The 45,619-nt window shown below is 68.4% G+C and carries 43 protein-coding genes and 1 pseudogene; 26 read left to right on the top strand and 18 right to left on the bottom strand.

Annotated elements, in window-relative coordinates:
- The 4 genes from DFR50_RS09585 to DFR50_RS09570 form a co-directional block, all read left to right on the top strand.
- Positions 1-659 (top strand): DUF2019 domain-containing protein (locus DFR50_RS09585; protein ID WP_210208845.1); only part of this gene is annotated, 659 nt, incomplete at its 5' end.
- A gap of 16 nt (positions 660-675) precedes the next feature.
- Entirely contained in the window at positions 676-1,437 is a 762-nt protein-coding gene (locus DFR50_RS09580; protein WP_170153132.1) for a DUF2019 domain-containing protein, read from the top strand.
- Between the two features lie 16 nt (positions 1,438-1,453).
- Positions 1,454-2,218 carry a DUF2019 domain-containing protein gene (locus DFR50_RS09575; protein ID WP_113888984.1) on the top strand — a complete coding sequence of 255 codons (765 nt, stop codon included), beginning with the start codon at positions 1,454-1,456 and terminating at the stop codon, positions 2,216-2,218.
- Positions 2,219-2,234: 16 nt separating this feature from the next.
- A complete protein-coding gene (locus tag DFR50_RS09570) occupies positions 2,235-2,999 on the top strand; it encodes a DUF2019 domain-containing protein (protein ID WP_113888983.1) in 765 nt (254 codons plus the stop codon).
- 370 nt (positions 3,000-3,369) lie between these two features.
- Here the strand turns inward: DFR50_RS09570 and DFR50_RS31320 are convergent, their stop codons facing one another.
- A complete protein-coding gene (locus DFR50_RS31320) occupies positions 3,370-3,726 on the bottom strand; it encodes a hypothetical protein (RefSeq protein WP_147262711.1) in 357 nt (118 codons plus the stop codon).
- Here DFR50_RS31320 and carB point away from each other — a divergent pair.
- From carB to DFR50_RS09545, 5 genes are all read left to right on the top strand, one after another.
- The gene (gene carB, locus DFR50_RS09565; protein WP_113889117.1) at positions 3,707-7,030 is read left to right on the top strand and encodes a carbamoyl-phosphate synthase large subunit; all 3,324 of its coding nucleotides are present in this window, start codon (positions 3,707-3,709) and stop codon (positions 7,028-7,030) included. The two genes, DFR50_RS31320 and carB, sit on opposite strands and share 20 nt — an antisense overlap.
- A gap of 48 nt (positions 7,031-7,078) precedes the next feature.
- The gene (gene greA / locus DFR50_RS09560) at positions 7,079-7,552 is read left to right on the top strand and encodes a transcription elongation factor GreA (protein WP_113888982.1); all 474 of its coding nucleotides are present in this window, start codon (positions 7,079-7,081) and stop codon (positions 7,550-7,552) included.
- A gap of 62 nt (positions 7,553-7,614) precedes the next feature.
- Positions 7,615-8,136 carry a hypothetical protein gene (locus tag DFR50_RS09555; RefSeq protein ID WP_113888981.1) on the top strand — a complete coding sequence of 174 codons (522 nt, stop codon included), beginning with the start codon at positions 7,615-7,617 and terminating at the stop codon, positions 8,134-8,136.
- A 52-nt stretch (positions 8,137-8,188) separates the two neighbouring features.
- The gene (locus tag DFR50_RS09550) at positions 8,189-8,680 is read left to right on the top strand and encodes a hypothetical protein (protein ID WP_113888980.1); all 492 of its coding nucleotides are present in this window, start codon (positions 8,189-8,191) and stop codon (positions 8,678-8,680) included.
- Between the two features lie 28 nt (positions 8,681-8,708).
- Positions 8,709-9,536 carry an RNA methyltransferase gene (locus tag DFR50_RS09545; protein WP_113889116.1) on the top strand — a complete coding sequence of 276 codons (828 nt, stop codon included), beginning with the start codon at positions 8,709-8,711 and terminating at the stop codon, positions 9,534-9,536.
- A 199-nt stretch (positions 9,537-9,735) separates the two neighbouring features.
- Here DFR50_RS09545 and DFR50_RS09540 read toward each other — a convergent pair whose 3' ends face one another.
- Positions 9,736-9,957, bottom strand: a complete 222-nt coding sequence (locus DFR50_RS09540; RefSeq protein WP_113888979.1) for a hypothetical protein — start codon at positions 9,955-9,957, stop codon at positions 9,736-9,738.
- A 154-nt stretch (positions 9,958-10,111) separates the two neighbouring features.
- Between DFR50_RS09540 and DFR50_RS09535 the strand changes: the two genes are divergently transcribed.
- The 3 genes from DFR50_RS09535 to DFR50_RS09525 all read left to right on the top strand — a co-directional run bounded on the left by DFR50_RS09535 (position 10,112) and on the right by DFR50_RS09525 (position 12,047).
- Positions 10,112-10,999 (top strand): YicC/YloC family endoribonuclease, encoded by an 888-nt coding sequence (locus DFR50_RS09535; protein WP_113888978.1) that lies wholly within the window; start codon positions 10,112-10,114, stop codon positions 10,997-10,999.
- Positions 10,996-11,643: a guanylate kinase gene (gene gmk / locus DFR50_RS09530; protein ID WP_113888977.1), complete on the top strand. Its 648-nt coding sequence runs from the start codon at positions 10,996-10,998 to the stop codon at positions 11,641-11,643. Before DFR50_RS09535 ends, gmk begins: the two co-directional genes overlap by 4 nt.
- Before the next feature lie 215 nt (positions 11,644-11,858).
- Positions 11,859-12,047, top strand: coding sequence for a hypothetical protein (locus DFR50_RS09525; RefSeq protein WP_113888976.1), 189 nt, complete (start codon positions 11,859-11,861; stop codon positions 12,045-12,047).
- 1,422 nt (positions 12,048-13,469) lie between these two features.
- Here the strand turns inward: DFR50_RS09525 and DFR50_RS09515 are convergent.
- Complete coding sequence (locus tag DFR50_RS09515; protein WP_113888974.1) at positions 13,470-14,708, bottom strand: aspartate kinase; 1,239 nt, start codon at positions 14,706-14,708, stop codon at positions 13,470-13,472.
- Between the two features lie 121 nt (positions 14,709-14,829).
- Between DFR50_RS09515 and ubiG the strand changes: the two genes are divergently transcribed.
- Positions 14,830-15,576, top strand: coding sequence for a bifunctional 2-polyprenyl-6-hydroxyphenol methylase/3-demethylubiquinol 3-O-methyltransferase UbiG (gene ubiG, locus DFR50_RS09510; RefSeq protein WP_113888973.1), 747 nt, complete (start codon positions 14,830-14,832; stop codon positions 15,574-15,576).
- A gap of 16 nt (positions 15,577-15,592) precedes the next feature.
- Here the strand turns inward: ubiG and DFR50_RS09505 are convergent, their stop codons facing one another.
- A complete protein-coding gene (locus DFR50_RS09505) occupies positions 15,593-15,967 on the bottom strand; it encodes a DUF2147 domain-containing protein (RefSeq protein WP_113888972.1) in 375 nt (124 codons plus the stop codon).
- A 411-nt stretch (positions 15,968-16,378) separates the two neighbouring features.
- On the opposite strand from DFR50_RS09505, the gene DFR50_RS09500 reads away from it, so the two are divergent.
- On the top strand, positions 16,379-18,484 hold the full coding sequence (locus DFR50_RS09500; protein ID WP_170153131.1) for a fibronectin type III domain-containing protein: 2,106 nt from the start codon (positions 16,379-16,381) through the stop codon (positions 18,482-18,484).
- 187 nt (positions 18,485-18,671) lie between these two features.
- Here the strand turns inward: DFR50_RS09500 and DFR50_RS09495 are convergent, their stop codons facing one another.
- Entirely contained in the window at positions 18,672-19,322 is a 651-nt protein-coding gene (locus tag DFR50_RS09495) for an invasion associated locus B family protein (protein WP_113888970.1), read from the bottom strand.
- 151 nt (positions 19,323-19,473) lie between these two features.
- Here DFR50_RS09495 and DFR50_RS09490 point away from each other — a divergent pair, with 151 nt between their 5' ends.
- Together DFR50_RS09490 and DFR50_RS09485 are read left to right on the top strand one after the other, a co-directional pair.
- Positions 19,474-20,460, top strand: coding sequence for an NADPH:quinone oxidoreductase family protein (locus DFR50_RS09490; protein WP_113888969.1), 987 nt, complete (start codon positions 19,474-19,476; stop codon positions 20,458-20,460).
- 93 nt (positions 20,461-20,553) lie between these two features.
- Positions 20,554-21,204: a GNAT family N-acetyltransferase gene (locus DFR50_RS09485; protein WP_113888968.1), complete on the top strand. Its 651-nt coding sequence runs from the start codon at positions 20,554-20,556 to the stop codon at positions 21,202-21,204.
- 222 nt (positions 21,205-21,426) lie between these two features.
- Here DFR50_RS09485 and DFR50_RS32010 read toward each other — a convergent pair whose 3' ends face one another.
- The 11 genes from DFR50_RS32010 to DFR50_RS09435 form a co-directional block, all read right to left on the bottom strand.
- Positions 21,427-21,594, bottom strand: a complete 168-nt coding sequence (locus DFR50_RS32010; RefSeq protein WP_170153130.1) for a hypothetical protein — start codon at positions 21,592-21,594, stop codon at positions 21,427-21,429.
- Positions 21,595-21,644: 50 nt separating this feature from the next.
- Complete coding sequence (locus DFR50_RS09480) at positions 21,645-21,896, bottom strand: hypothetical protein (RefSeq protein WP_147262710.1); 252 nt, start codon at positions 21,894-21,896, stop codon at positions 21,645-21,647.
- Positions 21,897-22,238: 342 nt separating this feature from the next.
- Entirely contained in the window at positions 22,239-22,814 is a 576-nt protein-coding gene (locus tag DFR50_RS09475) for a phosphatase PAP2 family protein (protein WP_147262709.1), read from the bottom strand.
- A 313-nt stretch (positions 22,815-23,127) separates the two neighbouring features.
- Positions 23,128-23,910, bottom strand: coding sequence for a succinate dehydrogenase iron-sulfur subunit (locus DFR50_RS09470; protein ID WP_113888965.1), 783 nt, complete (start codon positions 23,908-23,910; stop codon positions 23,128-23,130).
- A 98-nt stretch (positions 23,911-24,008) separates the two neighbouring features.
- The gene (locus DFR50_RS09465; protein ID WP_113888964.1) at positions 24,009-24,422 is read right to left on the bottom strand and encodes a type II toxin-antitoxin system VapC family toxin; all 414 of its coding nucleotides are present in this window, start codon (positions 24,420-24,422) and stop codon (positions 24,009-24,011) included.
- Positions 24,422-24,670, bottom strand: a complete 249-nt coding sequence (locus DFR50_RS09460; RefSeq protein ID WP_113889115.1) for a type II toxin-antitoxin system Phd/YefM family antitoxin — start codon at positions 24,668-24,670, stop codon at positions 24,422-24,424. Before DFR50_RS09460 ends, DFR50_RS09465 begins: the two co-directional genes overlap by 1 nt.
- A 312-nt stretch (positions 24,671-24,982) precedes the next feature.
- Positions 24,983-26,818 carry a succinate dehydrogenase flavoprotein subunit gene (gene sdhA / locus DFR50_RS09455; RefSeq protein ID WP_113888963.1) on the bottom strand — a complete coding sequence of 612 codons (1,836 nt, stop codon included), beginning with the start codon at positions 26,816-26,818 and terminating at the stop codon, positions 24,983-24,985.
- A 27-nt stretch (positions 26,819-26,845) separates the two neighbouring features.
- On the bottom strand, positions 26,846-27,235 hold the full coding sequence (gene sdhD, locus DFR50_RS09450) for a succinate dehydrogenase, hydrophobic membrane anchor protein (RefSeq protein WP_113888962.1): 390 nt from the start codon (positions 27,233-27,235) through the stop codon (positions 26,846-26,848).
- An 11-nt stretch (positions 27,236-27,246) separates the two neighbouring features.
- Positions 27,247-27,657: a succinate dehydrogenase, cytochrome b556 subunit gene (sdhC, locus tag DFR50_RS09445; protein WP_113888961.1), complete on the bottom strand. Its 411-nt coding sequence runs from the start codon at positions 27,655-27,657 to the stop codon at positions 27,247-27,249.
- A gap of 98 nt (positions 27,658-27,755) precedes the next feature.
- Positions 27,756-28,685, bottom strand: a complete 930-nt coding sequence (locus DFR50_RS09440) for a carbohydrate kinase family protein (RefSeq protein ID WP_170153129.1) — start codon at positions 28,683-28,685, stop codon at positions 27,756-27,758.
- A 604-nt stretch (positions 28,686-29,289) separates the two neighbouring features.
- Entirely contained in the window at positions 29,290-30,522 is a 1,233-nt protein-coding gene (locus DFR50_RS09435) for a polysaccharide pyruvyl transferase family protein (protein WP_113888959.1), read from the bottom strand.
- 632 nt (positions 30,523-31,154) lie between these two features.
- Here DFR50_RS09435 and DFR50_RS09430 point away from each other — a divergent pair.
- The 5 genes from DFR50_RS09430 (at position 31,155) to DFR50_RS09410 (ending at position 39,668) form a co-directional block, all read left to right on the top strand.
- Positions 31,155-31,823, top strand: a complete 669-nt coding sequence (locus DFR50_RS09430) for a GntR family transcriptional regulator (RefSeq protein ID WP_170153128.1) — start codon at positions 31,155-31,157, stop codon at positions 31,821-31,823.
- Positions 31,824-31,856: 33 nt separating this feature from the next.
- A complete protein-coding gene (locus tag DFR50_RS09425) occupies positions 31,857-33,380 on the top strand; it encodes a UxaA family hydrolase (RefSeq protein WP_113888957.1) in 1,524 nt (507 codons plus the stop codon).
- Positions 33,356-34,057 (top strand): HAD family hydrolase, encoded by a 702-nt coding sequence (locus DFR50_RS09420; RefSeq protein ID WP_113888956.1) that lies wholly within the window; start codon positions 33,356-33,358, stop codon positions 34,055-34,057. The genes DFR50_RS09425 and DFR50_RS09420 overlap by 25 nt, the downstream gene beginning before the upstream one ends.
- Positions 34,058-34,144: 87 nt before the next feature.
- Entirely contained in the window at positions 34,145-39,025 is a 4,881-nt protein-coding gene (locus DFR50_RS09415) for a PAS-domain containing protein (RefSeq protein WP_170153127.1), read from the top strand.
- Complete coding sequence (locus DFR50_RS09410; RefSeq protein WP_113888954.1) at positions 39,000-39,668, top strand: response regulator transcription factor; 669 nt, start codon at positions 39,000-39,002, stop codon at positions 39,666-39,668. The genes DFR50_RS09415 and DFR50_RS09410 overlap by 26 nt, the downstream gene beginning before the upstream one ends.
- Before the next feature lie 420 nt (positions 39,669-40,088).
- Here the strand turns inward: DFR50_RS09410 and gcvA are convergent, their stop codons facing one another.
- Positions 40,089-41,006 carry a transcriptional regulator GcvA gene (gene gcvA, locus DFR50_RS09405; protein ID WP_113888953.1) on the bottom strand — a complete coding sequence of 306 codons (918 nt, stop codon included), beginning with the start codon at positions 41,004-41,006 and terminating at the stop codon, positions 40,089-40,091.
- A gap of 209 nt (positions 41,007-41,215) precedes the next feature.
- On the opposite strand from gcvA, the gene DFR50_RS32005 reads away from it, so the two are divergent.
- The 4 genes from DFR50_RS32005 (at position 41,216) to trpC (ending at position 43,977) form a co-directional block, all read left to right on the top strand.
- Complete coding sequence (locus tag DFR50_RS32005; RefSeq protein WP_170153126.1) at positions 41,216-41,377, top strand: hypothetical protein; 162 nt, start codon at positions 41,216-41,218, stop codon at positions 41,375-41,377.
- 160 nt (positions 41,378-41,537) lie between these two features.
- Positions 41,538-42,140 carry an anthranilate synthase component II gene (locus DFR50_RS09400; protein WP_113888952.1) on the top strand — a complete coding sequence of 201 codons (603 nt, stop codon included), beginning with the start codon at positions 41,538-41,540 and terminating at the stop codon, positions 42,138-42,140.
- Positions 42,141-42,155: 15 nt separating this feature from the next.
- On the top strand, positions 42,156-43,169 hold the full coding sequence (gene trpD, locus DFR50_RS09395; protein ID WP_113888951.1) for an anthranilate phosphoribosyltransferase: 1,014 nt from the start codon (positions 42,156-42,158) through the stop codon (positions 43,167-43,169).
- A 13-nt stretch (positions 43,170-43,182) separates the two neighbouring features.
- Positions 43,183-43,977, top strand: a complete 795-nt coding sequence (trpC, locus tag DFR50_RS09390; protein WP_113888950.1) for an indole-3-glycerol phosphate synthase TrpC — start codon at positions 43,183-43,185, stop codon at positions 43,975-43,977.
- A 570-nt stretch (positions 43,978-44,547) separates the two neighbouring features.
- Here trpC and DFR50_RS09385 read toward each other — a convergent pair.
- Positions 44,548-45,336: a PEP-CTERM sorting domain-containing protein gene (locus DFR50_RS09385; RefSeq protein ID WP_113888949.1), complete on the bottom strand. Its 789-nt coding sequence runs from the start codon at positions 45,334-45,336 to the stop codon at positions 44,548-44,550.
- A 173-nt stretch (positions 45,337-45,509) separates the two neighbouring features.
- Between DFR50_RS09385 and DFR50_RS32885 the strand changes: the two are divergent.
- A pseudogene (locus DFR50_RS32885) lies at positions 45,510-45,619 on the top strand (indole-3-glycerol phosphate synthase TrpC); the annotation flags it as partial.

Raw genomic sequence — 45,619 nt, 5'->3', positions numbered from 1 at the left:
AACGGTTTGAGAGAACGCCGGAGCGCGCGGCTCGCATCGCCCGGATGAACGCGCTGACGCCGGAAATGCGGCGGCGAGCGCCCCCGGCGACGATTTCGGCGCTGATGCTGGACCCGCACGTGGACGTGCGCATGTGGGCGGCGATGCGATTTTCCGAGATCGATCGCGAGCTTTCGAACGCCGCGTTCGCCGGAGCTCGCGAGAAGGTGTCGCCCCGGGAGGCGCTGGCGCTGATCGACCACGCGCGCACGCCTCCGCCCGCGCAACCGACCTTGGCCCAGATGTCGGTCGACGACCTCGTGGCGCGGTTTTCAGACGCCTGCCTGCGGGAATTCTGGAGCCGGCATTGCGGCCGCGATGGCAGTGGTCTCGATGGGGAGCTTCGCAACACCATCATCGGGGAGATCCAGAGCATCGCTGAGGAGCTCGGGCGCCGCGGGGCGCGAGAGCGGCTGTTGCCGTTGCTCGATTCGCCGAACATCACGACGCGGGCGGAAGCCGCGCGCGCCACCATCAGGATCGCTCCTGAGAGGGCGGTGAAGACGCTCGAGGCGGTGAGCGAAAGCAAGGATTCCTGCGAGCTTGGAGGAGCCTCGATGTCGCTCTTGTACTATGAGTTTGAGGGGATCATTCCGGCGCGGAAGCGGCCGCAGAATTGACGATGTGGGTGCTGAAATGAGCGTGCGCGATGTCGGCGACATGACCGTTCCGGAACTCGTCGACGAGTTTCGCCGGCTCGCCGACGAGCTTGGAACGCCCTGGGATTCCCGGAGGCCTGGACGGTTTGAGAGAACGCCGGAGCGCGCGGCTCGCATCGCCCGGATGAACGCGCTGACGCCGGAAATGCGGCGGCGAGCGCCCCCGGCGACGATTTCGGCCCTGATGCTGGACCCCGAGGTGGACGTGCGCATGTGGGCGGCGATGCGATTTTCCGAGATCGATCGCGAGCTTTCGAACGCTGCGTTCGCCGGAGCTCGCGAGAAGGCGCCACCCCGGGAGGCGCTGGCGCTGATCGAACACGCGCGCACGCCTCCGCCCGCGCAACCGACGTTGGCCCAGATGTCGGTCGACGACCTCGTGGCGCGGTTCTCCGATGCCTGCCTGCGGGAGTTCTGGACCCGGCATTGCGGCCGCGATGGCAGTGGTCTCGATGAGGAGCTTCGCTACAGAATCGATGGCGAGGTAGATCAGATTGTCGCGGAAATACGCCGCCGCGGGGCGTGCGACCGGCTGCTGCCATTGCTCGATTCGCCGAACATCACGACGCGGGCGGAAGCCGCGCGCGCCACCATCAGGATCGCTCCCGAGCGCGCGGTCAGGACGCTCGAGGCGGTGAGCGACAGCAAGGATTCCCGCGAGCTTGGAAGAGCGTCGATGTCGCTGTGGTATTACGAGCACGAGGGGATCATTCCAGCGCGGAAGCGGCCGCAGAATTGACGATGTGGGTTCTGAAATGAGCGTGCGCGATGTCGCCGACATGACCGTTCCCGAACTCGTCGACGAGTTTCGCCTGCTCGCCGACGCGCTGGGAACCCCCTGGAACTACAAGAAGAGGCCGGAACGCTTCGACAAGACGCCGGAGCGCGCGGCGCGCATCGCCCGGATGAACGCGCTGACGCCGGAAATGCGGCGGCGAGCGCCCCCGGCGACGATTTCGGCCCTGATGCTGGACCCCGAGGTGGACGTGCGCATGTGGGCGGCGATGCGATTTTCCGAGATCGATCGCGAGCTTTCGAACGCCGCGTTCGCCGGGGCGCGCGAGAAGGCGCCACCCCGGGAGGCGCTGGCGCTGATCGAGCACGCGCGCACGCCGCCGCCCGCGCGGCCGACTTTGGCGCAGATGTCGGTCGACGACCTCCTCGCGCGCTTCTCCGACGCCTGCCTGCGGGAATTCTGGACCCGGCACTGCGGCCGCGATGGCAGTGGTCTCGATGAGGAGCTTCGGTACAGAATCGACGGCGAGGTCGATCAGATTGTCGCGGAAATACGCCGCCGCGGGGCGTGCGACCGGCTGCTGCCATTGCTCGATTCGCCGAACATCACGACGCGGGCGGAAGCCGCGCGCGCCACCATCTCGATCGCTCCCGAGAGGGCGGTGAAGACGCTCGAGGCGGTGAGCGACAGCAAGGATTCCTGCGAGCTTGGAGGAGCCTCGATGTCGCTGTGGTACTACGAGCACGAGGGGATCATTCCAGCGCGGAAGCGGCCGCAGAATTAACGATGTGGGTGCTGAAGTGAGCGCGCGCGATGTCGCCGACATGACCGTTCCCGAACTCATTGACGAGTTTCGCCAGCTCGCCGACGCGCTCGGAAGCGCCTGGGATTTCCGCAAGAGGCCGGAGCGCTATCGTCGGACCCCGGAGCGCGCCGCACGCCTCGCGCGTATCAATGCGCTGATCCCGGAGATGGAAAGACGGGTCCCCGCCGGAACGCTGGCGGCCCTGATGGAAGATCCGGAAGAGGACGTGCGGCTGTGGGCGGCGATGCGCTTTTGCGCGATTGATGACGAGCTTTCGAACGCCACGATCGCCGGATTCTGCGAGAAGGTGTCGCCCCGGGAGGCGCTGGCGCTGATCGAGCACGCGCGCGCGCCGCCGCCCGGGCGGCCGACCTTGGCGCAGATGTCGGTCGACGACCTCGTCGCGCGGTTCTCCGACGCCTGCCTGCGGGAATTCTGGACCCGGCATTGCGGCCGCGGGCGCATCCCTCTCGATATCGAGCTTTGCAACACAATCGACGGCGAGGTCGAAGAAATCGTGGCGGAGCTCCGCTGCCGCGGGGCGTGCGACCGGCTGCTGCCCCTGCTCGATTCGCCGAACATCACGACGCGGGCGGAAGCGGCGCGCGCGACGATCCGGATCGCTCCCGAGCGGGCGGCGAAGGCGCTCGAAGCGGTGAGCAAGAGCGGGGACTCCTGGGAACTTGGACGCGCCGGGCAATCGCTACGGTCCTACGAGGAAGAGGGCGTCATTCCGCCGCGGACCCCCTCGCAGAGCTGACGATGCGAGTGGAGAAGAGCGACGCTTTCGATTGAGAATTGGCGTGAGGCGTCCCCCAACCCCGTCATTGCGAGGAGCGCAGCGACGAAGCAATCCACGGCGCCGGTTGCGTCCATTCGGCAAGGATCGCTCCGTCTTCTGCTCGCAACCAAGCCCGAGGGACGGCGTGGCGGTCCACGAGCCGCGACAGCAGCGCAAGCGGCCCCTGGATCGCCGCGCTTGGCTCGCGATGACGGCGGTCTTCGGCGTCCACCTTGGGCGTTGCCGTGAGGCTGCCGACGAACTTCGAGCCTATGGGGTGCTGAAATGAGCGCGCGCGATGTCGCTTGCCGCCGGAATCAAGCGCTCCGGATCTCCGAGTGGGAGGGCGTCACTGCGGCGCGGAGATCGTCACGGACCTGACGACGGGCGCGATTCGGGGCGCGATGGCGTTCGCTGGCCGCAACCGCTTGCACGACGACGCGCGGAACGTGGGGCGGCGCGTCGCCGCGCGCCGCCGTCCGCCAAAGCCGCGCCGCTCTTCCCCCGGCGCAAAAATTCGTCTATCGACGGGACGCTCAGCAGGCCGGGCGCCGTCCCGGACCGTCGGCGGATCGCACGAAGGACGCATCGCGGCCAGGAAGAGCCGGCGACGCGGCCTTTTTTTGTGCGCCTGCCGCATCAGCACCGCCGCGTCCAAGGGGGCGCCGGCGGCCGAAGAGGACCGCATGCCGAAGCGCACCGACATTTCCACCATCCTGATCATCGGCGCGGGGCCGATCATCATCGGTCAGGCCTGCGAGTTCGACTATTCCGGCACGCAGGCGTGCAAGACCTTGCGCGCCGAGGGCTATCGCATCGTCCTGATCAATTCGAACCCGGCCACCATCATGACCGACCCGGACATGGCCGACCGCACCTATGTCGAGCCGATCACCCCGGAGATCGTCGCCAAGATCATCGCCAAGGAGCGCTATGCGGTTCCCGGCGGCTTCGCCCTGCTGCCGACCATGGGCGGGCAGACGGCGCTGAACTGCGCCCTCAGCCTCAAGAAGATGGGCGTGCTCGAGCAATACGACGTCGAGATGATCGGCGCCACGGCGGAAGCGATCGACAAGGCCGAGGACCGCGAGCTGTTCCGCGAGGCGATGACCAGGATCGGCCTCGAGACGCCGCGTTCGCACCACATCAAGACCCTGAGCCAGGCGCTCGCCGCGCTCGACGACATCGGCCTGCCGGCGATCATCCGCCCGAGCTTCACGCTGGGCGGCACCGGCGGCGGCATCGCCTACAACAAGGGCGAGTTCATCGACATCGTCGAGCGCGGCATCGACGCGTCGCCGACCAACGAGGTGCTGATCGAGGAGAGCGTGCTCGGCTGGAAGGAGTTCGAGATGGAGGTCGTCCGCGACAAGGCGGACAATTGCATCATCGTCTGCTCGATCGAGAACCTCGACCCGATGGGCGTCCACACCGGCGATTCGATCACCGTCGCGCCGGCGCTGACGCTGACCGACAAGGAATTCCAGATCATGCGCGACGCCTCGATCGCGGTCTTGCGCGAGATCGGGGTCGAGACCGGCGGTTCGAACGTGCAGTTCGCCGTCGATCCGGCGGACGGGCGGATGATCGTGATCGAGATGAACCCGCGCGTCTCGCGCTCCTCGGCGCTGGCCTCGAAGGCCACCGGCTTCCCGATCGCCAAGGTGGCGGCGAAACTCGCCGTCGGCTACACGCTCGACGAGATCGCCAACGACATCACCGGCGGCGCGACGCCGGCCTCGTTCGAGCCGACCATCGACTATGTCGTCACCAAGATCCCGCGCTTCGCCTTCGAGAAATTCCCCGGCGCCGAGCCGACGCTGACAACCGCGATGAAATCGGTGGGGGAAGCGATGGCGATCGGCCGCACCTTCGCCGAATCGCTGCAGAAGGCGCTGCGCTCGCTCGAGACCGGCCTCGACGGCCTCGACGAAATCGAGATCGACGGCCTCGGCAAGGGCGACGACAAGAACGTCCTGCGTTCCGCCGTCGCCAAGCCCACCCCCGACCGGCTCCTGAACGTGGCCCAGGCGATGCGCATGGGGATGAGCGTCGAGGAGATTCACGAGGTCTCGAAAATCGACCCGTGGTTCCTCGAGCGGCTCGCCGAGATCGTCGCGCTCGAGGCGAGGGTGCGCGCGCACGGGCTGCCGCAGGACGCCGACAATCTGCGGATGCTGAAGGCGGCCGGGTTCTCCGACGTCCGCCTCGCCGGGCTCGTCGGCAAGACCGAAGACGAGGTGGCGCTCTTGCGCAAGGACCTCGGCGTCGTGCCGGTGTTCAAGCGCATCGACACCTGCGCGGCCGAGTTCGCCGCGCCGACCGCCTACATGTATTCGACCTACGAGGCCCCGTTCGCCGGCGCCCCCGCCTGCGAGGCGGACCCCTCGGCGCGCGAGAAGATCGTCATTCTCGGCGGCGGCCCGAACCGGATCGGGCAGGGCATCGAGTTCGACTATTGCTGCTGCCACGCCTGTTTCGCGCTGAGCGAGGCCGGCTACGAAACCATCATGATCAACTGCAATCCGGAAACGGTCTCGACCGACTACGACACCTCGGATCGCCTGTATTTCGAGCCGCTGACGCGCGAGGACGTGCTCGCCATCCTCGACAAGGAGCGGGAGAAGGGGACGCTGAAGGGCGTGATCGTGCAGTTCGGCGGCCAGACGCCGCTGAAACTCGCTCACGTCATCGAGCAGTCGGGCGCGCCGATCCTCGGCACCTCGGTCGATTCGATCGATCTGGCCGAGGACCGCGACCGCTTCAAGCGGTTGCTCGACAAGCTGGCCTTGAAGCAGCCGAAGAACGGCATCGCCTATTCGGTCGAGCAGGCGCGGCTGGTCTCGGCCGACCTCGGCCTGCCGCTGGTCGTGCGCCCGTCCTACGTGCTCGGCGGCCGGGCGATGGCGATCATCCACGACCAGACCGCGCTCGACGATTATCTGCTCGGCGTGCTGCCGAGCCTGGTGCCGGCCGACGTCAAGGCTCGCTATCCCAACGACAAGACCGGGCAGATCAACACCGTGCTCGGCAAGAACCCGCTGCTGTTCGACCGCTATCTGTCGGATGCGATCGAGATCGACGTCGACGCGCTCAGCGACGGCAAGACGGTCGTCGTGGCCGGGATCATGGAACATATCGAGGAGGCGGGCATTCACTCGGGCGACAGCGCCTGTTCGCTGCCGCCGCGCTCGCTGACGCCCGAAACGATCGCGAGGCTCGAGGCCGAGACGAAGAAGCTCGCGCTCGCGCTCGAAGTCGGCGGCCTGATGAACGTCCAGTACGCGCTCAAGGACGGGGTGATCTATGTGCTGGAAGTCAACCCGCGCGCTTCCCGCACGGTTCCGTTCGTCGCCAAGGTGATCGGCAAGCCGATCGCCAAGATCGCCAGCCGCCTGATGGCCGGGGAGAGCCTGTCGGACTTCGCCTTCGATCTCGGCAAGCTCAACCATGTCGGGGTGAAGGAGGCGGTGTTTCCGTTCGCGCGCTTTCCCGGCGTCGACACGGTGCTCGGGCCGGAGATGCGCTCGACCGGCGAGGTCATGGGCATCGACCGCTCGTTCGAGGTCGCCTTCGCCAAGAGCCAGCTCGGGGCCGGGTCGCGCCCGCCGACCTCGGGCACGGTGTTCGTCTCGGTGCGCGACGCCGACAAGGAAGGCATCGTGGCGCCGCTCCAGGCGCTGCAGGCGCTCGGCTTCAAGATCATGGCGACCGCCGGCACGCAGCGCTACCTGACCGCTCGCGGCCTCAAGGCCGAGAAGGTCAACAAGGTGTCGGAAGGCCGCCCCAACGCGGCCGACATCGTCCGCAACGGCGGCGTGCAGCTCATGTTCAACACCACCGAGGGCGCGACCTCGCTCTCCGACTCCAAGCCGCTGCGGCGCGCCGCCCTCTTGCAAAAAACCCCCTACTACACCACACTTTCGGGCGCTGTCGCAGCGGCGGAGGGAATCCGCGCCGTTGCGGCGGGCGACCTCGAAGTCAGGGCGTTGCAGGACTATTTGGCGTGACGGCGCGACCAGTCGCCGCCACGTGGAACTCTTTTTGACAGGAAAATGATGGAAAAGCTCCCGATGACCGCCGCTGGCCATGCGGCGCTGGAGGCCGAGTTTCTTCGCCGGCAGCAGGTGGAGCGGCCGCGCATCATCGCCGCGATCTCCGAGGCGCGATCGCACGGCGACCTCTCCGAGAACGCCGAATATCATTCGGCCAAGGAGGCGCAGTCCCACAACGAGGGCCGCATCGTCGAGCTCGAGGACCTTCTGCAGCGCGCGGAGGTGATCGACATCAAGAAGCTGAACGGCAACACGATCCGGTTCGGCGCGACCGTGACGCTGATCGACGAGGACACCGAGGAGGAGAAGGTGTTCCAGATCGTCGGCCAGAGCGAGGCGGACGTGAAATCGGGCAAGATGTCGATCACCTCGCCGACCGGACGCGCCCTGATCGGCAAGAAGCCGGGCGACACCGTCGAGGTGACGACCCCGGGCGGCGGCAAGAGCTATGAAATCCTGAAAGTCGTCTTTATATAGCCGTCGAGCGCGGCGCCGGGCGTGTCCTGACGCCTGCCCGTCGGGCTGAAAGGGATTTCGACATGCCAAATCGCGCCTGGAGCCGTCGTATCGCGCAGGTCGCGCTCGGCGTGGCCGCCGCATTGGGAGCGGCGGCGTTCGCCGGGCCGTCCGCGCTCGCGCAAGGGCCGGTCCGGGTCCGGGCCGTGCAAGTCGATGTCGCGGCGTTGCGCGCGAACGTCGGCGACCCGACCGCGGCCTGGGTCGCGCAGGCCATGCCGCAGGCGCTGGTCCAGTCTCTGGGGGCGAACTACGCGCCGGGCGACCGCGGCGGCGCCACCCTGATCGTTCGGCCGGCGTGGGTCTACCTTTGCCCGAGCAGCGGCGGCGCCGGCGTGTGGGGAACCTGTCCCGATACGATGGAGGGCGACATCATCGTCAAGGGGCCGCGGGGCGGCGTCGTCGCCGAGATGCCGCTGCGGGCGATCACGACCTATTACCCGAACTCCGTCAACATCTCCCTTCCCGTGCAGTCGAACATGAACCGGATCAATCTGCTTTCGCAGGCGTTCGCCGGGTGGGTTCCCCGGCAACTCGGCCTTTGAGGCCGGGTCCGAATCGCCGCCGCTCCCTGTCTCCCCGAAAGGCCGAACCCTGATGGTGACCCGCCGCGCCGCGCTCGCCCTGTTCTCAGGCCTGCTGGCGTCGGCGCTCGCGCCCGACTTCGCTCAGGCCTCCTCCTGGCTCAGGGTTTCGCGAATCCACGTCGACGTGTCGCGCCTGCGCCGGCGGCGGGGCGACCCCACGGCGCAGTGGGTCGCGGACGCGATGCCCGCGAGCGTCGCGCAGGCGCTCGGGCGGCGCTTCGCGCGCGGCGCGCCCGGCGGCGCGGTCCTCAACGTCGATATCGACGACGTCCACCTCCTGCCGATGCGCATGGGCGAGGCGCCGCGCATCGTCGACGAGATCACCGGCTTCGTCTCGCTCGCCGGACCCGGGGTCGCGCCGCGCCGACGCAGCCTCCGCGCCACCGCCGTCTTTCGCCCGGCGGCGCGCGACATGCCGATGCGGGTCGAGGCCAACCGACGGCGGGTCACGCTGCTGGTCGAGCGTTTCGCGGCGCAGATTCCCCGCGACCTCGGCCTGTGAGCCCTCGGGACGGGACGTGACGGCGGCGATGGTCGGCGCGGGGACGGACCGATCGAAGACGCCGCGGATCGGCGGTCCGGCGGTCGTCCTGGTGAGACCCCAACTCGCGGTCAACATCGGCATGTGCGCGCGGGCGATGGCCAATTTCGGCCTGGACGACCTGCGCCTGGTCAATCCGCGCGAGGGCTGGCCGCGCGCCGACGAATATCGCGACGTCGCCTACGCCGCGGCGGCGGGAGCGACCGCGCTGCTCGACGCGGCGCGGGTGTTTGACAGCGTCGAGGCGGCCGTCGCCGACTGTCATCGCGTCTACGCGGCGACTGCGCGCGAGCGCGGGCAGGCGAAGCCGGTCCTCAGCCCGAGCGTCGCGATGGCCGCGACCGCCGCCGCGCCGGGCGAGCGGCACGCGATTCTGTTCGGCCCCGAGCGCACCGGCCTCGACAACGACGAGGTGGCGATCGCCGGGGCGATCGTCACCTTTCCCGCCAATCCCGCCTACGCCTCGCTCAACCTGGCGCAGGCGGTGCTGCTGTGCGGCTACGAATGGTTCAAGGCGGCGCACGGCGACCAGCCGCCGCCGGCGACCATTCCGCGCGCCCTCTCGCCGCCGGCGCAGCGCGAGATGCTGCTCGCCTTCTTCGAGTATATGGAAGCCAAGCTCGACGAGAACGGCTTCTTTCGTCCGGCGACCAAGGTTCCGATCATGCGCCGCAACCTGCGCAACATTTTTCATCGCATGGAGCTGACGCAGCAGGACGTCCGCACGCTCTGGGGGGCGGTCGTGCGTCTGGCCGAAGGGCCGAGAGTCGAGGTGCAGACCCGCAAGCGCGTCCGGCCGAAGAAATCCGAGCCCTGAGCCGCCGCGACGCCGCTGCGCGTCGTGTCGGCGATGCGACGGCGCCGTCCGCAGTCTCCATTCGCACGCCCGCCGGGCCCCGCCGTTAGCGGCTTGGCGGCGCAACGCGCCTGCCAGAAAATCGTCAGGCCTCCCGGACGGTTTCGCCCGGAAGGCCTTGTCGACGGCCGGCCCGGCCGGTGCGGCCGGCGCCGCCTGACTACTGCTTCGGCGCTTCGGCCGGCGCCATCTCGTGGTGCATCTGATGGTGCATGTGATGGTGGTGATGGTGGTAGTGATGATGATGATAGTGGTGATGATGGTGATGGTGATGCATGGAATGCTCCATCGGCGCGGGAGCGGCGGGGGCCGCATCCTGCGCGACGGCGTATTCGGCGAGGCCGATGGTGAGCGCGGCGGCGACGACGAGGCTCTTGATCATGACGGCAGGTCCTGTTCCCGGAGGCCCCAGCGGCCTTCCCTGACGTACGATGCAGGCTGTGGCCTGAACGTACGATGAACCCGGCGAACCGGATGACTTCCGGGGCCGATTCGTGCTCAAAGCCGCTTCACGCAAGGCGAAGGATTCGGCAGGGATGGCGGCCAACAGCATGACGGGCTTCGCCCGCGCGTCGGGCTCGAGCGGCGCGTGGCGCTGGGCGTTCGAACTGAAGAGTGTCAACGCCAAGGGCCTCGACCTGCGGCTGCGCATGCCCCAGCCGTTCGACCGGGTCGAAGCGGAGGCGCGCGGCCGGATCGGCAAGGCGCTGACGCGCGGCACGTGTTTCGCCACGCTCACCCTACAGCGCGAGGGGAGCGCGAGCGCGCCGCGCATTGACGAGACCGCGCTGGCGGCGCTCGCGGCCGCGGCGCGCGCCGCGGCCCTGCGGGCGGGCCTCGCGCCGCCGACGATGGACGGCCTGCTCGCCGTGCGCGGGGTGGTGGAAGCGTCCGAGGCGGAGGACGACGAACCGGCGGTCGCCGCGGCCTGTGCGGGCGTGCTGACGAGCCTCGACGAGGCGATCGCCGCGCTGTCGGCGGCGCGGCGGACCGAGGGCGAGGCCCTGACTGCGGTGCTTTTCGAGCGACTCGACGCGATCGAGGCGTTGACGCGCGTAGCCGACGCCAATCCGGCGCGCAAGCCGGAGGCGGTCCGCGCCAGGCTCGCTGAGAGCGTCGCGGCGCTGATGGCGGCGGGGCGCGGCTTCGACGAGGCCCGGCTGCATCAGGAGGCGATCCTGTTGGCTTCCCGGGCCGACATCCGCGAGGAGCTCGACCGGCTGACGACCCACGTCGCCGCGGCGCGGACCCTCATCGCGGAGGGCGGAGCGATCGGCCGCCGGCTCGACTTCCTCGCCCAGGAGTTCTCCCGTGAGGCGAGCACGCTCTGCGCCAAGGCCAACGACGTCAGCCTCACCGCCCAGGGGCTTGAACTGAGGGCGCAAATCGAGCAATTCCGCGAGCAGGCGCAAAACATCGAATGACGGGAGAGACGATGAATCCGGGCCGGCGCGGCATGATCCTGATCCTGTCCTCGCCCTCGGGCGCGGGCAAGACGACGTTGACCCGCATGCTGATGCAGGACAAGGCCCTCGACCTGACGCTCTCGGTCTCGGTGACGACGCGGACGCGGCGCTCCTCCGAAGTCGACGGCATCCATTACCGCTTCATCGAGCGGCGCGAATTCGAGCGCATGAAGGCCGAGGGCGACCTGCTCGAGTGGGCCGAGGTGCACGGCAACGGCTACGGCACGCCGCTCGCGCCTGTGGAAGCCGTGCTCGCCCAGGGGCGCGACATGCTGTTCGACATCGACTGGCAGGGCGCGGCCCAGGTGCGCGAGCGCCTCGGCGACGACGTGGTGTCGATCTTCGTCCTGCCGCCGTCGATGACCGAGCTTCGCGCCCGCCTCGAACGGCGGGCCGAAGATTCCGCGATCACCATCGAGAAGCGGCTCGAGGCGGCGCGGCACGAGATCGAGCGCTGGCGGAACTACCACTACGTGATCGTCAACGACGACCTGCAGCGGGCCTACCGCGACGTTCTGGCGATCATCGCCGCCGAACGGCTCAAGGTGCGCCGGGTGCAGGCCGGCGTCGCGCCGTTCGTCGAGCGGCTGGTCCACGGCTGAACGGCTCGGCGGGCTGGCGCCTGCCGCGCCGCTGACCAACGCGCGCCGTGCCGGCGTCCGCCGGACTCAGTGACCGCCTCGCGAGCCTCCCGACGCCCGGCGCGCTCGAGACGCCAGCAGACGGACAGCCGATCGTCCTGCTAAGGGTATCCATCGGACGTTCCGAAGACGGCGCTGGGTCTTGGCGCCTCGATCCAAACAGAGGCGGTCGATCCATGAACCTGCTGATTTCCCTGATCGTGATCCTCTACCTCATCGGCGTCGGGGTGGTGCTGTCTCCGGTCGTCGAGTCCAATTGGAGCAGCGCCTCGGCCAGCGGCCTGGTCACGAGCGTCGGGCAGGCGCTGCCGGAGGCGCTGGCATGGCCGGTGCGATTTTACCATCGCGTGGCCGACCGGCGTTGAAATCGCAGCCTGATTAGAGGCCGATCCCGGCGCGGACGGAAAGAAGAGCCCCGTCCAGAGGGGGGAGGGACCTCTGGGCGGGGCTCTGCCGATCCCTCGCACGCAGGGCGGGGCGGACGGGGAGCGGGCGATGGCGGGCTCCAGCGGTCTGGTCCGGAGCGCCTGGCCGACATCCACAAGCTCCCACGGAGCGGCCGCTGCGACTTGTCTTCGGCCGCCAAAGTTTCCTGTCTGCGATCGATTTCAGACGAAAGCCCGGCGCGGCGAGATCGGCGCGCCGTCGCTCGGGGCGATGACGCTCCTCGCGATGACGAGCCACGCCGCTTCGCTCCTCGCGACGACGGCGGTTTGGCAGTTGGCGCGAAAAAGAAACCCCGCCCAGGCGGCTTTCCTGGGCGGGGTTTGGCCTCGGAGGACGGATTGTCCGGCCGAAGCTTGTCCGAGGCGCGATCAGCGGGTCGCGTTCCAACGCCTGACGTGCGCGACCACGATGAGCGCGACCAGCAAGAGATCCAGGAACCGACTGGGGAGTTCCATCATGTCCGCACCCGCCTGGCCCGAAGCCGCAGGCTAATTGCCAAACGGGCGCTGCGCGCGCGCCGATCCCCACGCTACGACCACGATCGTGATGATCGCGCTCAGGACCACATATCCCTCCAATATAGATTCCATCATTTCGACACCCTCCCAGGGGCCGGGTTCTCGTCAATAGCCCGAAATCGCCCTCAGATTGGCACAACGCGCGGGAAGGGGTTTGGTTTCAGACGCCAAAAAAAAATTCAACCGCGCCAAATCCACAATGGAAGCGCCGATTTAATGTGAGCAGGAACACCAAGCCTTGCGGCGCCTTGGAATGACGGGCGGTCGTCGACGCCGAGGCGGGGGCGATGACGCTTCCCGCCGTCCTCGCGAGGAGCCCGAAGGGCGACGCGGCGATCCAGGGCCGCCTGCGCCGACGTTGCAGCGCGGCGACGCCGGGCATACGGCAGACCTTGGCCCCGCCCCACTGGATCGCCACGTCGCTTCGCTCCTCGCGATGACGGCGGTTTGGGTGTTCCTGTGAGCAGGGGTTTCATGAACCGGTCGCCGGGCCAAGCCGGGCCGCCGTCGCCGGAGGGCGAAAAAGGAGCCCCGCCCGAGGAGGGAGGAAGCCTCGGGCGGGGCGACGCCGGCTTGGGAGCGACAGGGTCGGCGCTCGGTCTGCCGGAGGACACCAGGAGCTAAGCAAGTTCGGCGCCATCGGCGGCGAAACGCGAAACCGCGTCGCTGCCGGCAAGGAGGAGGGCGGCCCGGTCGCCCGCGCCCGGGCGCGGGCGCGGCGACGAGGGGGCGCGTCGCGCGGCCGGCGGGAGCGGCGCGACGCAAAACGCGAAGACCCGTCGCAATCTGCAACGAGGCGCGCCGGACCCTCTCGGAGCGCCCTCAGGCCTTCGCGTCGAGACCGTAGAGCGAGTGCAGCGTGCGCACCGCGAGTTCGGTGTAGGGCTCGTCGATCAGCATCGAGAACTTGATCTCCGACGTCGTGATGGCGCGGATGTTGATGCCCTTGGCGGCCAGCGCCTGAAACGCGCGGGCGGCGACGCCGGAATGGGAGCGCATGCCGACGCCGATCGCCGACACCTTCACCACCTCTTCCGTGCCGTTGATCCGGGCATAGCCGATCGCCTCGCGATGCGAGGCGATGATTTTTTGGGCGCGCTCGAAATCGGCGCCCGAGACGGTGAAGGTGATGTCGGTCGTGGCCGAATCTTCAGACACGACCTGGATGATCATGTCGACATTGATGCTGGCCTCGGCGAGCGGGCCGAAGATCGCGGCGGCGACTCCGGGCTTGTCGGCCACGTCGCGCAGCGTGATCTGCGCCTCGTCGCGCGAGAAGGCGATACCGGTGACGACCTGCTGCTCCACGATATCCTCCTCGTCGCAAATGAGTGTGCCAAGCTTGGGGTCGGCCGGATCGTCGAATGACGACCGCACGTAGAGCTTGACCTTGTGCACCATGGCCACCTCGACCGAGCGCACCTGCAGAACCTTGGCGCCGAGCGACGCCATCTCGAGCATTTCCTCGAACGAAATCCGGTCGAGCCGCCGCGCCTTGGGCACGATGCGCGGATCGGTCGTGTAGACGCCGTCGACGTCGGTGTAGATGTCGCAGCGGTCGGCGTGGATGGCGGCGGCGAGCGCCACCGCCGAGGTGTCCGAGCCGCCGCGCCCCAGCGTCGTCACCCGGTTGGTGGGCGCGTGCAGGCCCTGGAAGCCGGCCACGATGGCGATCTCGCCGGCGCCGAACCCGTCGATCAGGCGCGCGCCGTCGATCTTGGCGATCCGCGCGCTTCCGTGCGCGTCGTCGGTGAGAATCGGGATCTGCCAGCCCTGCCACGAGCGCGCCTTGAAGCCGATGTCCTTGAGCGCCAGCGCGAGCAGGCCCGCGGTCACCAGTTCGCCCGAGGCGACGATCGCATCGTATTCCGGATTGTCGAAATGCGATCCGGTCTCCTTGCACCAGGCGACGAGTTCGTTGGTCTTGCCGGACATGGCGGAGACCACCACCGCGACCTCGTGACCCGCGTCCGCTTCCCGTTTCACGTGCCGCGCGACGTTGCGAATGCGTTCGACGTTGGCGACCGACGTGCCGCCGAATTTCATCACCAGACGCGACACGAAGGACCTCGGTTTTCGGTAAGGGAAAGCGCCGCTCGCGCGAGGGGTCGCGGCGCCGTATAAGGGCGCGCCCCCGGCGGGTCAACGCCGGCCGGCGTCGACCCGCTTTCCCGAGGTGAACATGAGCGCGCAATCGGCCAGAAGCGTCATCGCCGAGGAAGTCCAGCGGTTCGACGCGCTCGGCGAGTCGTGGTGGGACGAGAACGGGCCGATGGCGCCGCTGCATCGCCTGACGCCGGTGCGCGTCGCCTGGGCGCTCGACGCCCTCGCCCGGCGCTTTCACCGCGAGGCGGAGGCGGGCCTGCCGCTGAGCGGCCTCACGATCCTCGACGTCGGCTGCGGCGGCGGCCTGTTCGCCGAACCGCTGGCGCGGCTCGGCGGCGACGTGCTCGGCATCGATCCGGCTCCCGCCTCGATCGGCGTCGCGCGCCGCCACGCCGAGGCGACCGGGGCGAGACTCGAATATCGCGTGGCGACCGTCGAGGAGATGGCGGCGGGCGCGGACAAATTCGACGTCGTGACGGCGATGGAGGTGGTCGAGCACGTCGCCGATCCCGCCCGCTTCGTCGCCGAGGCGGCGTCGCTGCTGAAGCCCGGCGGGATCTTCCTCGCCTCGACCGTCAACCGCACGCTGCGCAGTTTCGTCCTCGCCATCGTCGGCGCCGAATACATCCTGCGCTGGATCGAGCCCGGCACCCATCGCTGGGAGCAGTTCGTCACGCCCGAAGAACTGACGCTCGCCGCCCGTCAGGCGGGCTTGAAGGGGATCGAGCGCAAGGGCGTCTCCTACGACCCGCTGCGCCGCAGCTGGCGGCTCACGGACGACCTCGGCGTCAACTACCAGCTCGCGGCGAAGAAGCCGGCGTGAAACGCGGCGCGCGCCGCTACCGCGCCCGCGTCCAGGCGACCGACTTGCAGATCAGGCCGCCGAGGACGCAGCCGGCGGTGGTGAGGCTGTCGCCCGACAGGGTCATCTTGCCGGAATAGGTCTTCCCGTCCTCGGGGTTGAAGGCGGAGCCGGTCCAGACGTTGTCGCCGTGCGGCTTCATGCCGAAGAAGACCTGCTGGCCGACCTTGGCCGGGCCGCTGGAATCCTTGAGCCAGACGATCGAGCCGCACAAGGCCTCGCCGCCGCAGGGCGCAATCCGCACCTTCGACGCGCCGCTGTCGCGCAGCCACAGGCCCGTGGCGTCTCCGGCCGCAGCCGCCGACATCGACACGGCCAGAATCGCCGCGCTCCCGAGCAACACCCTCGCCATGTCATCCCTCCCCGGATTGCGCCGCCGATCAGTTCACGAATGAACGATGCGGTCAAGCCGCCGGTTCACGGGCCGTCCCATCAGCCCGCCGGCAGCGCCGGAGCGAGCCGGGCCGCCGCCACAGGGCGCGGGCGAGCGAGGAGCCGGCGGGGGTCTGCGCCCGCCTGATCGAGGCGCAGGACGAGGCGGCGGGAATCGGGAACCCCGTGAAACCCGTCATATATGCATTGTCCAAGCCGCCGATGGTCGCCAAATAAACCAAAAAAAGAAAACAAAGCCCGTGTCGCCGTATGCCGCCCCGGATCGCGCCCTTGACGTGATCAGCGTTAGGATTTTATCAATATGACGAAGAGAGCTGGGCGAGAGCGGTCGTGCAATTCTGCGAGCGACTGTCGCGCGGGAGGGGTCTTTATGACAAAGAACATTCCTGTCTGGTCGACGACGGGCGTCTATACAGTCGGCCAAGAAGTCACCTTCGACGGCGTGATCTATATCGCCAACTGGTGGACCCAAGGCGACAATCCCGCTCAAGACAACGGCGGTCCCGGCTCGGGCAAGCCCTGGACCGTTGTCGATGCGGGCTCCGGCGGGTCCACCTCCAAGACGGTCCCGTCAGCGCCGGGAGGGCTCGCTGCGTCCGCGACGTCCGCCACCGCGACGACCCTGAGCTGGACGCCGGTCGCCCCGCCAACCGGACAGACGATCACCGACTACATCGTTTACGAGAACGGGACAGCGATCGGCGCGACGACGTCGACGAGCTACGTCGCATCGGGCCTGACGGGCTCGACCCGCTACAGCTTCACCGTGGCGGCGGAAGACGCGGCCGGAACCTCGGCGCAGAGTTCGGCGCTGCAGGTCGCCACCGGCGGCGCGGTTCCGTCGGCGCCCGGCGGCCTCAAGGACTCGTCGACATCGTCCGCCGCGACGACCTTGAGCTGGACGGCCGTCGCCCCTCCGAGCGGCGAGACGATCACCGACTACGTCGTTTACGAGAACGGCAAGGTTCTCGGCACGACAACGACCACGAGCTTCGCCGTCTCCGGTTTGACGGCCTCGACCAGCTACGCCTTCACGGTGGCGGCGCAGGACGCCGCCGGAACCTCGGCGCAGAGTTCGGCGCTGAGCGTCAAGACGACCGCCGCCGCTTCGATTCCGATCTGGTCCGCGACCGCCGTCTACACCCAGGGGATGGAGGCGCAGGAAAACAACATCGTCTACGCGGCGAACTGGTGGACCCAGGATCAGGACCCCGCCAAGAACAGCGGCGCCTCGGGCGGCGGCGAGCCCTGGACGATCATCGGCGCCGCGCCGGGCAGCACGACCGGCGGCGCGCCGACCGTGCCGGCGGGCCTCGCTGCGGCGTACACCACCTCCAACTCGACGACGCTGAGCTGGAACGCCGCCGCCGCGCCGATCGGCCAGGCTGTCACCGGCTACGATATTTACGAGAATGGCAAGGAAGTCGCGACCACGACCTCGACGCGGGGCACGGTGACCGGCCTCGCGGCGTCGACCGCCTACACGTTCAGCGTCAGCGCGGTCGATGCCGACGGCGCTTCGCCGACAAGCTCCGCGGTCAGCGTCACGACCGCCGCCGCAGCGGCGGGCGGCGCCGCGAGCGTCGTGTTCGCGCCCTATATCGACATGGGCCTGACCCAGGACGAGAATCTGGTCGCCATCGCCCAGGCCTCCGGCATCAAGACCTTCACGCTCGCCTTCATCCAGAGTTCCGGTCAAAACCAGATCGGCTGGGGCGGGACGGGGACGATCGCCGGGGACAAGCTCGCCGACGGCTCGACCATCCTTCAGCAGGTCCAGAACCTGCGCGCGATCGGCGGAAACGTCATCATCTCGTTCGGCGGCTCGGCCGGGACCGACCCGGCGGTCGCGGCGACCAGCGCGTCCGCGCTCCAGGCGGAATACCAGTCGGTGATCAATCGCTACGGCGTGACGTCGCTCGACTTCGACGTCGAGGGCGCGGCGATCGCCAATACGGCGTCGATTCACCTGCGCGACCAGGCCCTCCTCGGGCTCGAAGCGGCCAATCCCGGCCTGCAGATCTCGTTCACCATACCCGTGCTGCCGACCGGCCCCGACTCGAACGGCCAGGCCTTCCTGCAGGACGTCAAGAACGACGGCGTCGACCCGAACGTCGTCAACATCATGACGATGGATTACGGCTCGGCGGTCGACAACGGCGGCGCGATGGGTCAGGACGCGATCGACGCGGTTCAGGCGACGGCGGCGCTGATCAAGTCGCTCGGCCTGAAGGCGACGATCGGCGTCACGCCGATGATCGGCGTCAACGACGTCTCGTCCGAAGTGTTCACGCTCGCCGACGCCCAGCTTCTGTCGAATTACGCCAGCGGCGCGGGCAGCGACATCGGCCGGCTGTCGATGTGGTCGGTCGCGCGCGACAACGGCAGCGGGGCGGGGGCGACCTGGGCTTCGCCGACCGCGAGCGGGCTCGCGCAGTCCGCCTACCAGTTCTCATCGATCTTCGAGAAGGCCTGAGCGCCTTCCGCGCCCCGGCTCGGCCGGGGCGCGCGGCCCTGCGGCCGTTTGTCGCCCCCGAACGCGATCGGGTCGGCCCGTTGCGCGCCGCCTCGCGCCGGGCGACCGACCGGCTGACCACGGCGGCGGGCGGCCCGGACGTGGGCAGGTCCGCTCGGCGCCGCCTTCTCCCGGCGGAGAAGGGGGCTCACCCCTTCCCGGGGCATTCCTTCGACAGCCGGTCCATCGCCTGGGAGAAGCCTTCGAGCGAATAGCTGTCGGTGGTCGGCGAGCCCTTGGTCGAGGCGGCCTTCACAGTCAGCGTCACGCCCGCCTTCATCTGGGTGATGAGGGCGCTCTCGCGCGCGGCGTTCTTCACCCAGAGATTGGCGCCCTTGGGCAAGAGGTCGAAAGTCTCGTCGCCGACCGTGGCGACCGGCGAAACGCCGCCGCCCTTGGCCTTGGCCTCGGGCTTGGCCTTCGTCTTGGCCGCCTTGGGGTCGGGCTTCTCTGCTTCCTTGGCCGCCGCCGCCGCGCCGCCCGCGACGTCGAATCCCATGATGAACGACACCTCGTTGCGCACGCCCTCGACGGGGCGGTCGGAGATGAAGGCGTAGCCGGCCTCGCGCTTGGCGGCCGGCTCGCGCGTCTTGGGCTGGGCGAGCACGTAGCAGATCTTGCCCCGGCCCGCCTGGCCGACGAACACGTTCCAGTCGCCGAAGCTCGCCACCAGATTGGGCTTCGCCGCCTCGGTCTTCTTCGAGACGGCCTCGGCCGGAGCGGCGCCTGCGAGCGCCACGGCGGCTGCGGCCCAGGCGGCGCACGCGCGCCAACGAGACGAAACCTTGCGAAATGTCATAAGCCTACCCTTCGAACCGCCCAACCCTCGCTGCGAGCGCCCCCTTGCCGCCGGATCGGGGCGAAATTCCGACCCCACGCTTTGCTCGCGAGCGCCCGCCTTGTAAACCTGCCTGTGGTTAATGAAGAATGAGTAAAACGAGGAGCCGTGTATGAAAGCCCTGATCTGTCCAGCGCTTGGTCCCGCAGAGACGCTGATCGTGACGGAGGTCGAGAGGCCGGTCGCCGGACCCGGCGAGGTCGTGGTCGACATCGTCTATGCGGCGCTCAATTTCTTCGACACGCTGATCATCGAGGGCAAGTACCAGCTCAAGCCGGAGCCGCCGTTCTCGCCGGCCGGCGAGTTCGCGGGCCGAGTCGCCGAGATCGGGGCGGGCGTGACCGGGTTCGCGGTCGGCGACCGGGTGATGGGCTCGACCGGCTTCGGCGCCGCGCGTGAGGCGATCGCCATTGCGGCGAATCGCCTCGCCCATGTGCCCGCGGGGCTCGCGCTCGACAAGGCGGCGGGCCTGTCGATCGCCTACGGCACCACGCTGCACGCGCTGAAACAGCGCGCCGAGATGAAGCCGGGCGAGAGCCTCGTGGTGCTCGGCGCCTCGGGCGGCGTCGGCCTCGCCGCGGTCGAGATCGGCAAGGCGATGGGGGCGCGGGTGATCGCCTGCGCGTCCTCCGACGACAAGCTCGCCTTCGCGCGCGGCTACGGCGCCACGGAGACGATCAACTACGCCACCGAGGATTTTCGCGCCCGCCTCAAAGCCCTGACGGGGGGGAAGGGCGTCGACGTCGTCTACGATCCGGTCGGCGGTCCGCTGACCGAGCTCGCCCTGCGCTCCCTCGCCTGGAAGGGCCGGCTCCTGGTGATCGGATTCGCCTCGGGCGAGATCCCCAAGCCGCCGCTGAACCTGACGTTGCTCAAGGGCTGCGACATTCGTGGCGTCTACTGGGGCGATTTCGTCGCCCGCGAGCCGGAGGCGAATCGCGACAACATGTCCCAGTTGCTTTCCTGGGCGGAATCCGGCGCACTGCAAGTGCATGTTCACGCAATATTTCCTATCGAAAGGCGCCTCGAGGCGTTCCAGGCGATCTCGCGCCGCCAGGCGCTCGGCAAGGTTCTTCTCCAACTCGGGACAGACGTGTGAAAAATCCCGCGCCCATGGCTTGATTTTATGTTGCGCCGCAGCATATAACGATATGGGGAATGAAACGCCGACGCGAACTCGGCGAGGTACAACATGAGCGACACGAAAACAGCGACCGTGGAGGTCCGTCGGCTCTGGCCATCGGACATGGAAGCCTACCGCGACCACCTGTTGCGCCTCGACCCGCGCAGCCGGCACGAACGGTTTGGCGGCGGGATGTCCGACGACTTCCTGGTTCACTACGCCGAGCACTGCTTCGGCCAGGGCGACCTGCTGTACGGGGCCTTCATCGACGGCGACCTCGTCGGCGCGGCCGAATTGCGGTCGAACGCCGCGATCTGGAGCGAGCAGGCCCCGTTCGGCCGGCACATCCACGCCGAGGCGGCCTTTTCAGTCGAGCACGAATACCGAAGGCGCGGCATCGGCGAGAACCTCTTCCGGCGCATCCAGCGCGCGGCGTCCAATCACGGCGTCGAGACGATCGAGATCATCTGCCTGCCCGACAACATCGGCATGAGGATGCTGGCCCAGAAGTTCAAGACCCACTTCACCTTCGAGGAGTGCAATCTGACGGGCCGCCTGCGCGCCCGCAGGCCGACCCCGTTCTCGCTGATGCGCGAAGCGGCGGACGACGCGGTCGACTTCGGCGTCGCCTTGTTCGACGCCCAGTGGCGCGCCGTGAATGCGGCCGCCGTGGCGACGCCGGCGGCGCAGGCGGAGCGGGAGAACCGGAGCGCGGCTTAGAGCGGCCGGAGATTTCGGACTGACGAGAACAGGGGCCGGGCGTTCGCCCGGCCTTTTGCGCGTTTTGGCCCCGGTTGCGGCGGCCGGGCGGCGCGGCAAAAAAAGAGCCGGGCGTGACGCCCGGCCTCTTTCGAACGGCTCTTTGATGGCAGTCGACGCGACGGCTGGCCGCGCACCGCGCGTCCGAGCGCGGCTACCGCGCGGCGCGATCAGCGGCGCGCCTCACATCGTGCGGGCGATGAAACCCTGGCGGCTGACGAGCAGGTCGGCGGTCCACTGCGCTTCCCGGGCGGTCGTGTGCAGGGAGGCCACGCGCCAACGGCCGTCGCCTCCCTTGACGAACACCTTGAAACGGAAGGCTGGCGAGGCGGTCTTGCTGGATCGGATCATGGCGAGAGCCTTGGAAAGGAAGGAAAGCCGGCCGTTCGGGCCGAAGGGGATCAGATGTTCATCAGGGCCCGGGCGGCCTCGCGCAGGGTCGCCGGGGCGAATGGCTCGGAAGCCGGGCGGGCTTTCGCGCCCGCGCCGTCATCGGCCGCGCCGGCCGGATCATGCGACTGCGTGGCGTCGAATGCGAAGACCTCGACCAACCCGTTTTCGGCGGCCTCGTCGTCGCTGGCGAGGGGCCGCAGGCTCACCTCGCCGTCCTCGCTGGAACCGCCTTCAGGGCGAGTGTCGCTCGTGCCTGACATAGATAAAGGACAGTCAATAGAAGTGTAGCCGCCAACATCGTCTGCTCCTGCCGTTACGCCTCGTGCCCTCCGGTCTTCTTATGCGGACAGGTTGGCAAATTCCTCGCAGGCGAACAATTCGGCACATTGACGCAGCGCGTGTTGACGGAGTTCCGCCAGCGCAACGCTGGACGACGTCTTGCGGAATTCGACGGCCGCGCGGCGGCGTCGCGCCATCACGCTCGCCGTCGGCGCGGGCGCGCATGGCGGGCGCCGACGACCCCGCGCGTGGCGGCGCGGCGCGGGTCTCGCCAACCAGACCGGTTCCCTTTGCCGCACCCCCGCGAGGCGGCCGCGGCGTCCCTATCCGAGCGACGCCCAGGTCAGCCCGGACCAGCCGACGGCGGACCAGTCGAGCCCCAGTCGCGACAGCGGGTAGGAGACCACCAGCGCCAGCGCGGCGCCGGCGAGAATGTCGCTGGGATAGTGGTGCGCCGAGGCGACCCGCGCCCAGGCCATCGCGAGCCAACCGCCGAGCGCGAGCGGCAGGGTCTCGGGAAGCGCGAGCGCGATCGGGACGAGGGCCGCGGTCAGGGTCATCACGTGCCCGCTCGGAAACGAATGCTCGTCGAGGGTCGCGAGCAGCGGCTTGAGATCGGTGTAGGACCGGAACGGCCGCGCCCGCGCGGCCATGCGCTTGATCGTCGGATAGACGCTGTGCATGAGCACGATGTTGATCGCGGCGAGGAGGACGACGGCGCGCGCCTGGGTTCCGAAGGCGAGGAGAAGCGTGACTGCCAGAACCGGATAGAGGCCGCCGTTGCCCGCCCGGCTGAAGGCGATCGCGAGGCCGCGGGCGAGGGCGGGCCGCGCCGTCCGCGCACAGACGCGCACGAACCAGATGTCCGCCCGGAACAGGATATCCGACACAGGACTCACGGCGTTCGCCTCTCCAGCGTCAAGCTCAATCCCACTCGAACCTAGCGTCGTTTCACGACAGAACGTTAACGTTCGCAGACGGCGTGGCCAATCTCCTCTTTAACCGTGTCATATTAGGATAATAGGGTTGGCGGCCCGCCGTCAAGGCGGGTCGCGAGACCTCAATCGCCAAAAGCCCCGCCGACAGGCGGCGCCCGCCGTCGCCGGGCGGGGCGCAGGGCTCTTCTATGCCTTGCAGACGCGGTCGTCGACCGCCGGCTCCCCGTCGGGGCGCGTCCCTGTTGCGACGGGCCCCGAATCGCAGCCTCGAGCGTCAGCCGAGCTGACGCTCGACCAGCATTTCCTTGATGTGGGCGATCGCCTTGGCCGGGTTGAGCCCCTTGGGGCAGGTCCTGGCGCAGTTCATGATCGTGTGGCAGCGGTAGAGCCGGAACGGGTCCTCGAGGAAATCGAGCCGATCGCCCTTGGCCTCGTCGCGCGAATCGGCCAGCCAGCGATAGGCCTGCAGCAGCACGGCGGGCCCGAGGTAGCGGTCGCCGTTCCACCAGTAGCTCGGGCAGGCGGTCGAGCACGAGGCGCACAAGATGCACTCGTAGAGCCCGTCCAGCTTCACCCGGTCTTCCGGCGACTGCAGCCATTCCTTCTCGGGCGCGGGCGTCGTCGTCTTGAGCCATGGCTCGATCGAAGCGTGCTGGGCGTAGAAACGGGTGAGGTCCGGCACGAGGTCCTTGATCACCTCTTCGTGGGGCAGGGGGTAGATCGTCACCGGCGCCGCGACCTCGTCGATGCCGCGGGTGCAGGCGAGCGTGTTCATTCCGGCGATGTTCATCGCGCACGAGCCGCACACGCCCTCGCGGCAGGAGCGGCGGAAGGTCAGGGTCGAATCGACCTTTGACTTGATCCAGATCAGCGCGTCGAGGACCATCGGCCCGCAATCGTCGCGGTCGACGAAATAGGTGTCGATGCGCGGATTGGCGTCGTCGTCCGGGTTGTAGCGATAGATGCGGAACTCGGTCAGCCGCTTGGCGCCGGCCGGCCTCGGCCAGGTCTTGCCCTTGGTCGGGCGCGCGTGTTTGGGAAGGGCGAATTCGACCATCAGACTACCTCGAGTTCGGTCCAGCCATGCCGCGCCCGGCTGATCCGGTCAATGGGAGGGGCGTAAGCAGTTTTGCCGATAGCGGCGGATATTCCGGTTCAAGGTTTCACCGGTCCGAGCAGCGCGACGTTCTCGCCGAGCGCCGCTTTCGCAAGCCTCTTGTCGAGCGTCGCCAGCGGAAGCCGCTCCGCGAGCGCCAGCGCGAGGTAAGTCGCGTCATACGCAGTCAGAGCGTGCGCGCGAGCGAGCCTCAGCACGGCCCGGTCGTCGGCGGCGGCGCTCACGCTAATCGGCAGTGTCGAGACCGTGGCCAGCGCCCCGTCCACGTCGGCGGCGGTCACTCGACCTCGGCGCTCCGCTGTGAGCAACACATTGAGGAGCTCGTGCCGAAAGAGGCCCGGAACGACGGGCCGGTTCTCGATAACTTTCGAAAGCAGCTTGTCCGTTGCTTCGCTTGCTTCATCGGGAAGAAACCAGGAGGCGGCGAACGATGCATCGAGCACGTAAGCCATCAGAATCGATGTCCTTCGTGCCTCCAGGCGAGGATTTCCTCGCGCGTGACCGGTTTTGCGCGGGCTCGCACGGCGCGGATCTCGTCGATCGCGTTCATGACGAGCGCGGGCCGCACGACATTGAGGGGCGCGAGACGGGCGACCGGCTCGTTCCCGCGGGCGATGACGATCTCCTCGCCGGCTTCGACCTTGGCGATCAGCTCCGTCAAGCGAGCTTGCGCTTCGCCGATCTCGATTGTCAGCGTCATCTCCGAGCCTCGCAGGGCCATCGTCTCCGCTCGCTACCACATGACGTTCCGGGGCGCATTGGGATTCATTCGCGAATTGAGGACGACGAACGCTGGAGGCGCGCCGAAGGAAGGTCGCGACATCTTCCACGAGGAAGGTTCACCGCGACTTCCTGCTCTCATCGATCTCGGCCTGCGTCACAGGTTTGATCCGGCCGACGTCCCCCAGCGCCAGAATGGATTCTTGAAAACAACAGCAAGGTCACGTTCTCATTCATCCCGGCTTCTTGCGCTTGCGCTCAGCAAGACATCAAAAGTACTCACCGGAGGCCCTCAATACACCCGCGCCTTCGGCTCGATGTAGGAAATGTCGTTGCTCATCGTATAGGTATGCACCGGCCGGTAGTCCAGCTTGACCGCCTTCCGCTCCGGATCGACCCACGCCAGCGTGTGCTTCATCCAGTTGACGTCGTCGCGGTTGGGGAAGTCCTCGCGCGCGTGCGCGCCGCGGCTCTCCTGCCGGTTCAGCGCGCCCTCCATCGTCACCACCGCCTGGACGATCAGGTTGTCGTATTCGAGCGTCTCGACGAGATCGGAGTTCCAGATCAGCGAGCGGTCGGTCACGCCGACGTCGGCGCCGGCGGCCCACGCCGCGTGGATCTTCTTCTGGCCTTCCTCGAGCGAGGAGGCGGTGCGGAACACGGCGCAGTCGGACTGCATCACCTTCTGCATCTCGAGACGGAGCGCAGCGGTCGGGGTCCGGCCCTTGGCGTTGCGGAACCGGTCGAGGCGGGAGAGCGCATAGTCGGCGCTGTCCCTGGCGAGCTCCGCCTGCCGGTCGCCGGCCTTCAGCCGCTCGGCGGCGCGCAGGCCCGCGGCCCGGCCGAACACGACGAGGTCGATCAGCGAGTTGGAGCCGAGGCGGTTGGCCCCGTGGACGGAGACGCAGGCCGCCTCGCCCAGCGCCATCAGGCCGGGCACGACCGCGTCCGGGTCGCCGCCGACCTTGGTCAGCACCTCGCCATGGTAGTTGGTGGGAATGCCGCCCATGTTGTAGTGGACGGTCGGCAGGACCGGGATCGGCTCCTTGGTCACGTCGATGCCGGCGAAGATGCGCGCGCTGTCGGAGATGCCGGGCAAGCGTTCGGCCAGCACCTTCGGATCGAGATGGTCGAGGTGCAGGTAGATGTGGTCCTTGTTCTTGCCGACGCCGCGCCCTTCCCGGATTTCGAGCGTCATCGAACGGCTGACCACGTCGCGCGAGGCGAGGTCCTTGGCCGAGGGCGCGTAGCGCTCCATGAAGCGCTCGCCGGCCGAGTTGACGAGATAGCCGCCCTCGCCGCGCGAGCCCTCGGTGATCAGGCAGCCCGCGCCGTAGATGCCGGTCGGGTGGAACTGGACGAACTCCATGTCCTGCAGCGGCAGTCCGGCGCGCAGCGCCATGGCGTTGCCGTCGCCGGTGCAGGTGTGGGCCGAGGTCGCGGAGAAATAGGCGCGGCCGTAGCCTCCGGTCGCGAGCACCGTCGTCTGGGCGCGGAAGCGGTGGATCGTGCCGTCGTCGAGCTTCAGCGCCACGAGGCCGCGCACCGCGCCCTCGGAATCGCGGATCAGGTCGATGGCGAAATATTCGATGAAGAACGCGCACTTGGATTTCAGCGCCTGCCCGTACAGCGTGTGCAGGATCGCGTGGCCGGTGCGGTCGGCGGCGGCGCAGGTGCGCTGCGCGGTCCCCTTGCCGTAGTCGGTGGTCATGCCGCCGAACGGACGCTGGTAGATCTTGCCCGCTTCGGTGCGCGAGAACGGCACGCCCCAGTGGTCGAGTTCGTAGACCGCGGCCGGGGCGTTGCGGCACAGGTACTCGATCGCGTCCTGGTCGCCGAGCCAGTCCGACCCCTTGACGGTGTCGTACATGTGCCAGCGCCAGTCGTCGGGTCCCATGTTGCCGAGCGAGGCCGAGATTCCGCCCTGCGCGGCGACGGTGTGCGAGCGGGTCGGGAACACCTTCGAGATGCAGGCGGTCTTCAGGCCGGCCTCGGCGCATCCGACGGCCGCGCGCAGACCCGCGCCGCCTGCGCCGACCACCACGACGTCGTAGGTGTGGTCCGTGATCGGGTAGGCTTTGCCGCCGAGCGCCGGAGCGCTCTCAGCCGGGGAGCCGTTCGTCGCCATCGCGCGTGTCCGTCCTCGAGATTGGTGTCAGATGAAGCTGATGCGCAGCGTCGCGTACATGCAGGCGAGCCCGAGCAGCCCGGACACCAGCACGTTGGCGATCAACGCCCACTGGCGCGCCGGACCGCTGACGTAATCGACGATGATCGAGCGCATCCCGATCTCCATGTGCACGATCCCCGACAGGATGAACGCCAGGAGAAGGATCGCCGGAATCGGGTGGCCGAGGGTCGCGCGCACGCCGTTGTAGTCCATGTGCACGAGACGAAGCATCAAGAGGACGAAGATCAGGCCGAGCAGGACGTTGGCGATTCCGGTGACCTGGACCATCCAGGCTTCGCCGGTCCCCTTCTGCGCCGAACCGAGGAAGCGGACGCGGGTGAGAGGGGTTCGCAGGCCGCCGGGTTTGCTGGACATGACGAGATTCCTTACGAGACGGCGTAGCCGACGATCCAGACGATCAGGGTCAGCGCGACGCTGCCGATCAGCGTGCCCCAGGCGAGCCGGTCGCGCATCGGCGCGTCGAGGCCGTAACCGGCGTCCCAGACGAAATGCCGGATGCCGCCGAGCATGTGGTGGAACAGCGCCCAGGTGAACCCGAACAGCACGAGCTGGCCGACGATCGACTGGATGAAGGCGGCGAAGACCCCGAAGGCCGCGGCGTCCGTCGAAGCGGCGATCAGGAACCAGGCCAGCAGCAGCACGCCGACGTAGAGGCCGAAGCCGGTGATCCGATGCACGATCGACATCACCATCGTGATCGACAGCCGGTAGATCTCGAGGTGGGGCGAAAGCGGCCTCGGACGGCGCTTGACTGCCGCCGCGTCGATCGGTGCCATGTTGACGGTCCCCGTTCAGTTTGCCCAGCGTTCTAGCTGCGTCGCCGGACGCCCGCAATCAGGCGGCCCTTCGCCGATAGTCCTATAGCAGCGGCGTTTCAAGCCGCGAGCGCGCGCTCGACCTCGGCGCGGGTCGGCGGATTCGATCCCTTGCGGGTGCAGGTGATCGCCGAGGCGCAGGCGGCGAAGCGGAGCCATCGTTCGAGAGCGGCCCGGTCGGGCGCGGCCGAGGCCGCGCCGAGCGCGCCGTCGCGGTCCATGGCGCCCAGCAACGCCGACATGAAGCTGTCGCCGGCGCCCACCGTGTCGATCACCTCGACGCGCGGCGCGGGGACGGCGATCGCCTCCGCGCCGAGCATGGCCAGCGCGCCGCGTTCGCCGAGGGTGGCGACGCAGAAGCGCGGTCCCGCCCCGGCCCAGGCGGCGAGGCCGTCCTCGACCGGACGGCCGGGATAGAGCCAGAGCAGGTCTTCCTCGCTCGCCTTCACCACATGCGCCAGCGCCGCCTGCCGCTCGACCAGCCGCGTCACCGCCTCGCGGTCGGGGGTGACGAAGGGGCGGATGTTCGGATCGTAGCTGACGGTCGCGCGCCCGCCGGCGTTCTTCATTGCGCCCGCGACCGCTTCGCCGTGCCGCTCGACCGCCGAGAAGGACCCGACGTGCAGGTGCCTCGCCGCCGCCGGCCATTCGGCCGGGAACGGCCAGGGTCCGTCATAGGCGGTTCCGTCGAGGTAGAAGGAATAGCGCGAGCCGGTCTTGGCGGTTCCGCGCATGACGAAGGCGAGCGTCGTCGGGCGCGGCTCGCGGACGACCAGCGAAATGTCGACGCCGTTGTCGCGAAGCCCCGCCGCCAGCGCCTCGCCGTTTCCGTCGGTCGAGATGCGCGAGAGAAACGCGGTCGCGGCGCCCAGCCGGCCCAGTCCGATCGCCACGTTGTAGGGCGAGCCGCCGAGCACCGCGTCGTAGGCGTTTTCCCGCTCCGGGTCGGGAATGAGGTCGATCAGCGCTTCGCCGGATATCAGGATCATACGAGCTCCCGCCTTTGTTTCTTGCTTCGCGAATGGCTGTTCGGGCCCCCGTATAGACCGTTCTCGGGGTCGCGCGAAACTCGGCCGCGGCGCGCGAGACTCTCTGCCGGGACGCCGGCGAGGACATCGCGCCGTTCCTGTGCGGTCGTCCGCGACCGCGGAACGGCGGCCCGGGCTGCTGCGGTCGCGGTTTCGATCCGGCGGGAATCGCCTTGCGCCGATTCGCCGCCGATGTCGCCGGTGTTCGACGTGTCGAGGTTGCAGGACGCGGCTGGACCTTTGATCCACGCGCCCGCTATGAAATTCCCGTCGAGCGCAGCCATGTTCGCCTCCGCCGAAGAGGCTCGACATTGTCGGCTCCGCCGATCCGAATCAACGGTCGCCGGGAAAAAACCGCGTCCGTCGGCGGGGCCTGTGCGATCGCGGGGGCGAATTCGCTCGCGGCGCCGGCCATGCAGGCCGTGCGTCGAACGCCGCCCGAGCGCCTCCGAAAGAGACCGGGGCGCGGCGGCTGCTCGTCCTCGACGAGCCCGCGGGCGGCGTCGTCGCTCGCGGCCACGCCTCGCCGGTCGAGAGGGTCGACGGACAGGCGGCCGAAGCGCGCTCAGTCGCCTCCCACGCGGGAGCGGATGGCCTGCAGGGCCTTGACCATGCCGTTCGAGGTCAGCGTCCTGTTTTCTTCGAGGAATGCCTCGGATGGTTCAGCAATCCGCCAATCGAAGCCGGCCAACTCGGACAGCGTCTCGTAGACGGCGCCACCGGCGCCCCGACGCTCGAACAGCAATCGGATCTTTCGCTCATGAATGCCGACGACCGGTTTTCGCCGGAGCATCGCGAGAATGGCCCCATGGTATCGTGTCGACACGACAATGTCGACTTCGTCCATCAGATCGAATAATTCCTCGACGTCGTAGATCGGCTGCGCGTCCGGAACATGCGCGACGATCGGATAGTCGATTGCCGGTAGCAAGAAGCATACCTTATCCAGATCGGGATTATACATCTCCTGGAACGCGCGCTTGTGCGGCGCGTACGACTTCCAGTTCAGTATCCATAATTTTCGGCTCGCCTTTATGCTGATTGCGCCGGTTGGACGGTCATCGACGGGCAGGCGATAGGTCGGGTCCCCCAACACCGGATCCGGAACGAACTCTGTGTCCGGGCGCACTTCCCGAAGGCACTCGAGGCTGTCGTCATCCCGTCCCGAAACGTAGCAGGCCTTTCTCAGGAGCGGCAAACTCGGTTGCAGGTAAGGTCGGCTCGCGCCGACCCCGAAGATCGCCACCGGAGCCTGAATCGCTTCCTGCCAGTCGGCATGGTTGAAAGGCTCCACTTCGACTCCCCAGACCCCTCCGCCGCCGATGACCACGAGGTCGAACTGATTGATGATCGGCGTGGACCAGACCACGGGCGGCGACAACACGCGATCGTGCGCGAACGGGAAGGGGGCCGGAGAGGCAGGATAATTGGAGCATGCCCAGACATCGGCGTCCGGCGCGACCGCGTTGATCAGGCGCTGCACCGATTGCGCCTGCAAGGCGTCGCCCAAATTGCCGTTTCCGTATGGGGCGAGCAGCAGAACGCGCGGAAAGCGCGGCCGTCGACGGTCGAAGTATGCGCCCGACATGACGAGCCGATACAGTTCCCGACTCAGGAACATCTCTTGCGCGATCTTGGCGTCGTCGAAGCCATTCCGGTAGTGCCGGAGGCCGGAGGCGTCCGGGGCGCGAAGCAGGATGCGCGCGTAGAGCTCGTGGATCAGGGGATCGCGCGCCGCTGCGTCGGGGTTCGGCAGCTCGTGGGAAACTTCGAACTCGGCCTCCAATATCGGTCGCATGTCAGACTCGTCTGGTGGTTGCTCGGGTGCGCGTCGCAACAAGGAGCGACCTCGCCGGGTTGCGCATCGTCGAACGCAAGACGGACGTTCTCCTTTGCGGCGCAGTCGTTCTTTCCACGGCGAACGAACTTCGTCAAGAGATTCTATAAAATATGTATATTTAATTCGTCGGAGGGCGCTTCGATGCGGCCGCGCTTCGACTTCGAGGCTCGAATGGGGCGGCCGCGCTTCCGCGTGCGTCTGTTGGCGTCTTCAGACGATCGGGAGCGTTCGCGACCCTCGTCGAACACGCCGACGGCTCGGCTTCGGGCGCCGCTTCCGCCCACGGCGCGCGCCCAACGGGGCGCCGGGCGCATGGGCTCGCTGCTGTGCGTCGAGATCATGGGCGACCGCCGACCCGAGACCACGGCCGCCCTGCGCCGTTCGGCTCCCGGCCTCGCCCGCGGCGGCCACGAGAGATCCAGAACGAAGGGCCGCAGGCGGCGCCCGACCCGAACGATCGTGAACCGGGATGGCCAGCCCGATCCCTCGGCGCGAGCGGCATTGACGAGTCCGCGACGGCTCATTAGCCTCTAGCATGTCAGCTCGGAGCCGACAGAGGGGTCGCGGGCTGCCGTTTGTGGGCAGGAACATTGGCCAAGGGCGCCCATTCGAAAGCCGACGCCGTGTACGGCGAGCTGAAGAGAGCCATTCTGACAGGCGCGCTCGAGCCCGGCAGCCTGATCGAGAAAGCGGAGCTGTGCGAGAAGTTCAACGTCTCGCGCTATCCGGTCTCGGCCGCGGTCAGCCGGCTCGCCTATGACCAGCTCGTCGACGTCGCGCCCCAGCACGGATCGTTCGTCTCGCGCATTTCGCTCAACGACGTGCGCGAGCGGCTGTTCATCCGCAGCGCGCTCGAGGGGGAAATCGCCGCCGAGGCCGCGCGCCGGATGACGCCCGCCGACACGGAGGCGCTGAGCGCCAATCTGACGGAGGCGGAAGCCGCCGTCGACGCCGAGGACCGCGCGGCCTTCTACGGCGCCGACGTCGCGTTCCACCAGATCCTCACGGCCCGCCTCGCGATGGCGCGGGCCGGCGAGGTTCTGGACGGACTTCGCGTTCATCTGGAGCGCGTGCGGCGGATCTTGATGGCGCCGCCCGGCCGCATCCGGGAGGCGCTGGCCGAGCATCGCGCGGTCGCCCGGGCGATCGAGGCCGGCGACGCCGCGGCGGCGCGCGACGCGATGACGCGCCACCTCGGCGTGACCGCCGAACTCCTGGAAAGGGTCGCGCAGGAGCGGCCCGGCATCTTCGCGGCCTGAGCCGCAACCATAACGTCGAGGAGCAAGACAGCCATGGCGGCCACGCCGCGCAGCCTGCGATTGAACGCGGCCGACAACGTCGTCGTCGCAATCGACGACATTCCCGCCTCCGCCACGCTGGAGGGCGGCGCGACCGCGCGCGAGCGCATTCCCAGGGGCCACAAGATGGCGGTGTCGCCGATCGCCGCCGACGAAGCGATCCTCAAGTTCGGGCAGGTCATCGGCGTCGCCTCGCGGCCGATCGCAGCCGGCGAATGGGTGCACGAGCACAATTGCGCGATGAAGGATTTCGCCCGCGAGCATCGCTTCGGCGAGGGCGCGGTCCCCGAAGTCATCGCGCCGGTCGCCGACCAGCCGACCTTCGACGGTTTCCGCAGGGCCAACGGCAAGGTCGGGACGCGCAACTATCTCGCGCTGCTCACCTCGGTGAACTGTTCGGCGACGACGGCGCGGCTGATCGCGCGCGAGGTCGAGCGCTCCGGGATGCTGGCCGATTACCCCAACGTCGACGGCGTCATCGCCCTCGTCCACGGAACCGGCTGCGGCATGGCGTCGAAAGGCGAGGGGTTCGAGACCTTCATGCGGACCGAGTGGGGCTACGCCGCCAATCCGAACGTCGGCGCCACGCTGATGATCGGGCTCGGCTGCGAGGTCTTTCAGATCTCCCGCATGAAAGAGGAATATTCCCTCGTCGAGGGCGATTCGTTCCAGAGTCTGACCATCCAGGCGACCGGGGGCACCCGCAAGACGGTCGAAGCCGGGCTCGAGCGGGTGCGGTCGATGCTGCCCCGGCTCGACGCCGTCCGCCGCGAACCGGCGCCGGCCAGCGCGCTGACGCTGGCGCTGCAGTGCGGCGGCTCGGACGGCTATTCCGGCATCACCGCCAATCCGGCGCTCGGGGCCGCGGCCGACATTCTGGTGCGCAACGGCGGGACCGCGATCCTCTCCGAGACGCCGGAGATCTACGGCGCCGAGCATCTGCTGACCCGCCGGGCGGCGACTCCGGAAGTGGGTGAAAAGCTGCTCGCGCGGATCCGCTGGTGGGAGGACTATTGCGCCCGCAACGGCGGCGAGATGAACAACAACCCGTCTCCGGGCAACAAGGCCGGCGGCCTCACCACGATCCTGGAAAAATCGCTCGGCGCCGCCGCGAAGGGCGGGACGACCCCGCTCAACGCAGTCTACAAATACGCCGAGCCGGTGACGGCCAGGGGATTCGTGTTCATGGACACGCCGGGTTACGATCCGGTCTCGGCGACAGGGCAGGTGGCAGGCGGCGCCAACGTGCTCGCGTTCACCACCGGCCGCGGCTCGGCCTTCGGCTGCAAGCCGACGCCCTCGATCAAACTCGCCACCAACAGCGAGGTCTACCGGCGGATGATCGAAGACATGGACATCAACTGCGGCGACGTGCTGGACGGCGTGTCGATCGCCGACAAGGGCCGGGAGATCTTCGAAAGGATCCTGGCGGTCGCGTCGGGCGAGCCGACGAAGTCGGAAGCGCTCGGCTACGGCGAGGCCGAGTTCGCGCCGTGGCAGATCGGGGCGACGATGTGAGCGGGGCGGCGCTTCTGTTTGATCTCGACGGCACGCTGGTCGACAGCGACGCGAAGCACCTGGCCGCCTTCCGGCGCGTGTTCGCGCCCTTCGGCATCGCCGTCGACCAGGACACCTACAACGCCCGCATTCACGGCGCGTCGAACGAGTTGATCGGAAGACTGTTCCTTCCGCATCTCTCCCCCGAACGCCAGCGCGCGACGCTGGAGGAGAAGGAGGCCGCCTATCGCGCCGACCTCGAAGGCATCGAACCGATCGCGGGCGCGGCGGCGCTGCTGGATTTCGCCGATCGGCTCGGGCTTGAGCGCGCGGTCGTGACCAACGCGCCCCGCGCCAACGCCGAGGCGGTGCTGGCCGCGCTCGGTCTCGCCGACCGGCTCGGGATCGTGATCGTCGGCGCGGAGCTGGAACGGGCGAAGCCCGACCCGCTGCCCTACCTGCGCGGGCTCGAGCTCACCGGCGCGGTCGCCGCCCGCTCGGTGGCCTTCGAGGACTCGCCCACCGGCGTCCGCTCGGCCGCCGCGGCCGGCCTCGCGGTCGTCGGCCTCGCCACCTCGCTCGACGAACGCGCCCTGATCGAGGCCGGCGCGCTGTTCGGCGTCGCCGACTTCGCCGACCCGCGCATCGTCGCCCTGATCGAGCAGCGGGTCGCCCGGCCGGCGGGCCTGCGCGCGTGAGGGCCGCCGCCCGCGGCGTCGCGGACGGCTCGGACGAAATGTCGGCGTCGTAGCGGAATTCCCCGTGGCGCTGCTATGATTGCGGCCATGGTTCTCGTCTCTGACAGCCTCCGCCAGTTCGTCGCCCAATCGCCCAAGGCGATGGCGATGTTCGACCGCGAGATGCGGTACCTGGCGGCGAGCGCGCGATGGCTCGCGTTCATGGGCCTGGAACGGACGCCGGTCGGCCGCGGCCATTACGAAGACTATCCGGACGGAGGCGGGATCTGGAAGGGGGCGCATCGGCGGTGCCTGGCGGGCGCGATCGAAACCTCGGAGGGAGAACGGTTCGTCCGTCCCGACGGCCGCGTTCGATGGCTCAGCTACGAGATATGCCCGTGGCGGGACGGGGACGGCGCCATCGGCGGGCTCGTCATCTCGGGCGATGACGTCACGGCGCGCATCGAGGCGGAACAGAGGGCGGAAGACCTGACCCGCCGGCTGGAGGAAGCCCTCCGTCGCGCCGAGGAGGCCGAGCGGCGCCTCGGGGACGCCATCGAGATCATTCCGGGCGGCTTTCTCCTCTACAATTCGGACGACCGGCTGGTCGTGTGCAATCAGGCCACACGCGAGATGTATCCAGCGCTCGCCGACGTCCTGCGCCCCGGCGCGCCGTTCGACCGCATTCTCCGCGCCGGGCTCGACCGGGGGCACGGACCCGTCGAACCGGGGCAGGAGGAGGCATGGGTTCGCGCGCGGACTGAGCGGCGCCGCAACCCGTCCGGCGCCATCGAGCAGTTGACTGTCGCCGGGCGCTGGATCCGCATCGAGGAACGCCGGACCTCGGACGGAGGGCTCGTCGCGCTCCGTACCGACATCACGGACCTCAAGACGCGGGAGAACGCGCTGGCCGAGAAGACCGCGCTTCTCGAAACCGTCCTGGAAAACATGGGCGAGGGGATAGCGGTCTTCGATCGAAATCTCAAGCTTATGATGTGGAACGACGCCGCGGCGCAGCTGCTCGATGCGCCGGAACTCGCGCGGCTCGGGACCGATTTCGAGGACGTGGTGCGGCTCCGCGTCGCCCACGGGGACTTCGGCGACGTCGGCGCGGAGGCCCGCGTCCGGGACGCCGTCGCGCAGTTTCGCGCCGGACGGCCCTGGATCCGGACCGAACGCCGGCCCAACGGCCGCCTGATCGAGGTTCGCTTCCACCCGCTGCCCGACGGCGGCGCCGTCTATGTCCTGCGCGACGTGACCGAGCAGGCGGAAGCGGAGTCGAAGCTGGCCGAGAAGACTGCGCTTCTCGAAGCGACGCTGCAAAACATGGGCGAGGGCATCGCCGCCTTCGACGCCGACCGCAGGCTGCTGCTGGTCAATGATTTCGCGGTCCGGATGGGAAAGATTCCGCCGGAAATCGCGCGACCCGGCGCCGCCTACGACGATGTCCTCCGCTTTCTCTCCGGAACCGACGAGACGGGCAGCGGCGACGTCGAGTCCTTCGTCGCGCCCCGGATCGCCCAATTCCTTGCGCAAAAGCCATTCGTCGGCGCCCGCCGCCTCAACGATGGGCGCGTCATGGAGACCCGGTTCACGCCCACGCCTGCCGGCGGCGGCATCTACATGTACCGGGACGTCACCGAGCGCGCCGCATTCGAAGCGCAACTGGCCCAGAAGAGCGCGCTCCTCGAAGCCGCCCTCGAGAACATGGGCGAAGGCTTTTCGGTGTACGGTCCCGACCTTCGGCTGGTGATCCGCAGCAAGATCTGCATAGATATGCTGGAGCTGCCGCCCGCGCTGCTGCAGCCGGACACCTCGTTCGAGGAGGTGATGCGGTTCCGCGCCCAGCGCGGCGACTTCGGCGAAGGCGACGTCGAATCCCTGGTCGCCTTCCGCATCGCCCGATTCCGGGCGCAAGAGCCCTGGAGCGAGACGCGGCGCGATCGCAACGGCCGCGCGATCGAACTCCGGTTCAATCCCACGCCCGAAGGCGGCGGCGTCTTCATCTTTCACGACATCACCAAACGCGCCGACGCCGAGGCGAAACTGGCCCAGAGGACCGCGCTTCTCGAAACCACGCTGGAGAACACGGGCGACGGCATCGCGGTCTTCGGGCCGAATCTCGAGCTTCTGACCTACAACAGGGTCATTGCGGAGATGCTCGATCTGCGCGCGGCGATGTCGTCCGGCGTCTCTCTGGCGGAGATCATCCGGCTGCGCGCGAAGCGCGGCGACTTCGGCGACGTCGATCCGGACGCGAGCGTCCGTGAGCGGATCGGGCGGTTCCGGGCGCGAGCGCGCTGGAGCGAGAGGGTCGTGCTCGCCGGGCGTGTCGTCGACGTCCATTTCAATCCCATGCCCGACGGCGGCGGCGTCTACGTGATGCGCGACGTCACCGAACGCGCCGACGCCGAAGCCAAGCTCGCCGAGCGGACCGCGCTCCTCGAGGCGACCCTGGAGAACATGGGCGAGGGGATCTCGGTCTACGGCCCCGATCTGAGGCTGCGGACGTTCAACGCGGCCGCGGCGACGATGTTCGACGCGCCGGCCGAGCTCGGCCGGCCGGGAACTCCGTTCGCCGACATCGTTCGATTTCAGGCTTTGCGCGGCGACCTCGGCAATGTCGACGCGGAGGCGGCCGTGCTCGACAGGATCGCCCAGTTCCGCCGCCGGAAACCGTGGACCCGGACTCGCAGAACCCCTAACGGACGCGTGTTCGAAACCCGGTTCAATCCGACGCCCGACGGCGGCGGGATCTACATCTTCCGCGACGTCACCGAACGCGCCGAGCAGGATGCGAAGCTGGCGGAGAAGACCGCGCTCCTGGAAACGGTGCTGGAGAACATCGGCGAGGCGATCGCGGTCTACGGCCCCGACCTCAGGTTGCGCATGTGCAACGCGGTGATGGCGGACATGCTGGGCGCGCCGCCGGGACTGCTGACGCCCGGGGGGTCGCGCGAGGACCTGGTCCGGTTCTGCGCCGCCCGGGGCGACTACGGCGACAAGGACGTGGAGGAGGCCGTCCGCGAGCGCCTCGCCCGGTTCCGCGCGCAGGAGCCCAGGAGCGCGATGCGAACCATGCACGACGGCCGGCGGGTCGAAGCGTATTTCCGCCCGATGCCGGACCGGGGCGGCCTGTTCGTGCTGCACGACGTGACCGAACGCGAGCGCAACGAAGCGCGGATCCGGGAGGAGGAGGCGAAGTTCCGCAGCCTCGTCGAACAGGACGTCGCCGGAATCGTGATCGTCCGCGACGACGGAACGATCGGCTACTGCAACGGCTGCTTCGCCGGCATGATCGGATACGCGCGCGACGAACTCGTCGGTCGGCCGCTGCTGGATATCGTTCCCGAAGGCGAGCGTCCGGTGGTCATGCGTCATCTGCGCGGGCAGTTCGAGACCGGCGCCGTCGCGCAGATCGCCTCGACCCTGCGCGCCCGCGACGGCGGCGTCATCGAGATCCTCGTCAACGCCTCGCGGTCGACCGTCGAGGGCAGGTTGGCGTCGATCGCCATCGTTCTCGACGTGACCGCGCGCAACACGGCGCAACGGGCGCTCGCGTCGGCGGCGGCGATCCTCGCCGCGGTGCATGAATCGTCGCCCGACGGGATTCTGGTGGTCGACCCGGCGGCGCGGATTCTCTCTGTCAACAAGCGCTTCGGCGAGATCATGGACTTGCCCGCCGAGCTCCTGGCGCCGGGACGCGACGGGCCGGCGCTGGCGATGGCCGCCCAGCGCATGCTCGACGGCGAGGCGTTCCTGCGCGGGGTGCGGCATGACAGCGAGCATCCGGCGGAACTGGTTCACGACGAACTGACCCTGCGGGACGGCCGCGTGCTCGATCGCATCTCCTCCCCGCTCGAGACCGCCGACGGCGAGTTCCTGGGCCGCATCCTGTTCCTGCGCGACATCTCGCAGCGCCGCAGGGCCGAGGCCTCGCTGCGCGCCAGCGAGGAACGCTTCCGCATGCTGATCGAGGAGGCGCCCGACGCGATCCTGCTCATCGACTTCGACAACGATCGCCTCGTGGCCGCCAACAAGGCCGCCGAGCGGCTGTTCGGCGTGTCTCGCGAGGTGATTCTCGAGCGCGGCGCCCAGCATTTCCACGCGGCGCACCGACCCGATGCGCCGCCTTTGGCGCAATCCCTCGCCGAGCACAACGAACGCGCCCTCGCCGGCGAGGAAGTCAACTACGAGCGACGCATCCGCAGACCGTCGGGCGAAGAACGACTGACCCGCGTGACCCTCGTCCGGCTGCAGTCGAATGTCCGTCTGCTGCGCGCCAGCTACGTCGACGTCACCGACCAGCGGGCGGCGGAGGCGAAACTGTCCGAGGTCCTGCGCAGCGTGGTCGACCGTCAGGAAGAGGAACGCCAGCGGATCGCGCGCGAACTGCACGATTCCCTCGGGCAATACCTGGCGGCGGTGAACATCAAGCTGGAGACGTTCAATCAGGGCCTGGCGGTCGGGTCGCCGCTGCGCGCCGGGGTCGCCGATCTCAAGGGCCTGACCGGCGCGATCGGCAACGAGGTCAGCCGCCTCGCCTGGGAGATGCGCCCGACCGCGCTCGACGATATCGGCCTCGAGGCGGCGATCCAGCAATTCCTCGACGAGTGGGCGCGTCGCTCCGGGATGCGCTTCGACGTCCATCTGGCCCTGAAAGGACGAAGACTGCCCGGCAATGTCGAAACGGCGCTTTACAGGGTCTTGCAGGAGGGCATAACGAACATAGTCAAACACGCCCACGCCGGAAACGTCGGGGTCGTCCTGAAAGCTTCGGCGAACGATGTGGTCATGATCGTCGAGGACAATGGGGTCGGGTTCGACCCCGAGACTTTGACCCGCGCCTCTTCCCGCCTGGGGTTGCTCGGCATGCGCGAACGCCTGGCCGCTATCCACGGCGGCCTGGAGATCGAAACCAGGCCCGGCGAGGGGACGGCCCTCATCATCCGTGTGACGCTCGATGCCTCGACAGACACCCGTCGCTGAATTGCGTATCGTCGTGGCGGACGACCATCCCGTGGTCCTGGCGGGCGTCAAGGCGCTGATCGAATCGAGCGGGGACATGATCGTGGTCGGCGAGGCCGGGGACGGCGTGACCGCTGCGAGGCTCGCGACCGACCTGAAGCCGGACGTGCTGGTGCTCGACGTCTCGATGCCGGGCCTCGGCGGGACCAAGGTCGCCGAGCGGCTGAGGGAGGCCGCGCCGCGCACGCGGATCCTGGTGCATACGGTGCATGAAGACGTCGGCTATCTGCGGCAAATGCTCGAACTCGGCGTCAACGGCTACATTCTCAAGCGGTCCTCGGGCGACCAGCTCGTCCGCGCGATCCGGTTCGTCGCCGAGGGGGGCGTCTACATCGATCCGCTGATCGCCGGAAAGCTGCTCGGCGGGCCGTCGCAGAAGCAGGATATCGAAAACCGCCCGGGGGTGGAGTTGAGCGAGCGCGAGAACGAGGTTCTGAAACTCACCGCCGCCGGCTACAGCCACAAGGAGATCGCCACCCAGCTCAACGTCAGCGTCAAGTCGGTCGAAACCTACAAGGCGCGCGGCATGGAGAAGCTCGGGTTTCAGACGCGGGTCGAACTCGTCCGCTACGCATCGAGCAAAGGCTGGCTCGACGGGAGTTGACGAGGCGCGCGCGGCGACCCTGCGCCGGCTCAGGCCGTCGTCGCGAGACGACCCCGCCGCGCGGCGGACAGCGAGGTCCCGGTCCACCGCCGGAACGCATGGCGCCGCCGCCGTATCCGAGCAGTATGGCGATCTGGTCGAAGGCGAGTTCGCTCCCTTCCAGATAGCCGACGGCGAGACGACGCCGCAGGTCCGACAGCGTCGCGGGACATGTCGTTCCTTCCAGCGCCAGCGCCAGGGCCAGCGCTTTCGGATCGACCGCGAGCGCCCGCGCAACGCTTTCGATCGTCGGGGCGCCGCACGCCGTGGCGGAACAGTTCTCGATTCGCGCCGTGGGCGGCGCGGAGGCCAGTTCACCATCAATAGGAAGGGCTTCGCCCAGGCGCTGATCGACGTCGGCAAGTCGCCGACCCCGTTCGCTCACGCCGCCGACAACGCCGCCTCCTCGACCAGAAAGTCGCGCAGCGCCTTGATCCGCGGCGCCTGCGCCTCGTCCGGACGGCACAGGAAGTAATAGCCGAACGGCGTCGCGACGGCCGTCGAGAACGGCGCGACGAGCCGGCCGGCCGCCAGTTCGTCGGCGGCGATGGCGAGCGAGCTCAGGGCCACCCCCTGACCCTGCGCCGCCGCGCGCATCGCCATCGCCATGTTGTTGAAGAACACCCCGTGACGCGCTTCGACCGACCTCGCGCCCGCGGCCTTGAGCCAGTCGGACCAGGCCGGCCACGAGGGATAGGCGGAACTCCATTCGAGGTGGAGCAGCGTGTGGCGCGCGAGGTCCTCCGGCGAGCGCAGGGGGTTGTCGCCGCCGAGCAGGTCCGGCGAGCAGACAGGGAAGACGTTCTCCTTGAACAGGAGCGTGGTTGCGAGTCCGGCGAAGTCGCCCGCGCCCCAGCGGATCAATGCGTCGGCGGTTCCGGAATCGAGCGTGTCGTCGATCGGATTGGCGTCGAGCAGCACGTCGATCTCGGGGTGGCGGCCCTTGAACCGGCCGATCCGGCCGACGAGCCAGGTCGCCGCGAACGACGGGCTCGAGTTGATCACCAGAAACCGGCGTCCCTTCGCCTCGCGCATGGCGCGGGCGGCGCGCGCGAGAACGGCGAAGCCCTCGGCGAGGCCAGGGGCTCCGGCCGCGCCCGCCTCGGTCAGCGCGAGGCCGCGGCCGGAGCGCGCGACCAGGGGGACGCCGATCTCCTGCTCCAGCGCCCGCACCTGCTGCGCGACCGCGGCCTTGGTGACGTGAAGCTCCTCGGCCGCCCTGGCGAAGGACAGCTTGCGCGCGACCGCCTCGAACGCCCGCAGCGCGGTCAGCGGCGGAAGCCTGTGAACAGGACCCATCGTAAAGCCCACCTATCCCACCACGGCATAAACATTGCCTTGAAAGAACGCCAGTTCGCCATATATCGGGGTCCGACACAAGCGCATGACGCGCGGATTTGATATAGAGGTGCACGGATATGCTCGGGGCAGTCGCCGGATCGCAAGCTTCCCTTCGGCAAGGGGCAATCGCCGCGCCGTTTCGGATCAGTAAACAAATCCTAAACGCTTTGGCGGACCGCGCCTCGATCGCCGCCGAGCGCAGCCGATTCGCCGCGCTCCCGTCGCGCTATCTCGACGACGTCGGCATGACCGAGGCTGATCGCGCCGCGGCGATCGGCTACGAGGACGCGATCGTCGACGGCTGGCGCGTGGTCGCCTCGCACCTCTGAATTCAGGCCCCCGAATTCGTCGCGCGGCGGCGCAGGTTTCCTGCGCCGCCGCTTTCGCGTGGGCGCCCGCTCCCGATCGGCGCCGACGCTGGACGGCCCACGCTTGACGCGCGCCATGGGGCGTCGGAAAAGACCGGCTCAGGGTCAACCGGAACGTAGAATGACGCGCGTCACGCTGATCGACAACTATGACAGCTTCACCTTCAATCTCGTCCATTATCTGGGTGAGCTCGGCGCGGAGGTGAAAGTGTGGCGCAACGACGAGATCAGCGTCGCGGAGGCGCTCGCGGAGGCGCCGGGCGCGATCGTTCTGTCGCCCGGGCCGTGCACGCCGAACGAAGCCGGGATCTGCCTCGACCTCGTGCGCGAGGCGAGCGCGACGACGCCGATCTTGGGCGTGTGCCTCGGCCATCAGGCGATCGGCCAGGCCTTCGGCGGCGATGTCGTGCGCGCGCCCGCGCCCATGCACGGCAAGGTGTCGACGATCGCCCACAATGCGCGCGGCCTGTTCAGGGGTCTCAACGGGCCGTTCCAGGCGACGCGCTATCATTCGCTGGTCATAGAGCGTTCGACCGCCCCGGCCGACCTCGAGATCAGCGCCGAGACCGACGACGGGCTGATCATGGCGGTCGCGCATCGCGACCGGCCGGTTTACGGCGTGCAGTTTCATCCGGAAAGCATCGCCAGCGAGCACGGCCGCGACATCCTGCGCAATTTCCTCGATCTGGCCGCCGCTTTCCACGCGCGCGGGCAGACGCACTAGGGCGGCCCGCGGCTCATGGAATCGTTCAAGCCCCTGATCGCCAAGGTCGCGGCCGGCGCGACCCTCAGCCGGGCCGAGGCGGAGTCCGCCTTCAACGCCATCTTGTCGGGCGAGGTGACGCCGTCGCAGATGGGCGGCTTCCTGATGGCGCTGCGCGTGCGCGGCGAGACCGTCGACGAGATCACCGGCGCCGTCACCGCGATGCGGGCCAAGATGCTGGCGGTGCGGGCGCCCGAGGCGGCGATCGACATCGTCGGCACCGGCGGCGACAGCTCCGGCTCTTACAACGTCTCGACGCTGGCCGCGATCGTGGTCGCCGCCTGCGGCGTTCCGGTCGCCAAGCACGGCAATCGCGCCGCCTCCTCGCGGTCCGGCGCGGCCGACACGCTGACCGCGCTCGGCGTGAAGATCGGGCTCCCGCCCGAAGGCGTCGAACGGTGCCTGAGCGAAGCGGGAATCGGCTTCATGATGGCGCCGACGCACCACGCCGCCATGCGACACGTCGGGCCGACGCGGGTCGAGCTCGGCACGCGCACGATCTTCAATCTGCTCGGGCCGATGTCCAATCCGGCCGGCGTGCGGCGGCAGCTGATCGGCGTCTTCTCCGCCGCCTGGCTCGAGCCGATGGCGGAAGTGCTGCGCAATCTGGGCTCCGAGCGGGTCTGGATCACCTATGGTTCCGACGGGCTCGACGAGATCACCACGACCGGCCCGACCCGGGTGGTCGAACTGAAGAACGGCGTCATCCACGCCTTCGAGGTGACCCCGGAAGAGGCGGGACTCGAGCGCGCCGAGCCTTCGGCGCTCAAGGGCGGCGATCCCGCGCACAACGCGGAGGCGCTTCGCCTGGCGTTGAGCGGCGCGCCCGGCGCTTACCGGGACATCGCCCTGATCAACGCCGGCGCGGCCCTGGTCGTGGCCGGCAGGGCGGCTTCTCTCAAGGACGGCGTCGCGCAGGGCGCGGCGGCGATCGATTCGGGCGCGGCGCGGCGCGCGCTCGAGCGTCTGATCGCCGTGTCGAACGCTTGAGCGGGGGACGCCGATGACCGACATCCTGAAGAAGATCGAGGCCTACAAGCGGCGCGAGATCGCCGACGCCAAGGTCCGGGTGCCGCGCGGCACGCTCGAGCGCGAGATCGCCGGGCAGTCGCCGCCGCGCGGCTTCATCAAGGCGCTCGAGCGGGCGACCGAGGAGGGGCGGTTCGCGCTGATCGCCGAGATCAAGAAGGCGAGCCCGTCGAAGGGCCTGATCCGCGAGGACTTCGATCCGGAGGCGCTCGCCCGGGCCTATCAGGCGGGCGGCGCCGCCTGTCTCTCGGTGCTGACCGACGCCCCGTCCTTCCAGGGCGCGCCCGAGCATCTCGTCAAGGCGCGCCGGGCGACGCACCTGCCGATCCTGCGCAAGGACTTCCTGTTCGACCCCTATCAAGTGCTCGAGGCGCGCGCCTGGGGCGCCGACTGCATCCTGATCATCCTGGCCGCGGTCGACGACGAGACCGCCCGGATCCTCAACAAGGCCGCCCACGACCTCGGGCTCGACGTGCTGATCGAGACCCACACCGAGGCCGAACTCAAGCGCGCCCTGTCGCTGGAAGGGCGGCTGATCGGCGTCAACAACCGTGACCTGCACAGTTTCGAAACCTCGCTCGAGGTGTGCGAGCGGCTGAAGCCGCTGGCGCCTGCGGACAAGATCGTCGTCGCCGAGAGCGGCATCGCCACCCACGCCGACTGCAAGCGCCTGGCGCGCGCCGGCATCGAGACCTTCCTCGTGGGCGAAGCGCTGATGCGCCACGAGGACGTGGCCGCGGCGACCCGGACCCTGCTGACGGGGATGTGAGGGGTAGCCGACCGTCCTTCTTCGGACGGGTCGCGTAAGCCGGGCCGCCAGAGGGCCCGAGCCGTCTCGGCTCGCGAATTGAGCCTTTGCAGTGGGTTGCGACGCGTTCTGGTTCCGCGCGTAAGTCCCAAGCCGGCCGCGAACAGCGCCGTCATGGCGAGTGCGTGCGGGCGTGCGGCGGGACTGCGGTTGCGGAAAGCGTCCGGCTCGGCGATGGGGTCGGACAAGCGCGGGTCTCGCTCCGGGTTAATGAGAACAAAGGTGGAACATACTTGAGCGGCTGTCAAGGACTTGTTCGCCATGCATGGATAGCAACCTCGGAGGACGTCATGTTGGCGTTGCGCTTGCCCCCCCGACCTCGAAAGCCGCCCGGACGCGCTCGCGCGTCGGACCGGCCGCTCGATGAGGGTCTCTGCGCGCGAACCGCCGACGCCGCATTCCGGCAGGCGAGGGGACTGCACGTGGAGAATTGGCAGGAAGAGCGGCGACCGAGCTTCGCGAGTTCGCCGTGTCATGGCCAAACAGAAAGACCGCCCGGAGGCGGCCTCTCGAGCGTAAATGCCGTTACGATCAGGCGGCGACTGGAGCGCCCGTGCGCCACCGATTGCCGATGCAGCCGAGGCCGGCGAAGCCGATGATCATGAGCGCCCACGTGGAGGGTTCGGGAGCGTCGCTGGCGACGGCTGTCCAACTGCCTGGATTGGAAAAGGTCGATGCTTCGGCGTACTCCTCGCACTGATTGAATGGGCATTGCCAAAGCTGGACCTGATCTTGGGTTGAAGCGTGATTTCCCACGAGGTCGTTGATCGCAGTGACCGAATCCCCAAGACCATACGAAGTGAAAACTTGACGTGCGTTCGTGCCGGGAGTCGAAGACGTTCCGTAGGAGTACCAGGCAAAGATCGCCCACTCCGAGATTTGACCCGTGGAGTTGGTGTCTACGACCGCTATGATCGAGGACAAAGGCCCGTTCGAAAACGACTCGATGCCGTCCGACGCCGTGAACGACGTCGGTTCGACGGCGCCGCTGAAATTGTCGCCGAGAGCGGACGGCAGGGTGAAGGACAGGGCCGCATAATCTGAGCTGGTGTAGGTGGGACTGTCAAACTGAGTGAAAGGATCCCCGACGTAGGCGTACGTCTCGGACGCTCCGGCGCCAACGATCGGCATCGCCGCGAAAAGAGCGAACGCCGCGATCGTGCTTCGTCCCCATTTCATGTCGGACCTCGTGAATGTTCCCCAAACCGGGTTCTGGTCAGGCCAGTCTGACGCGGAAGCGCACCGCAAAGCGGCGAGCGTGAAGCTGGGCCGTTCGTAGAATACAAGGTTGGCTTCGGCAAAAGTCAACATGAAAAACATACGCCGTCGCCCGCTATGCCAGCTGATCGTCGTCTCCGGCTGTCTCCTTCGCGCAAGAAGCGGCCATTTGCCGAGGGCATGGTGAACGCGGGAGACCGACCCTGAGCAGACTTCGCCATCGGCGCAATTTCGCTCACGCAAAGAATGACTTGAAAAGGGCAAGTTTCGATCCCGTGAGCGGCATCGCCACCCACGCCGACTGCAAGCGCCTGGCGCGCGCCGGCATCGAGACCTTCCTCGTGGGCGAAGCGCTGATGCGCCACGAGGACGTGGCCGCGGCGAC

Source organism: Roseiarcus fermentans (assembly GCF_003315135.1).
Taxonomy (GTDB): Bacteria; Pseudomonadota; Alphaproteobacteria; order Rhizobiales; family Beijerinckiaceae; genus Roseiarcus; species Roseiarcus fermentans.
Note: the sequence above shows the minus strand (reverse complement) of the source record. Positions and strands in the feature narration are given on the sequence as shown.

Excerpts from the sequence above, each read along its gene's own strand:
- DFR50_RS09580 (WP_170153132.1), top strand. The coding sequence starts at position 676 with ATGAGCGTGCGCGATGTCGGCGACATGACCGTTCCGGAACTCGTCGAC.
- DFR50_RS09575 (WP_113888984.1), top strand. The coding sequence starts at position 1,454 with ATGAGCGTGCGCGATGTCGCCGACATGACCGTTCCCGAACTCGTCGAC.
- carB (WP_113889117.1), top strand. The coding sequence starts at position 3,707 with ATGCCGAAGCGCACCGACATTTCCACCATCCTGATCATCGGCGCGGGG.
- DFR50_RS31320 (WP_147262711.1), bottom strand. The coding sequence starts at position 3,726 with ATGTCGGTGCGCTTCGGCATGCGGTCCTCTTCGGCCGCCGGCGCCCCC.
- greA (WP_113888982.1), top strand. The coding sequence starts at position 7,079 with ATGGAAAAGCTCCCGATGACCGCCGCTGGCCATGCGGCGCTGGAGGCC.
- DFR50_RS09555 (WP_113888981.1), top strand. The coding sequence starts at position 7,615 with ATGCCAAATCGCGCCTGGAGCCGTCGTATCGCGCAGGTCGCGCTCGGC.
- DFR50_RS09550 (WP_113888980.1), top strand. The coding sequence starts at position 8,189 with ATGGTGACCCGCCGCGCCGCGCTCGCCCTGTTCTCAGGCCTGCTGGCG.
- DFR50_RS09545 (WP_113889116.1), top strand. The coding sequence starts at position 8,709 with ATGGTCGGCGCGGGGACGGACCGATCGAAGACGCCGCGGATCGGCGGT.
- DFR50_RS09540 (WP_113888979.1), bottom strand. The coding sequence starts at position 9,957 with ATGATCAAGAGCCTCGTCGTCGCCGCCGCGCTCACCATCGGCCTCGCC.
- DFR50_RS09535 (WP_113888978.1), top strand. The coding sequence starts at position 10,112 with ATGGCGGCCAACAGCATGACGGGCTTCGCCCGCGCGTCGGGCTCGAGC.
- gmk (WP_113888977.1), top strand. The coding sequence starts at position 10,996 with ATGACGGGAGAGACGATGAATCCGGGCCGGCGCGGCATGATCCTGATC.
- DFR50_RS09525 (WP_113888976.1), top strand. The coding sequence starts at position 11,859 with ATGAACCTGCTGATTTCCCTGATCGTGATCCTCTACCTCATCGGCGTC.
- ubiG (WP_113888973.1), top strand. The coding sequence starts at position 14,830 with ATGAGCGCGCAATCGGCCAGAAGCGTCATCGCCGAGGAAGTCCAGCGG.
- DFR50_RS09505 (WP_113888972.1), bottom strand. The coding sequence starts at position 15,967 with ATGGCGAGGGTGTTGCTCGGGAGCGCGGCGATTCTGGCCGTGTCGATG.
- DFR50_RS09500 (WP_170153131.1), top strand. The coding sequence starts at position 16,379 with ATGACAAAGAACATTCCTGTCTGGTCGACGACGGGCGTCTATACAGTC.
- DFR50_RS09495 (WP_113888970.1), bottom strand. The coding sequence starts at position 19,322 with ATGACATTTCGCAAGGTTTCGTCTCGTTGGCGCGCGTGCGCCGCCTGG.
- DFR50_RS09490 (WP_113888969.1), top strand. The coding sequence starts at position 19,474 with ATGAAAGCCCTGATCTGTCCAGCGCTTGGTCCCGCAGAGACGCTGATC.
- DFR50_RS09485 (WP_113888968.1), top strand. The coding sequence starts at position 20,554 with ATGAGCGACACGAAAACAGCGACCGTGGAGGTCCGTCGGCTCTGGCCA.
- DFR50_RS32010 (WP_170153130.1), bottom strand. The coding sequence starts at position 21,594 with ATGATCCGATCCAGCAAGACCGCCTCGCCAGCCTTCCGTTTCAAGGTG.
- DFR50_RS09480 (WP_147262710.1), bottom strand. The coding sequence starts at position 21,896 with ATGTCAGGCACGAGCGACACTCGCCCTGAAGGCGGTTCCAGCGAGGAC.
- DFR50_RS09470 (WP_113888965.1), bottom strand. The coding sequence starts at position 23,910 with ATGGTCGAATTCGCCCTTCCCAAACACGCGCGCCCGACCAAGGGCAAG.
- DFR50_RS09465 (WP_113888964.1), bottom strand. The coding sequence starts at position 24,422 with ATGGCTTACGTGCTCGATGCATCGTTCGCCGCCTCCTGGTTTCTTCCC.
- DFR50_RS09460 (WP_113889115.1), bottom strand. The coding sequence starts at position 24,670 with ATGACGCTGACAATCGAGATCGGCGAAGCGCAAGCTCGCTTGACGGAG.
- sdhA (WP_113888963.1), bottom strand. The coding sequence starts at position 26,818 with ATGGCGACGAACGGCTCCCCGGCTGAGAGCGCTCCGGCGCTCGGCGGC.
- sdhD (WP_113888962.1), bottom strand. The coding sequence starts at position 27,235 with ATGTCCAGCAAACCCGGCGGCCTGCGAACCCCTCTCACCCGCGTCCGC.
- sdhC (WP_113888961.1), bottom strand. The coding sequence starts at position 27,657 with ATGGCACCGATCGACGCGGCGGCAGTCAAGCGCCGTCCGAGGCCGCTT.
- DFR50_RS09440 (WP_170153129.1), bottom strand. The coding sequence starts at position 28,685 with ATGATCCTGATATCCGGCGAAGCGCTGATCGACCTCATTCCCGACCCG.
- DFR50_RS09435 (WP_113888959.1), bottom strand. The coding sequence starts at position 30,522 with ATGCGACCGATATTGGAGGCCGAGTTCGAAGTTTCCCACGAGCTGCCG.
- DFR50_RS09425 (WP_113888957.1), top strand. The coding sequence starts at position 31,857 with ATGGCGGCCACGCCGCGCAGCCTGCGATTGAACGCGGCCGACAACGTC.
- DFR50_RS09415 (WP_170153127.1), top strand. The coding sequence starts at position 34,145 with ATGGTTCTCGTCTCTGACAGCCTCCGCCAGTTCGTCGCCCAATCGCCC.
- DFR50_RS09410 (WP_113888954.1), top strand. The coding sequence starts at position 39,000 with ATGCCTCGACAGACACCCGTCGCTGAATTGCGTATCGTCGTGGCGGAC.
- gcvA (WP_113888953.1), bottom strand. The coding sequence starts at position 41,006 with ATGGGTCCTGTTCACAGGCTTCCGCCGCTGACCGCGCTGCGGGCGTTC.
- DFR50_RS09400 (WP_113888952.1), top strand. The coding sequence starts at position 41,538 with ATGACGCGCGTCACGCTGATCGACAACTATGACAGCTTCACCTTCAAT.
- trpD (WP_113888951.1), top strand. The coding sequence starts at position 42,156 with ATGGAATCGTTCAAGCCCCTGATCGCCAAGGTCGCGGCCGGCGCGACC.
- trpC (WP_113888950.1), top strand. The coding sequence starts at position 43,183 with ATGACCGACATCCTGAAGAAGATCGAGGCCTACAAGCGGCGCGAGATC.
- DFR50_RS09385 (WP_113888949.1), bottom strand. The coding sequence starts at position 45,336 with ATGTTTTTCATGTTGACTTTTGCCGAAGCCAACCTTGTATTCTACGAA.